At 43.1% G+C, this 57,671-nt stretch carries 46 protein-coding genes and 1 pseudogene (1 of these 47 only partly in view); 13 read left to right on the plus strand and 34 right to left on the minus strand.

The annotated features are described in order from the left end of the window. On the minus strand, positions 1 to 383 hold the beginning of the coding sequence (locus P364_RS0115660; RefSeq protein WP_024631044.1) for a Gfo/Idh/MocA family protein. It extends 556 nt beyond the left edge of the window; the window shows 383 of its 939 coding nt (coding positions 1-383); the start codon lies at positions 381 to 383; its stop codon lies beyond the left edge, outside the window. A gap of 200 nt (positions 384 to 583) precedes the next feature. On the opposite strand from P364_RS0115660, the gene P364_RS0115665 reads away from it, so the two are divergent. Both P364_RS0115665 and msrA read left to right on the plus strand, forming a co-directional pair. After that, positions 584 to 1,195 (plus strand): TVP38/TMEM64 family protein, encoded by a 612-nt coding sequence (locus P364_RS0115665; RefSeq protein ID WP_024631045.1) that lies wholly within the window; start codon positions 584 to 586, stop codon positions 1,193 to 1,195. Between the two features lie 128 nt (positions 1,196 to 1,323). After that, complete coding sequence (msrA, locus tag P364_RS0115670; RefSeq protein WP_024631046.1) at positions 1,324 to 2,286, plus strand: peptide-methionine (S)-S-oxide reductase MsrA; 963 nt, start codon at positions 1,324 to 1,326, stop codon at positions 2,284 to 2,286. Between the two features lie 187 nt (positions 2,287 to 2,473). Here msrA and P364_RS0115675 read toward each other — a convergent pair whose 3' ends face one another. Further along, positions 2,474 to 3,274, minus strand: a complete 801-nt coding sequence (locus P364_RS0115675) for a lipid II flippase Amj family protein (RefSeq protein ID WP_024631047.1) — start codon at positions 3,272 to 3,274, stop codon at positions 2,474 to 2,476. A gap of 224 nt (positions 3,275 to 3,498) precedes the next feature. On the opposite strand from P364_RS0115675, the gene P364_RS0115680 reads away from it, so the two are divergent. Then, on the plus strand, positions 3,499 to 3,972 hold the full coding sequence (locus P364_RS0115680; protein WP_024631048.1) for a DUF2188 domain-containing protein: 474 nt from the start codon (positions 3,499 to 3,501) through the stop codon (positions 3,970 to 3,972). 190 nt (positions 3,973 to 4,162) lie between these two features. On the opposite strand, the gene P364_RS0115685 is transcribed toward P364_RS0115680, so the two are convergent. Then, entirely contained in the window at positions 4,163 to 4,885 is a 723-nt protein-coding gene (locus P364_RS0115685; RefSeq protein ID WP_024631049.1) for a YitT family protein, read from the minus strand. 849 nt (positions 4,886 to 5,734) lie between these two features. Between P364_RS0115685 and P364_RS0115695 the strand changes: the two genes are divergently transcribed. The 4 genes from P364_RS0115695 to cysK all read left to right on the plus strand — a co-directional run bounded on the left by P364_RS0115695 (position 5,735) and on the right by cysK (position 9,042). Beyond that, positions 5,735 to 6,772, plus strand: a complete 1,038-nt coding sequence (locus P364_RS0115695) for a nucleotide-binding protein (RefSeq protein ID WP_024631051.1) — start codon at positions 5,735 to 5,737, stop codon at positions 6,770 to 6,772. Beyond that, positions 6,769 to 7,002 (plus strand): hypothetical protein, encoded by a 234-nt coding sequence (locus P364_RS0115700; protein WP_024631052.1) that lies wholly within the window; start codon positions 6,769 to 6,771, stop codon positions 7,000 to 7,002. Before P364_RS0115695 ends, P364_RS0115700 begins: the two co-directional genes overlap by 4 nt. A 395-nt stretch (positions 7,003 to 7,397) precedes the next feature. Continuing rightward, on the plus strand, positions 7,398 to 7,781 hold the full coding sequence (locus P364_RS0115705) for a hypothetical protein (RefSeq protein ID WP_024631053.1): 384 nt from the start codon (positions 7,398 to 7,400) through the stop codon (positions 7,779 to 7,781). 301 nt (positions 7,782 to 8,082) lie between these two features. Then, positions 8,083 to 9,042, plus strand: coding sequence for a cysteine synthase A (gene cysK, locus P364_RS0115710; RefSeq protein ID WP_024631054.1), 960 nt, complete (start codon positions 8,083 to 8,085; stop codon positions 9,040 to 9,042). Positions 9,043 to 9,177: 135 nt separating this feature from the next. Here the strand turns inward: cysK and P364_RS0115715 are convergent, their stop codons facing one another. Continuing rightward, on the minus strand, positions 9,178 to 11,142 hold the full coding sequence (locus P364_RS0115715; protein ID WP_024631055.1) for an ATP-dependent DNA helicase: 1,965 nt from the start codon (positions 11,140 to 11,142) through the stop codon (positions 9,178 to 9,180). A 191-nt stretch (positions 11,143 to 11,333) separates the two neighbouring features. On the opposite strand from P364_RS0115715, the gene P364_RS0115720 reads away from it, so the two are divergent. Continuing rightward, entirely contained in the window at positions 11,334 to 12,929 is a 1,596-nt protein-coding gene (locus P364_RS0115720; RefSeq protein WP_024631056.1) for a catalase, read from the plus strand. Positions 12,930 to 13,585: 656 nt separating this feature from the next. Beyond that, on the plus strand, positions 13,586 to 14,965 hold the full coding sequence (locus tag P364_RS0115725; protein WP_024631057.1) for a right-handed parallel beta-helix repeat-containing protein: 1,380 nt from the start codon (positions 13,586 to 13,588) through the stop codon (positions 14,963 to 14,965). A 136-nt stretch (positions 14,966 to 15,101) separates the two neighbouring features. Here the strand turns inward: P364_RS0115725 and P364_RS0115730 are convergent, their stop codons facing one another. The 3 genes from P364_RS0115730 to P364_RS0115740 form a co-directional block, all read right to left on the minus strand. Then, on the minus strand, positions 15,102 to 15,383 hold the full coding sequence (locus tag P364_RS0115730; RefSeq protein WP_052016631.1) for a DUF6809 family protein: 282 nt from the start codon (positions 15,381 to 15,383) through the stop codon (positions 15,102 to 15,104). A 595-nt stretch (positions 15,384 to 15,978) separates the two neighbouring features. Continuing rightward, complete coding sequence (locus P364_RS0115735) at positions 15,979 to 17,874, minus strand: UvrD-helicase domain-containing protein (protein WP_024631059.1); 1,896 nt, start codon at positions 17,872 to 17,874, stop codon at positions 15,979 to 15,981. 23 nt (positions 17,875 to 17,897) lie between these two features. Beyond that, complete coding sequence (locus tag P364_RS0115740; RefSeq protein WP_024631060.1) at positions 17,898 to 19,940, minus strand: ATP-dependent nuclease; 2,043 nt, start codon at positions 19,938 to 19,940, stop codon at positions 17,898 to 17,900. 518 nt (positions 19,941 to 20,458) lie between these two features. On the opposite strand from P364_RS0115740, the gene P364_RS0115745 reads away from it, so the two are divergent. After that, positions 20,459 to 23,881, plus strand: a complete 3,423-nt coding sequence (locus tag P364_RS0115745; protein WP_024631061.1) for a glycosyltransferase — start codon at positions 20,459 to 20,461, stop codon at positions 23,879 to 23,881. A 317-nt stretch (positions 23,882 to 24,198) separates the two neighbouring features. On the opposite strand, the gene P364_RS0115750 is transcribed toward P364_RS0115745, so the two are convergent. The 9 genes and pseudogenes from P364_RS0115750 to P364_RS36215 all read right to left on the minus strand — a co-directional run bounded on the left by P364_RS0115750 (position 24,199) and on the right by P364_RS36215 (position 29,869). After that, entirely contained in the window at positions 24,199 to 24,684 is a 486-nt protein-coding gene (locus P364_RS0115750) for a hypothetical protein (protein WP_024631062.1), read from the minus strand. Positions 24,685 to 24,955: 271 nt separating this feature from the next. Next, positions 24,956 to 25,285 (minus strand): hypothetical protein, encoded by a 330-nt coding sequence (locus P364_RS0115755; protein WP_024631063.1) that lies wholly within the window; start codon positions 25,283 to 25,285, stop codon positions 24,956 to 24,958. A 175-nt stretch (positions 25,286 to 25,460) separates the two neighbouring features. Next, a complete protein-coding gene (locus P364_RS37815) occupies positions 25,461 to 25,841 on the minus strand; it encodes a hypothetical protein (protein ID WP_328285959.1) in 381 nt (126 codons plus the stop codon). 86 nt (positions 25,842 to 25,927) lie between these two features. Continuing rightward, complete coding sequence (locus tag P364_RS0115765; protein ID WP_152532714.1) at positions 25,928 to 26,344, minus strand: hypothetical protein; 417 nt, start codon at positions 26,342 to 26,344, stop codon at positions 25,928 to 25,930. A gap of 131 nt (positions 26,345 to 26,475) precedes the next feature. After that, a complete protein-coding gene (locus P364_RS0115770; protein WP_024631066.1) occupies positions 26,476 to 26,961 on the minus strand; it encodes a hypothetical protein in 486 nt (161 codons plus the stop codon). Positions 26,962 to 27,013: 52 nt separating this feature from the next. Beyond that, complete coding sequence (locus P364_RS0115775; protein ID WP_024631067.1) at positions 27,014 to 27,265, minus strand: hypothetical protein; 252 nt, start codon at positions 27,263 to 27,265, stop codon at positions 27,014 to 27,016. Between the two features lie 87 nt (positions 27,266 to 27,352). Beyond that, a pseudogene (locus P364_RS38235) lies at positions 27,353 to 27,747 on the minus strand (DUF6985 domain-containing protein). A 289-nt stretch (positions 27,748 to 28,036) separates the two neighbouring features. Continuing rightward, the gene (locus P364_RS0115785) at positions 28,037 to 28,636 is read right to left on the minus strand and encodes a pentapeptide repeat-containing protein (RefSeq protein ID WP_024631068.1); all 600 of its coding nucleotides are present in this window, start codon (positions 28,634 to 28,636) and stop codon (positions 28,037 to 28,039) included. 12 nt (positions 28,637 to 28,648) lie between these two features. Continuing rightward, positions 28,649 to 29,869, minus strand: a complete 1,221-nt coding sequence (locus P364_RS36215) for a WXG100 family type VII secretion target (protein WP_024631069.1) — start codon at positions 29,867 to 29,869, stop codon at positions 28,649 to 28,651. Positions 29,870 to 30,513: 644 nt separating this feature from the next. Here P364_RS36215 and P364_RS0115795 point away from each other — a divergent pair. Continuing rightward, positions 30,514 to 31,080, plus strand: coding sequence for a DUF4879 domain-containing protein (locus tag P364_RS0115795; protein WP_024631070.1), 567 nt, complete (start codon positions 30,514 to 30,516; stop codon positions 31,078 to 31,080). Between the two features lie 332 nt (positions 31,081 to 31,412). Here P364_RS0115795 and yaaA (P364_RS35365) read toward each other — a convergent pair whose 3' ends face one another. The 10 genes from yaaA (P364_RS35365) to P364_RS0115850 form a co-directional block, all read right to left on the minus strand. Further along, positions 31,413 to 31,694 (minus strand): peroxide stress protein YaaA, encoded by a 282-nt coding sequence (gene yaaA / locus P364_RS35365; protein ID WP_442952342.1) that lies wholly within the window; start codon positions 31,692 to 31,694, stop codon positions 31,413 to 31,415. A gap of 356 nt (positions 31,695 to 32,050) precedes the next feature. Continuing rightward, positions 32,051 to 32,410 (minus strand): hypothetical protein, encoded by a 360-nt coding sequence (locus P364_RS0115805; RefSeq protein ID WP_024631072.1) that lies wholly within the window; start codon positions 32,408 to 32,410, stop codon positions 32,051 to 32,053. Between the two features lie 11 nt (positions 32,411 to 32,421). Beyond that, on the minus strand, positions 32,422 to 37,218 hold the full coding sequence (locus tag P364_RS0115810) for an RHS repeat-associated core domain-containing protein (RefSeq protein WP_024631073.1): 4,797 nt from the start codon (positions 37,216 to 37,218) through the stop codon (positions 32,422 to 32,424). A gap of 31 nt (positions 37,219 to 37,249) precedes the next feature. Continuing rightward, positions 37,250 to 40,549: a hypothetical protein gene (locus P364_RS0115815; protein WP_024631074.1), complete on the minus strand. Its 3,300-nt coding sequence runs from the start codon at positions 40,547 to 40,549 to the stop codon at positions 37,250 to 37,252. A gap of 366 nt (positions 40,550 to 40,915) precedes the next feature. Continuing rightward, positions 40,916 to 41,668, minus strand: a complete 753-nt coding sequence (gene yaaA / locus P364_RS0115820) for a peroxide stress protein YaaA (protein ID WP_024631075.1) — start codon at positions 41,666 to 41,668, stop codon at positions 40,916 to 40,918. Positions 41,669 to 41,883: 215 nt separating this feature from the next. Further along, positions 41,884 to 42,762 carry a prohibitin family protein gene (locus P364_RS0115825; RefSeq protein ID WP_081718000.1) on the minus strand — a complete coding sequence of 293 codons (879 nt, stop codon included), beginning with the start codon at positions 42,760 to 42,762 and terminating at the stop codon, positions 41,884 to 41,886. Next, positions 42,740 to 42,898: a hypothetical protein gene (locus P364_RS37820; RefSeq protein WP_173405225.1), complete on the minus strand. Its 159-nt coding sequence runs from the start codon at positions 42,896 to 42,898 to the stop codon at positions 42,740 to 42,742. The genes P364_RS0115825 and P364_RS37820 overlap by 23 nt, the downstream gene beginning before the upstream one ends. 569 nt (positions 42,899 to 43,467) lie before the next feature. Continuing rightward, positions 43,468 to 43,725 carry a hypothetical protein gene (locus P364_RS0115835; protein ID WP_024631077.1) on the minus strand — a complete coding sequence of 86 codons (258 nt, stop codon included), beginning with the start codon at positions 43,723 to 43,725 and terminating at the stop codon, positions 43,468 to 43,470. Positions 43,726 to 44,430: 705 nt separating this feature from the next. Further along, a complete protein-coding gene (locus P364_RS0115845; protein ID WP_024631079.1) occupies positions 44,431 to 45,000 on the minus strand; it encodes a hypothetical protein in 570 nt (189 codons plus the stop codon). Positions 45,001 to 45,038: 38 nt separating this feature from the next. After that, positions 45,039 to 45,221 carry a hypothetical protein gene (locus P364_RS0115850; RefSeq protein WP_152532715.1) on the minus strand — a complete coding sequence of 61 codons (183 nt, stop codon included), beginning with the start codon at positions 45,219 to 45,221 and terminating at the stop codon, positions 45,039 to 45,041. A 489-nt stretch (positions 45,222 to 45,710) separates the two neighbouring features. Between P364_RS0115850 and P364_RS0115855 the strand changes: the two genes are divergently transcribed. Then, positions 45,711 to 46,487 carry a hypothetical protein gene (locus P364_RS0115855; protein WP_024631081.1) on the plus strand — a complete coding sequence of 259 codons (777 nt, stop codon included), beginning with the start codon at positions 45,711 to 45,713 and terminating at the stop codon, positions 46,485 to 46,487. Positions 46,488 to 46,648: 161 nt separating this feature from the next. Here the strand turns inward: P364_RS0115855 and P364_RS38735 are convergent, their stop codons facing one another. From P364_RS38735 to P364_RS0115885, 6 genes are all read right to left on the minus strand, one after another. Then, the gene (locus P364_RS38735) at positions 46,649 to 47,236 is read right to left on the minus strand and encodes a cell wall hydrolase (protein ID WP_052016646.1); all 588 of its coding nucleotides are present in this window, start codon (positions 47,234 to 47,236) and stop codon (positions 46,649 to 46,651) included. Between the two features lie 742 nt (positions 47,237 to 47,978). After that, a complete protein-coding gene (locus P364_RS0115865; RefSeq protein WP_024631083.1) occupies positions 47,979 to 49,196 on the minus strand; it encodes an MFS transporter in 1,218 nt (405 codons plus the stop codon). A 114-nt stretch (positions 49,197 to 49,310) separates the two neighbouring features. Further along, a complete protein-coding gene (locus P364_RS0115870) occupies positions 49,311 to 50,126 on the minus strand; it encodes a carbohydrate ABC transporter permease (RefSeq protein ID WP_024631084.1) in 816 nt (271 codons plus the stop codon). A gap of 99 nt (positions 50,127 to 50,225) precedes the next feature. After that, positions 50,226 to 51,098, minus strand: coding sequence for a carbohydrate ABC transporter permease (locus tag P364_RS0115875; protein WP_024631085.1), 873 nt, complete (start codon positions 51,096 to 51,098; stop codon positions 50,226 to 50,228). A gap of 3 nt (positions 51,099 to 51,101) precedes the next feature. Then, entirely contained in the window at positions 51,102 to 52,376 is a 1,275-nt protein-coding gene (locus P364_RS0115880; protein ID WP_024631086.1) for an ABC transporter substrate-binding protein, read from the minus strand. Positions 52,377 to 52,590: 214 nt separating this feature from the next. Continuing rightward, the gene (locus tag P364_RS0115885; RefSeq protein WP_236642448.1) at positions 52,591 to 53,772 is read right to left on the minus strand and encodes an LLM class flavin-dependent oxidoreductase; all 1,182 of its coding nucleotides are present in this window, start codon (positions 53,770 to 53,772) and stop codon (positions 52,591 to 52,593) included. Between the two features lie 467 nt (positions 53,773 to 54,239). On the opposite strand from P364_RS0115885, the gene P364_RS0115890 reads away from it, so the two are divergent. Then, positions 54,240 to 55,112: a helix-turn-helix transcriptional regulator gene (locus P364_RS0115890; RefSeq protein WP_024631088.1), complete on the plus strand. Its 873-nt coding sequence runs from the start codon at positions 54,240 to 54,242 to the stop codon at positions 55,110 to 55,112. A 143-nt stretch (positions 55,113 to 55,255) separates the two neighbouring features. Here the strand turns inward: P364_RS0115890 and P364_RS0115895 are convergent, their stop codons facing one another. Both P364_RS0115895 and P364_RS0115900 read right to left on the minus strand, forming a co-directional pair. Next, complete coding sequence (locus tag P364_RS0115895; protein ID WP_024631089.1) at positions 55,256 to 56,179, minus strand: hypothetical protein; 924 nt, start codon at positions 56,177 to 56,179, stop codon at positions 55,256 to 55,258. An 8-nt stretch (positions 56,180 to 56,187) separates the two neighbouring features. Continuing rightward, entirely contained in the window at positions 56,188 to 57,555 is a 1,368-nt protein-coding gene (locus P364_RS0115900) for a nucleotide sugar dehydrogenase (protein WP_024631090.1), read from the minus strand. Positions 57,556 to 57,671: the final 116 nt, after the last annotated feature.

A 57,671-nucleotide genomic window follows, 5' to 3' on the forward strand; every position in this document is an offset into this window, starting at 1 on the left:
CGGTTAAATCCTACGGCCAGCAACAGGCCTTGCGCTTCGGCAAAAGCGGTCATTTCTTCCGACTCCCGCAACGTATAGGACAGAGGTTTGTCCACGTATACAGCCAGCCCCCGCTCCAGACATTGCATGACAATGTCAAAATGAGCTTCTGTCGCTGTATGTACAAACACCGCATCCAGATCCCAGGACAACAATTCTTTCATATCCGTTGTGCCATTGTTCAATCTATAGGTATGCTGAATTTCCTTCACCGGCTCGGGAGAACGGTTCATAATCCCCGTGATTTCCACGTTCGAGTGGGCAGTCAACAGCGGTAAATATACTTTACGTGCAATATCCCCGAGTCCGATGATCGCGGCACGGGTTCGCTTGGTTGTTTCCATTATGATCATTCCACCTTCAGATGAGTTCTATAATTCTACGTCCTATAGTGTAACCCTTCAGGCAGCAACATGCCAGTGATTGAGGCCAGAGCCTGCATGAATTGTTCATCCGTTGGTCGAACGTGGTAAACTTTAGAGAGAAAGCGATACGGATCGGGATGAAGATGGACTTTCCTGGTCTGAAAGGAGCGTTTGGGATTTTGCGAAAATGGTTATGGCTCCTCTTATATGTTTTACTTGCTGGAGTCACGTTTATTTACAGATATGAACTGCTGGCCTGGACCGATCTGCATCAGTCCATTCCACTTTTACTCGCCATGGCGACGTTGTTTGCTCTTGTACCCGTAATTCCGTACAAAATCGTCATTATTGCCTTTGGCTATAGTTACGGTACCGCAACAGCAGCCTGGATATGCTGGCTTGGAACCACACTTGCTGCACTCCTCGTATACACTGGAGCTAGAACGATATTCAGAAATCAAGCCAGGTCCTACCTGGAACGCATTCGAGGTTTGAATCGATTTACAACATGGATGGAAGCTCATCCCTTCATGGGTATCATGTCTATGCGGCTGCTGCCCATCGTGCCCCAAATGGCGGTTAATATCTATGCGGGCATTACCTACACCCCATTCTGGGTCTTCATGGTCGCGACGGCGATTGGCAAACTGCCTGCGATTTTTGTTTTTGCCTACGTGGGTGCGCAAGCAGAATCATCGATCTGGCTGAGTCTTTTGATCCTTGGTGGTTATCTGGTGTTCATGACGATCATGTTGCTCTTGTTTCGCCTGCGCTCTCGTAAAAAAGTCTAAATCGGACCCGTCAGAAACAGTTCTGATTCATCCTCTTTACGATCCTGCTTGGTTGGCTTGCCAATTCAGGATATAATAGAAGAGTAAGCCAAAATATCATTCTTCATCAGAAATGGAGTGACTATAGCATGGAACAACATTCAAGTGAAAAAGCAACTTTTGCAGGCGGGTGCTTCTGGTGTATGGTATCCCCCTTCGAGGAACTGCCCGGCATTCACAAGATTGTATCGGGTTATACAGGAGGACATACGGAGAACCCCACATATGAGGAGGTCTGCTCGGAAACGACAGGTCACGTAGAGGCTGTTCAAATTACGTTTGATCCGGCTATCTTCCCCTATGAGAAGCTCGTTGAATTGTTCTGGCAACAGATTGACCCAACGGATACCGGTGGGCAATTCCATGACCGTGGCTCATCTTATCAGACGGCCATCTTCTATCACAGTGAAGAGCAGCGCCAGATTGCAGAAGCTTCCAAAGAAGCTTTGGCACAAAGCGGACGTTTCGACAAACCCATCTTCACACCGATTTTGCCAGCGAAAACGTTCTATGAAGCAGAGGAGCATCACCAAGGTTACCATCACAAAAACCCTGCGCACTATAAACGGTACCGCAAAGGTTCTGGACGTGAAGACTTTATCGAACGCAATTGGTCCGGCAAAGTGGATAAAGACGGCCTGAAAGAGCGTCTGACGCCGCTGCAATACGAAGTTACCCAGAACAACGCAACCGAACCAGCATTCCACAACGAATTCTGGGATCACCACGGTGACGGAATTTACGTGGACATCGTATCCGGTGAGCCACTGTTCAGTTCCACTGATAAATACGATTCCGGCTGCGGCTGGCCAAGCTTCACTCGTCCACTGCGGGACTACAATGTGAAGGAAAAAACGGATCTCAGCCACTTCATGATTCGTACCGAGGTGAGAAGTCGTGAAGGAGATTCCCATCTGGGTCATCTGTTCAACGACGGCCCTGCCGAAGCGGGTGGAATGCGTTATTGCATCAATTCCGCAGCTCTTCGTTTTGTACCCAAAGAGGATCTAGAAAAAGAAGGATACGCCGAGTACGCCGTACTGTTTAAATAAGTAACGGTTCAATGAAGTAACGGAATTTCATGAAGCGGTAACGAATCGACCGCTGAGCAATACACCAAAAAGGGGATTCCCGTCATGTTTATGACATCTGGGAAATCCCCTTTTTGGTGTGCCTTTTTGTATAGATCCGAATCAGAGTTACATCTTCAACTTCTTACCTACCTCTTCACTGCGGCTATCACATCATACTTACAATCCAACCGATCCAGTAGGCAAATGGAATCAATAACAACTGAGCCAGCAATGTACCAAATAAACGGGATACGAGCATACAGCCATAGATCTGATTCATTCGATCCAGCCGAATCTCACCGCGCAGTGATTTGTCGCTGAGCAACGATATACGAGGATCAATCAGGATGGTTAACAGAATGGTCGCTATTCCATTAATGAGTCCGGTGGATTGTGAAGCTGCTACAGCCTGCCCCGGATAAAGATACGCAGCGTAAAGACTGGACAGGACTCCGGTCGTATAAATTGCTGTCACCGCTATGTTCAACGTCATTAGACGTCTGGGCATGCCATGTTGTACTAACCGCTTTGCCATCTTCCAAGATGGCGGGGTAATATAATACGTTGCATTTTTGATCTTGCTGCGCTTTAACATACCTCGAACCATGGAAGGAATCGACCCTGCCGCTTCGAAATGAACGACCATCCGGGAAGCGAGTTTGACCATGGTTGGAAAACATAATATCGCTATGGCTGTTCCTATCGTGGCTGCACCCATTAGCCAGTGCAGTTGCGCTGCAAAGTGTGGATTTCCTCCGCTTGTCGCAGTGTCCACCAAATTGCCTACCATCGGCCCTTGGGCCATATTGGAGGTACGCGACACCAGCAGCAAAATCCCGGATAGGGACAAGGCCAGCGCAATTCTGCGAGTACGCAAACCCCCAAGGCGCAGCGCATAGGACAGACTATCAGCCGCATGAATAAGCATCGTAAACAACATAGGGATGGCCAGGCTCAAACTAAACATATGTAAATCTCCTTATCATTTTCCTTAATGTGATTCTATTGTACTTTTAAGTATGGAAGTATTATACTCCTCATCCACATAAAAGTATAGAAAAGCGCAGAGAAGTTGAACGGAAGAATGTACACAATCTAAGCAAAAGCTTTGAGGTTCTGCAAGACATTCGTTTATTCATCCCGGTACAGGGTAATATACAAATAACTTATATTGTACAGGAGGGAATCAATATGCCGTGGAACAAACAGGATTATCCCGTTTCCATGAAAAATCTGGAGCCTCGTGTCAGACATAAAGCCATCGAAATTGCCAATGCATTACTGGATGACGGTTATGAGGAAGGACGCTCCATTGCAATCGCTACTGCAAAAGCAGAAGAATGGGATGAGAATCATCCCAAGTCAGAGGGCTCCAAGCATGAAACGAAACAGTCTTCATCAGACAGCAAGTCGGACCATGGTAAATCTTCATCTTCACGCCGTCATTCCGAGCCTGTCTCTTCTTCCAAAAGCCATGATAACATTCATGTGGTGCCTACCGACTCCGGCTGGGCCATTAAGGAAGAAGGTCAATCCAAATCTCTGGCTACGTTCCGAACGAAAGCCGAAGCTGTGGATGCTGCGAAAGAAAAGAGTGAAAAACAGAACATTCGGGCTATTATCCATAATGAAGATGGTCAAATTGCTTCTTCCACCAAGCCTTAAGTGGAGCTGATTTTAAAAAAAGAATATATCGTGAACGTACTACGTCTATTCGTATACTGGAGCAAGCAAAAAGCCCTTTCGCCGCTAATGGAATGATTCCCATCAAGCATGCAAAAGGGCTTTGCTTTCGGTATGACGCAAGCCCACCTTACTCGAACAACATTCATTACGAATAAGGCGGTTGCTTCGTTTAATGCGAAACCCCTCTAGCCACCGGAGCTCGTTGTGAAGCACCGCTGACTACTTTGGCTGCAGTTGACACGGGCAGCTTCACAGCAGAAGTCGTAACTGTACGACGAGCCGGGAAACTGACCATGTACGTGATCACTTTACTGGCAATCCATACGGCCAGAATGGTATATAAAGTTTCTTTTACCGGTAGAAAGAAAAGCGACAATCCGAGTACAAACGCATCGCTGACAAAGAAAACCGTTCCCAGCTTCCAGCCCTTCCAACGGCTAATGAGCACCGCCAGAATGTCATCTCCGCCTGTCGCTCCTCCGAATCGAAGCACCATGCCAGCTCCCACGCCGGTGATCACACCGGACAGGACTGCCGGAATCCACAGATTACCGTGAAACGGAATGACCAAGGTGGAGTACCGCTCAAACCCGTCATAGAACAATGAGAATGCAGCCACACCCAGCAGCGCCTGAATCATGAACTTCCAGCCCTTGAGGAACCAGGCCAGAATCATGACTGGAATATCCAGCAGCAGCATGCCGATGGCAGGTGACAAGCCTGTCGCGTATTTTCCAAGCAGGGCCAGACCGACAAATCCGCCCTCCGATAAATGATTCTGAAAATTAATGTGATAGTAGGCAAATGCCAAAATAAATGTTCCGAGCAGCATAATGGCGAACTTTCCCGCCTCTGTCTTAACTTGTTGTAAGGTTAACGATTTTCTCTTCATTCAGGTTCCCTCGCAGTTTGTAAAGGTTGGTTTGCACCGACCGTACCCTGCAAAAGGCAAGCCTGGAAGAAATCATCGTATTTGTCCTTCGAATAGTATTCATTCCAATCCCCTCTTTCGCAGAGTCAGCCGTTTTTTTTCTTTACGGTGGTGTACTCTACAAGGGGCGCTAAGTGTAAGAGAGATCGTAACGTTTCCAGATCGTCCTTGGGGAGATTATCCTTCGGGAACTCATGGTATCCTGATCCTTTCTGTCTGTTGGTGGTTAGCTGTGCCAATTAAACGTATACTTTACACTAATCACTTCGATTGTAGCACCCTCTTCCGATCGCTGTTATCCCCGGATTTTTTTGATTCCCTTTTTGTAAGGGAAAAATCCTGTGATAAAGGCGAACACTTCGTTTCTTCAGACGGGTCTACACTCTCCGTTACCGTGTAAAGGTTTAGTTTAAAAGTCTAAGCTAACTTGCTTATTCTTCTATTATATAACACCGATGTGATTGGGTCGAAACAGTCGGCCCTTCAAATATGAGCAAAAAGCATACTTAGTCCTGCATAAGTCGCCAAACAGCCACACCAGGACAAGCTTCTCTACCTAATAGTGCAACCTGCTCCTTCATTCTATGATTGAAGCTTCCAAATATAACTGTCCATTCACCCAACTGTGACAATTTGGGTCCATTTTTTATTTTTCCGCGGATTTTAAAGGAATCATTTCCCTCTTGCACATACACTATAGCAGATGTAATCGGCTTATCTTTGGTCCAGTTAAACGTTTCCAGACTTACTCTGCTTTTTATGGTATAATATAACAATTGATTCCCACTACCGTTTAAGCGAGGCGGATTGATGAAAACGTTAAAGCCAAGAGTCTTTATTGGCTGCTCGCTGGAAGCGAAGCCGATTGCAGCCGCAGTACACGAAAACTTGCGTTTCTCGGCCGAAGTTACCCCTTGGTACTCCGGAGTTTTTAATCCAAGCAGTTATACTATGGACGATCTGGAAACAGAAGTGCGGACGACTGACTTTGCCATTTTTATTTTTCATCCGGATGATATTTCGAAAATTCGCGGGAAGTACTATGCCTCTGTCCGTGATAATACAATGCTGGAAATGGGTTTGTTTATGGGTCGTCTGGGACGAAAGCGCATTTTTTTCATTCTTCCTGAGGATATTACGGACATCAAAGACACTTCCAAAATTGAAGGTTTACGCATGCCTACGGACCTGTTGGGGTTAAATCCACTCGTTTATGAAATTCGATCAGACGGGAAATGGGCGCCAGCCGTTTCGGTGGCCTGCTCCAAAATCGCGGACAGTATCGAAGAACAGGGACGCTGGAGCGATCCCGAAGTGGATAAAATCATCGAGAAGCATAAACGGTCTGAGGGGGAGGCACGGTTACAGCTGCTCAAGCTGCTGCGATTCTTCAGGGAGTTACTGCGTACCCGCAAAGCAGATTCGGTTATGCTGGAGCGAATGAGCGATGCACTTCGAAGTGCATTTGTATCCCTTCCTCCATTTGCCGTGCGTGGGACTGCCATATACCGTACAGATGACAGTGGTCATATTGAGCAATTATGTGGTAATGTTGGGGAACCGGGGAGAAAATATAACTTGTCCGCCAATGACGACAAGCAGCCCGATGATCCGAAGCGTATTCTGGTTATTGATTCTTACCTGGAGAACAAAATCAAGATCAATCTCTACGATGACTACCTTGAGAAAGAGTATCTGCTATGCTATCCTGTAGCCAAGAAGTATGTAATCACAGTCCACATTATTGGACATATTGAAGCGGATGAGGCGATATTTCAGCAGATGGACTTGGAGAATCGTCATCTGTTCAACGCCATCAACGATTTGTTAGGAGGCGAACCGGAATGAAACCGGAAACGAAAAAAATAAGCAAGCGCTGGGGCAGCGAGAAAAAGGTACGCCTCAGTTCTGCGCCCGAAGCATCACGACCGGTTCCGGAACCCAAGGAAAAAGATCGTTTCCACAAACCGGCCGTACCGCTGACTACGATTGGCCCTTCCCTGAAGGGTAAGGAAAGACCTTACAAAGTGATTCTGGAAAAAGAGGCTCTTTACGAGAAGCCTCAGTATCTGGCTTAACCGCTTTATGCTCATATACAACTCTGCCGCCTGGATCGGCAGATTATCTGGCCCCGCCGCCCAAGGCAGGGGCTCTTTTGTTGCAATGCTTTGGCAATCCCTTCATAACCTTCGCTAGTACCAACGGACTAAGAGCTCTTCATCTCTTCCTCTGATGCATTAAGTTGTTTTCTTTATGCCCTTAGGTTTCCTGCAAAACCCAAAAATTATACCTTATTTTGGAGAAGGCATGTCCCTATTTGAATGCCTCCAACCTCAGCATAAATCGGATTTGGACTACTTCCAATATTTCTCGGTTGTATTGTGTATCATCATTGCATATATTGATTATAATATAAGAACATACGTTCTGTAAACAAGAACATGTCCGAATCCATGGTTAAGGAAGTGAAAGTATGTCATCCTCCTCTTCCGCACCATCCCCTGCGGATGAAGACCACCGTTTGATTAAAAGCATGGTTGTACGCACTCTGCTGCTGGATGTGCTTGAACGGGATATTCGCACGCTGGATACGTTACAGCTCAAAATGCCAGAAGTCTACATCCTGTCCCTGACCCGTATTCAGAATCAAGTACTTAAGGAAATGCTGACGCTTCGCAAACAGATGAGAACTCGTGGCGTCAAGGTTCTGGAGGAGAAACGGCAAGTCGATGGGATTGAAACCCAGTATCTGTGCAGAGGATATTTGCAGCGGTTCTATATGCTGTGGACGTTTGCGCGGAATGAAGTCAAAAAAGAGCTTAGTCGACATCTGGATATGGACTTGACGAAGACTTGATGCAACTCGGAACCTACTGTACCAGACATGATTCTGGCTGAATGATCCGCTGGACTTTCTCGTCATATGCCCGCTCAAAATCGGATCTCTTCTCCTTACATGAAACAAGTTGACCCGGGGAGACTCTGTTTATTAAGATAGTATAGAGATATATCCAACCATTCCAATAAGGCAGGGTCTGAATTCGATTCCTATTACAAAAACAAGCCTGCCAGCCAATATGGCGGGACAGACTTGTTCAGTGGACTTGATTTCAACCGGATTAGCTCTCAACGTCTTATCAATCAAGGAGTTGTACTTCATGGACTTGAATTCGCATTTAATTAAAAATCAAACACCCGCACATACAGGCATTGCCGCAGATGTAACCGAACTGATCGGCCAGACACCTGCCGTTAAACTGAACAGACTCACAGGCAGTGACTCCGCTGACGTATACGTGAAACTGGAATACTTCAACCCAAGTGGCAGCGTCAAAGACCGTGCCGCCTATAACCTGATCGTTCAGGCTGAACTTGCGGGACACTTGCTTCCCGGCGCAACCATCATCGAGCCGACCAGCGGCAATACCGGGATCGGTCTTGCGATGAACGCGGCTGCCAAAGGATATAAAGCCATTCTAATCATGCCGGACAACATGTCCAAGGAACGCATCAATATTCTGAAAGCCTACGGCGCAGATGTGGTGCTCACCCCTGCGGCAGAGCGGATGCCTGGTGCGATTCGCAAGGCCAAAGAGCTTCAGGCCGACATTCCGGGAAGCTTCATTCCCCAGCAATTCGAGAATCAGGCGAACCCGGATATTCACCGGATTACCACGGCTCCCGAAATTATGCAGCAGATGGAAGGCAAGCTGGACGCCTTCATTGCCACAGCGGGGACAGGCGGCACCATTACCGGAACGGGAGAAGAACTGCGCAAGCAGCTGCCGGACATTCGCATCTATGCGGTGGAGCCAAAAGGTTCACCTGTGCTGTCCGGTGGCGAGCCCGGACCTCACAAGCTCGTCGGTACAAGTCCGGGGTTCATTCCGGACATTCTGAATACCGACGTGTGGGATGCCATTATCCAAGTGTCCGATGAGGACGCACTGGATACGATGCGGCAGCTTGCTGCCCGGGAAGGGCTGCTGCTCGGCCCTTCCTCTGGCGCTTCGGTGTGGGCCTCCCTGCGCATCGCCCGGGAACTGGGGCCGGGACACCGGGTGCTCTGTATTGCGCCTGATACCGGGGAACGGTATTTGAGCATGGGTATTTTTTAACAAAGAAGAATTCTTACACAAGTCAAAGGCTCCCCTCCAAAATGAGCGCTTGTTCACAGCCGGACGTTAAATCCGCAGCATACAAGTACTTACTCTGGAAAGGAGCCAGTTAAAAAATCTAAATAGGAATGTGAACTAGTGTGTCAGGGTTGTCCATTCTACACCTTCGGGAAGCAGGGCCGCAATGCGGTCTTTGGCTTCTTTTTTGCTGTACAACGATTCGTCGAGAATCGCGGCTGTCCCCGAATCACTGCTCGTCCGAATCAAACGTCCCAGACCTTGCTTCACGCGCAGCAGCATGTACGGAAGATCGATCTCTTCGTATGGTGCTGCCGACGCACTGCGTTTTGCATTGAAGACAGGGTCCTGTGGTGGATACGGAAGCGACCAGATCATGACATTGGACAATGACGGACCTGGAACATCCAGCCCTTCCCACAGATTAACGGAGCACAGCACACTCTCCTCATCCTGCTGGAACGCGGCGATCAGATCACTGATCTCCCTGTCGCCCTCATACATAAAGCGCAAACCTTCTGCTTCAGGTACATGAACGATGTCCTGCTTGAACGCGCGCAGTTCTTCCATCGTACGGAACAGAATCAGCGCACGTCCCCCGCTCTCCTGAAGTAACGACACCGCGTCACGCAAGCGATTTTCGTTCTCCGGGTGACCGGGTAAAGCTTCATCGGTAATCTTCATCTTCATTTTGTCCGCATAATCATACGGGGAAGCCACCGAGAACGATACAAAGTCATCAATGCCCAGGCTGTCCGCTACATAACGGAATGAACTATCCACAGATAACGTGGCAGAGGAGAACACAATTGGAATACCTGTGTTGAACACACGCTCGTTCAGCATTTCCTTCACCGTACGCGGCATGATCGATAAGGTCGTCTCATCTTCACTCTCTTCCGCCCAGCAGATATAGCCGTCTTCCTTACGGAACAATGCAAGTGCAGACTGAATCATGTCCAGATGTTCTTCCACGACACGCATCTGATAACCATCCAGCGAGAACAAACCGCTCTCAAATACCAATTCTTCACCGATCGCATCCAGCACACTCGTCAGACGTTCAATCTCACGCAGCAACGGTGGCTCTACCCGAACTTCTTTCCGTTCCGATCCCGGAATTGCCACCGTATACGTATCCAGCAATGCAAACAGTCGCTCACTGCTCTCAATCGCTTCATCCACACGCTCCGCGAGGGATTCACGAATCTCGCCTTCCAATAGACGGGTTACGAGTTCCTCGAAGATGCGGTGTTTCAGTTTGTAGCTCAGTGCGTTCAGGGCTGCTTCTTCCAGCAAATGTCCTTCATCAAATACAACTGAGCTGTGATCAGGCAGGAGTGGTAATTGTCCCTCACGTTTGCGCGCATCATAGGTCCACACATGCTCCATGTAATAATCATGGGAACAGATGATGATGTCTTTGGAACGACGATAATGGTCACGCGATAGCGTCAGGCCGCAGCGTTGTCTTTTGGGACAAACAAAACAATCCTGGAACGGGTCCCAGTTGATTTTGTTCCACTGGCGATCATTCAGATGCGGATATTGTTTGCGGTCACCATACGGATGGAATGCCTGAAGCGTACCCGGCGTATTCACAAAATCCGGAAGGCTCTCATGCACTTCTTCAATGACAGGCGCATCTTCATCTGCAAATCTCATCGCACTTAATTTGTTTAGACAAACATATTGATCAGGTGATTTACCGAGACGCGCGTCCACTTCCAAATCCAGATGTGCAGCCAGCTTCGCAATATCTCCGCCCGGCTTCACCAACTGTTCAATCAAGGACTCATCGGCACAGGCGATGACCGCCGGTTTACCTGTATAACGTGCATAACAGACCGCGTAGAGCAGATAGACTAACGTCTTGCCTGTTCCTACACCGGCCTCAGCCATAATGGTCTTTTTATCTCCATAGGCCCGTTCAAGCTGGTACGCCATAAAAATCTGTTCATCCCGTACCTCGAAGCCGGACTCAGGTAAAATATCGTAAAAAACATCGGCAACCCATTCCCCTAAACGGGATACAAAGGGCTCTGCCGGATCATATGCAAAAGGATAACGTTGTGTAGACAATCCTAGGTCAGCCTCCATTCTTATACAAGCGGTCCGATTTTATTTTTCCGTTCAAAAAAGGCCACTGGGCAAAAGTTAATTATCCCACGCGATGGGGTGGGTGACAAGCTTTTTTTAATGGGATGGATGTATAGAACGGGCTCGCAGGGAAAATATATATTTGAATCCATCATAAGGAAAGGCGGTGTTCCATCTTGAAACACGATGACTCTCAATCAAAGCATTCCCCCGAATCAGCATCTGAGACATTAACGGATCGTCAGGGTCACCCCATTACGGACAATCAGAATGTTCGAACCGTCGGCAGCCGGGGACCGACTACGCTGGAGAACTATCACTTTCTCGAAAAGATCACCCATTTTGACCGTGAACGTATTCCGGAACGGGTAGTGCATGCCCGCGGCGCTGGTGCTCATGGCGTATTTCAGGCTTATGGGACGGCCGGGGATGAACCGGTATCGAAGTATACACGTGCACGTCTGTTTCAGGAAAAAGGTAAAGAAACGCCCGTCTTCGTTCGGTTCTCCACGGTTATTCACGGCGGACACTCACCGGAGACGCTTCGCGACCCGCGCGGATTTGCTGTGAAATTCTATACCGAAGATGGAAACTGGGATCTCGTTGGTAACAATCTGAAAATCTTCTTCATTCGTGACCCGCTTAAATTCCCGGATATGGTACATGCCTTCAAGCCCGATCCGCTGACCAATGCACAGGATATGGAACGGTTTTTCGATTTTGTCTCCCTCAGCCCTGAAGCTACCCATATGATTACGTTTCTCTTCTCCCCTTGGGGAATTCCGGCCAACTATCGGCAAATGCAGGGGTCGGGCGTCAATACATACAAGTGGGTGAATCAGGAAGGCACAGGCGTGCTCATTAAATATCACTGGGAACCGCTCAATCAAGGGATACGGAACCTTCTTCAGAAGGACGCCAGCGATATTCAGGGACAGAACTTCAACCATGCCACCCTGGACCTGTATCAAGCAATCGAACGCGGAGACTATCCCGAATGGGAGTTGTGTGTTCAGGTTATGGAGGACGGCGAGCATCCTGAACTGGACTTCGATCCGCTGGACCCAACCAAGCTGTGGCCCCCAGAGCAGTTTCCGTTTTTGCCTGTTGGAAAAATGACCTTAAACCGTAATCCCGAGGACTACTTTAATGAAGTGGAACAAGCGGCTTTTGGCACAGGTGTCCTGGTGGACGGACTGGATTTCTCGGATGACAAGCTGCTGCAAGGGCGCACTTTCTCCTATTCGGACACCCAACGTCACCGGGTCGGTGCGAACTATCTGCAGCTGCCTGTGAATGCGCCGAAGAACCGTGTTGCGACCAATCAGAGCGGCGGGCAGATGCAATATCAGGTGGATCGTGCACCGGGTCAGAATCCACATGTGAACTACGAGCCTTCCTCCCTTGGTGGGTTAAAAGAAGCTACACCGCGCGGCCCGGAACATGAACCGCTTATTGAAGGGCGACTCGTCCGTGATAAGATTGAGCGTACGAATGATTTTGGACAAGCTGGAGATACGTACCGGGCATTCGAGGATTGGGAGCGGGATGAACTGATCAGCAATATGGTTGGCGCATTGGCACAATGCAAACCGGATATCCGGGAGCGCATGATCTCTTACTTCACCCAAGCGGATGCGGATTATGGTTTGCGCGTCTCTGAAGGGCTGGCCTCTGTACCAACCGATGATAGTGCGACAGTCCAACCGAAACATGAACCAAGCGTGGAGCAAGCAGAGAAACGCAGTCGTGAGACGGATGGTTATTAAAATGGAAAGCATTGTGAAACTCTGGTCTATGCCTCGCTTATAATGCATGAGATTGTTCGGATCGATAAGTCCCAGCGTTGGTTTAATATAGCACATCGCTTGATTCGATGAGTCTTGCCATGAAGGACAGTGCTTACAATGATCAGTTAATGTCACTTCGAACATCGCCCCAATAGTCTTGCTGCCTCTGGCAGCCGCTATGGGGCTTTTTGTTATGTGTTGATTGCCCCATCATTTCGATAGAGAGCACGGATTATGTTTATGCCCCCTATTGGATGCGTGCTGCTCTTTTTTTGAAAATGCGAAGTTCATTTGGGTGGATTGAGGGTGAGTCTCGTGCCTTGAGGGTTGTAAAAGCGTGCATCTCTAGGTTCATTTCAGATGATTCATCGTTAAATCAGGGCTACCAGCCAATGTCAGGATTACACTTAACCTGTGAAACTCCAGGCACTGAGAGCGACTACGACTAACCTGCCTGTATCTAGACCCATCTGATCAAATGATTATTGAAGATAGCGTTTACAACATTTACCATAAAACTATGCTGTACAGAGAGTAATCATCCAATCGCAATGAGCTACTTCATTGGATGCATCTGTCCGGCATACCGCAACAGCTCACGAATTCCATTTTACATTAACCAAGGAGGTCTACTAATGAAATTATTCCCATCCACATCTACTCATGTGTCTGCACGATCTGCCCATTCTCTGAAGGAACGTTCCCTCAAATCAAAAATGGCCCAGATCTGTCTGAGTGCCGCGTTCCCTCTATTATTGATTGGTGGCGGGTCGGTTAGTGCGGCGGAACTGATCGAGAGTAGCTTGCAAAATAATCCATCAGAAGCAGCCGCTACCTCAAGTGTGACACTTGCTGCGGGTGATCTCTATGTCTCCCCTAACGGCTCAGCCAGCAATCCGGGAACCATAAATAGTCCAACATCTCTGGCTAACGCATTGACCCAAATCGCTCCGGGTAAAACGATCTATCTGCGCGGCGGCACCTACAGCTTCTCACAGACCATTACCATTGAACGTGGTAACAGCGGCACCTCCTCACAACGTAAAAATCTGGTGGCGTATGGATCGGAAAAACCGGTCTTTGATTTCTCCGCTCAAGCCTTCGCTTCCACCAACCGCGGGCTGCAAATGTTCGGAGACTACTGGTTCGTCAAAGGGCTTGAGGTGAAGGGTGCAGGCGACAACGGAATCTTCATCGGAGGCAGTTACAACCGCCTGGAGCAGATCGAAGCTCATCACAACCGGGATACGGGTATTCAAATGGGTCGTTATGCTTCCACAGCCGCCAAGAGTGAATGGCCTGCATATAATGAAGTGATTCGTTCCTACTCCCACAACAACTATGACCCGGATGACGGCGAGGATGCAGACGGTTTTGCAGCCAAACTGACCGTTGGCCCAGGTAATGTCTTCGACGGTTGTATTGCGGCCTATAACGTGGACGATGGCTGGGATCTGTATAGCAAAACGGACACAGGCGCCATTGGCGCGGTTACGATCCGCAACAGCATCGCCTACGCGAACGGTGCAACATCAGACGGCACTTCTACCTCCAACAGTGATGGCAACGGATTTAAGCTCGGCGGTGAGAAGATTGCGGTAAATCATATTGTCGAGAACAGCATTGCGTTTAATAACAAAAAGCACGGTTTTACCTACAACAGCAATCCTGGTTCGATCCAGATGAAAAATAACACCTCCTGGAACAACGGGCAAAGCAACTTTGCCTTTGATGTAGGGACCCACATCTTCACCAACAACCTGTCCTTCCAAGGCGGCGCCAGTGACAAAACAAGCGGAACCGACGTCAGCAGCACTAACGTCTGGTGGAAGAACAAAAAAAGCGAGAACGCCAAAGGCCTGCTCGCCAGCGCAGCCGACTTTGTCTCCCTCGTGCCTTCGGTAACGCGTAGCGCGGACGGAACGCCTGTCTTGGGTAATTTCTTGAAGCTTGCGGGTGGCAGTGATTTGGTTGGGTCAGGTACGCCAGCGGGTAAAAATATTGGGGCGCGGTAGGTGGTAGATAGTACGATAAAAGAGTAATTTAAAAGCAAAGTCCCCTCCCCGTGCCAGCCTAATCGGTGGTAATGGAGAAGGGGATTTTTGAATTGCTGTGTATTGTCTACTGGCTGGCTTCTAGGTTGATAGATATTCAAGGTTTGGCTAGAACCTCAATCATCAGTCTGCCGCCTGTACGAAAACCTTGCTCAAATGCCGCTTCCACATACATGGATGTGGATTGTCCGATCAAGTCGATCAGTTGTTCCAGAGCATCGTATTCGTTCTCCGTAAGCTGTGTTTTGTAGTCCTGCATCAGGTCCGATATCTGGCGATTGATCTCCTGATACTCGGCTTGTTCAGGATGAATCGACTCGTCCAACCGCAGGTTCCCGTGAAACAAATCTTCGATCAGGTTTGACATGTTATCCTTCATGGTAAGGTCACCTCAGGAAGATTGTAACTCAAGGGATGAGGTGAGATGGGAATTTAGCGGGAAATCCGCTAGTATTATTTTTCGTTTTTAGTGTGATTAGTCAAAGTTAATATTAAAGAATTTCCCCAACATCAAATCAACGTAAGTGTGGGTCAATAACTAGTTATTCGCATAGAGTAGGAAGACAGGTTTGCTTTCATGTTTCGCTTTTTCCAGAGCTTCCTCCGACAAGGAAACCAATTCAAAGGGTTATGGGCATGTTTCTGCAGAGTAGATGAATTTTCTCTGGCTAGTCTATTAGCCTGTTTTCAACTAACTGGGCCAACGACATCTCTTTTGTAATATATAAAGCTTTTCTGATTTCACTTCTACAAAATTCAGCATTTCTCATGTACAAGCCATACTCTAGCCTCTATTGTCAATCTTGGAGTCTTTAAATATAAAATTATAGGTATTCACTAAATATTCTCTATAATTTCCGGTTGGATAACCTCTTTGTTCTCGTAAGTAATTAAGTGTCGGAGCCTTCTTTTGTGCATCCATGACTCCCACTTCTCTTGTTAATAAATCTTTAGGAATCCGAACTTCTTAATTTTTACAGTTCGACCGTCTCAACTCCAGCTTGTAGTAGGTTAGTATATAATATTGAAATATTACTTGAAAATTGCCGTCTATTAATAATTTCGTTGTATTGTTTTATTTTTCTTTCTTCACTAAAAGTAAATAGTACCCTTTGTTTTGCTCTTGAAAAGGCAACAAAAAAAGCTCTTTTATCTTCTTCTGAATTATTAACAAAGTTCCAAAATGCTGAATCCTCCAGACCTACAAAAATCACAGTATGATACTCAAGACCTTTACTCTTGTGTATAGTCATAATTGGTATACTATTAATACCAAGAACATCATTAAGAGCCAACTCCCAAGATTTCAAAGATCGATATGAACTAGCCAGTTTTTTTGAAAACTCTTTGATTTTTTTGTGCAAATACTTTCCACCTTTATACTTTGGAAATATTGTACAATACTTGTCTTCACCCAAAAACCCAAAGATATTTTTTAAGTAAGCTTCTAACTCTCGCCCATTTTTCAAGCCGGGAAGTTCCGTCTTTAACCTAGTAATAAAATCAATTAGTTCACTATCATATTGATAAAAAACCTCCGGATTTTCAGCTATTTCAGGGTTCATGAAGATCAATATATCAAAAATACTTTGCCACGAATCCGGAGCTCGATCTTTTATAACTAATGTCAGGACATGAATTAGTAATGTAACACATTCTTCCGAAAGCAAATCTTGAAATTCTTTTTCTACTCGGGCAATAATACCTTGTGTTTTCAAGTCCAATATAATTTGTTCAGCATAAATATCCTCTTGTTGTTTTACAATTATACAAATATCTCGAGGACTTATAATAGTATCTTCTAACCATTCTTTTATTTTTTTTGATAAATGTTCCGCCTCTAATAGATGAGTTTTAAACTTCCAAATTTGACATACTCCTAAAGACGATTTTTCATCTTTAATTAGATTAGGAGATTCAACTGTCAAAGATGATGAATCTAGGTCCCTTGCAAGGTAATTTTGAATATCAATTAGTAAAGGCGCAGAACGATGATTCTTGATTAATCGTTCATCTTTTGAAGAAAAGTCCTTTTTAAATTCTTGGAACGCATTTGGTAAAGCACCAGCCCAGCCCATTATTCGTTGCTTATCATCACCTACGGCTGTAATTACCGTTTTCGAATATTGGAAGATTTGTTTTAACATATCATATTGTGTATTTGTTGTATCCTGAAATTCATCTAAAAATAAGTGGCTGTATGTAACTTTTAATGCATTTTTAATCATTGTGTTTGTACTAATTAAATATTCGACTAATCTCGTTATCATTGGAAATGTTAGAGATGCAGTAAATTCCTGCGAACCTTTTGGCATAATTCCCCACAAATCATTAGAAAATAAACTGTAAAGATCCGTTACATTATATGTAACATTTAATGGTAATCGTTCATTTCCAAGATACTCCATCAATGTGTCATATTTCAATGCGTAAACTGGATATTTTTCAGTAAAATGAGGCGCTACTAATTTTTTTAATTCATTTTTATCAGTTACAATTTCATAGTCCTGAATTGGACGATACATTTCGTCCATGCTATTGCGAAAGTGATCGAGTACCTGTTTTGCAAAAGAATCATATGTACGTGATTCGAATCTTTGACAAAGCTCATTTCCGCATCTTTTTCTTACCCGTTCCGCTAAATTTGCGGCTGCATCTACTTTAAAACTAATTGCCAGAATTTTTTGCGGAGGTTTACAAATCCCTGTTTGAAGTAAGTAACTCGCTCGTTGAGCCAGCAACTCTGTTTTTCCCGCCCCAGGACCAGCAACAACCATAACATTTTCTCCGCTTCTAACAACCTTGTCCGCAGCGCGTTCTAATACAATGCCCTCAGTTGGAATCCATTCTCCCGGTTTAACAAGTGCCATAGTATCTCCTCAGGTTGAGACTGTTATTTTTTACTTTTGTCAAGAATTGTTCTAACAGCGTTCAGTGCATTCATAAGTGAAGCTGGACATTTATCCATAAAATCGTTAGGTTCAATCTTTGCTAACGCCTCTAGATGTGTACTAGGTTTACTCCTACCCAAGAATAAGCTATTGTACCAGACCATTAATTCTTTCTGTTCTTTGGAATATGTATTTCCAAATTTTGTTTCATTTTTATCTTTTTTCAAGGTTGCGTTTACACCATTTAATATCACTGTGTTATATTCCTGAGGGTATCTCATTTTATCAGGTATTTCCGGCCCATTCTCTGGGATAGATTTATATACATCAGTAAAAGACTCAAGCATGAGCAAATCAATATCAAGAGGACCTGAAAAGAAAAAATTATAGGATTCTAACTTCTTAATCCACATTTTCATCTCTGCTATAGAATTTGGACCACTTGGATCATCTAGAGTACGTTTGTGCATTTCCTCTAGAATATTTTTTGGATGTGTAGTGCCGCCAATTGTTAATAACTCTCTTACGTCGACGTCTATTTCTATGAGTTGTTTAAATGCATACTTGATTCGGCTCCATCCACCAGTTCCTCGTTCCCTATCGAGATCTAATAGTGTGACAAAAGGAACATCCAATTGTTTTAATAACCTCCAAAAATGGTTGACAAATCTTCCCCCTAAAGGGACAACAGATATTGTCTCATCATCAAGAGCAATATTTCCAACTTGCATTAATCGTGGGATTATTAACTCTTCACTATCTCCTTCACCAAGTATAACTAGTTGAGCGAAATAAAGCTCTGGGTATGCTTTTACAGCTTCCTTAACATATTTTATAGCCAAATCACTATCGCTAGGTAATTTAATCTCACTTACAGAGGTAGTTCCAACATGTTCTCCAGTATGTGAAACTTTTACATGGCGTATCTCTTCTGGATTAATTCTTTTGACAATCGAAGGACTATGAGAAGTAAGTAGAACTTGCGCATTACTCGTTTCGGATATATCTCTAAGATTTTTGGTTACTCTACCTAAAAGATGAGGAGAAATATGATTTTCTGGTTCCTCAACAGCTAATATTGTTAAAGCAGCAGGGATTTTTTGGGGAAGGAATTTTCCTGTTTCATCTTTTATAATTTTTTGTTCAATTCCCAATAAAGTAGAAACTAATGACAAGTAAAAAAGCGATCGAAGTCCATCACCTAATTTATCGATTGTATAATTTGTGATATCTTCAGTAGGCGAAAACTGAACATTTATATTTTTAAGCATGGACTCCAAGGAAGTCTCATTGAATAAAATATTAGCATCAGTATACCTAGGATCACGATGGTACTTATTCCATGCTGATTTGACCTCGTTACGTATCTCTTGCAATCCGTCTACACTACTTAAATACTGTTCTAGTGGTAAGATGTTTTTTTGAATTTCTTTATTAGTATCTTCCGGCCAAGCTATACTTTTAACCAACCGCCATAAAATTGTACCAGATGCTAATTTCAATTGATTTGAGGGTTCTCTTACAGCAGGAACATATATCATTTGAATTAGAGCTCTTTCATTAGAAGACATAGGCTTAAGAGAATCCTCTTTTTCTTCATCTCCATACGGCACAACAACATAATACAGCTTTGGATCAATTTCTCCGTCAGGTGTTACACTTTGTGTCCACTTAGCTTCAAGACGTATTCTTAAATATGGTACCTCATGTGGTTTACCAGTCATCATTTGCTTAAAGAATGATGGTACCGTTTTTACTCCTTCACCTTCTATTTGTAATTCAGAAAATTCTATTTTCGCTTCTATTCTAAGTAATTGTTCCTCGGTGACTTCATCTGGTTTTTTATTAGGTGGTACATGAAAATCACTTTTATTTATTACCCGATCTTTTGAGTTCAATCCGAATAACTTTAATAGAGCCTGAATTAGTGCAGTTTTTCCACTACTATTAGAACCAATAATAGTTGTTAATCGAACAATATTTATTGATGTTTCCTGATCACCAAAACATCTGAAATTCTTGATTCTCAACTCTGTTATATTCATAAGGTGATCCCCCAATAATATACTAGTTATTTGTATAATCTAAACGAAAATGTTGAATCCATACGAAAAACTTAGATCGCATAGCTACTATGATTCGACAGCCCCAATAACACTCCTGCAAAATTTGTAAATATTTATAGATTTATTTCACGAAATATAAGCCTCGGGAACTATCCCAAGAAGTTTAAATAATACTTTCTATTAATTTGAGATGATAGTTCTTACCTATAACAAACCGTCAATCCCACCTTACTCTCTTCCCTATCATACACAATCCGCTACACCAACTTCTTCAGTGCCTCATTCTTTTCCTCACTCGACACTGCTCCATCGCAGAATAATCGGTTTCCTCCGCTGCTTTACTAAATTTCAGAAACACCCCTCGAAATTCCTGATTTTCCCAGTACATATATCTTCTCGTTCTTAATCACATTTATTATTCTGGAAGAAGGAGTAAATTGGATTTATGTCGAAATAAGGAGTATCTACTTAGCGTTATTACAATGGGAGGTTAGTTTTTGAAAAAGAGAATAGTATTGCTAGCAACCAACTGGGGTTCTTCCGAAGGCGGGATTAATTCTTTTAATTATGATTTAGCACTGGGGTTCTCAAGCCTATTAAATGAAACATTTGAAATAGTATGTGTAATTCCTGATAATGTCCTATACGATAACTTATTAGATATACCAAGAAATATCGAACTACTTAAAGTGAAGAATTTTGATGATTGTTATTCTATTGTCAAGAAAATCACTGAAAAACAGGGGATTGTATCTTTGTGGATAGGTCATGATATCTTTACAGGCAGACAAGCTAGTACATGTGCGAGCTACTATAACGAATCAAGTTTAACCCCCTCTTGCTCTGCAGTCATTCATCATATGGATTACAGTAATTACTACTTTATAAAAGAAGATGATGCAGATAAATACCCACAGAAAGAGAACCTTCAAAAGGAGGTTCTTGTTGAAGCAGATTATGTGTTTGCTGTTGGTCCTAAATTGCGAAGATCAGCAGAAGACATCCTTCGAAGTAAAGGGATCAATTATAAACAGGTAGTGGAAATTATTCCTGGACTGGCACAGATCCAGACCTTAACTGAACCTCTTCACAGATTTAGCTGTATATCTTTCGGGAGAATGAGTGACGATATTATAAAACAGGGAAGTTTGTCTGTAGCTGCGTTTGCAACTTTTTTTAAACAGGTAAAAGATCATGAAACATATATGCACATCGTGGGAATAGAAAAAGACAAACACCATGCTATTAGAAATTTGACTGATAAATACGCGGAAGGAATTGTCAATGTAAAACCGAGAGGGTTTTTAAAACGTGAAGTCCTTTTTGAGCTTCTCTCGGAGCAGACTGTGAGCATGATGCTTTCATTGCGTGAAGGTTTTGGGTTAGCTGGTTGGGAGGCTATTTCAGCAGAGATACCTTTGATTTTATCAGAGCAAAGCGGATTGTTTATTTTTTTACAAGAGCTTTTGGGGAAAGATATCCATGAATATGTGTATGCTTTAAATATAAATGGAGACTACTCTGAGATATTCAATGACAAGGATATAGATAATGTCGTGAACTATTTATTAAATATACATAAAAAAAGAATGAATGCTAAAAAGCAAGCTGGAAAACTCAAAGAAATTTTGCAGGAAAAGGGGTTCACATGGGAAAATACTGCAAAAGCTATATATAAAGCATGTGTTGAGAATGATGTCACTAAGTTGAATGGACATTCGAATATAGATGAGGTCGCAAGCGCTGTAGATACAATCTTAGACATTGACCTACAAGAAGTTGAGCGGACAAATATAGCAACAGAGAATATGACCATAGAGATTGTAAAACAAAACGGGCAGAAAGCCGAATTGAAAATAATGTCGCAAAAGCGAGCGGATCAAGTATTAAATGATATGCTCACAGCAGTAACCGTTGGTATAATAGGTCCGAGCGGAAATGGAAAATCAACGGTCTTTGCCTACCTGGTAAGCCCAAATGACAATATGATTTTGGGTCAAAATATTGGCGATAAGTCACAAACAAGTTTAGTTAATACTATTTTGGCTTTAAATGCAACTTTAGAACCTAACCAAGTTTGTATTCAATGTAAAAGAAAAACAGTTTCAACACCATATAACTCATATATTATAGAGTCCCTGCAGGAAATGATCTATAAATCACGTGATGACCTTGAAAACTTTGAATTAAACTCATCTATACTGAAAAGTGTTTTTGATCCGATTACCAAGGAATATCATGCTTTCGATTATATTACCGATAATGAAATTTCAACTAATGAGCTGTTCACTTTTCTAATTGGAATTTCTGAATTTGTGATTCAAGGAGATGAAAAAGAGGAAGACCTAGAAAGCACCGTCAATAAAATATTTAAAGAATTAAAAGATCAGAAACGTAAACCAAACAAAAGAGATATTTATGAACAAGAGATTGAAAGACGTTTTTATATGTATAACGATGGAAACTTAACCTCACTTAAAAATTGGTTCGCAAGATTCGAACAAGATATTTTAGATGACTACCAAAAATTTTGGGATATAGAGAATGATTATATGCTCTACGGTGATATTACAGCAGACTTAAGAATGAAAGAGTTTATGGCTTCAGTATATGCTGCGAATAGTGTATTTTCATTGGTATTCTCAGAGGTCATTTATGTGACAAGACCTTCAGATGAATTTGTAGAAGCTTATGACGAACAATATAAAAAACAAATGCCGAGTTTTTCTGAGAAACCATTTATTCTCAACATATTAGACACCATGGGAGTTACTCATATCTCAGATAAGAAAGAAGAAATCGAAAAATCGATGGATAAAATTTTATCTAATTCGACTTTGGAAGCTTTGTTGTTCCTTTGTGGTGCAGATGAAAAAGAGACCATATATGAACATTGTATTAGCATATTAAATACTAAAGACGTTTTGAAGGAAATCCCTGTTACCATCTGCCGTACAAAAGCTGATATTATTATTCAGAATAAGATGAGCAACCACTTCCGCAGTGTAACCGGTGAAAATGAAATTCCAGAACAACACCTTGAGTTCTATACAACAACAGCTTTTGAAAGTTTTAAAGCGGAGTATATAGAATTAACTGAATGGCCGCAAAATGAAAATAAAATAGGTCTGAATCTGACGAATAGCAACAATACAATTGAATATTTAGCTCTGTCACCGAACTCTACGAAGGATCTTAAACGTATTCTCAAAAGTGAATTGGAGGAAAGTAGAGTATTTAAAATAATTTTCAATCTCTCGATAGCAGTTGATCGCCACTACTCTTCTGAAGGAATGTTTAGAGTGCATTCCATTAACAAAAAAACAGCACCTATACAAACTAGGTTCGCCTTGGAAGAAATTGATGAAATTTCAAATCAATTAGTGGAGTTAAATCTAACAGATTCTAATAATAAGTATTATAAATATATAAATCGGGGGATTTTCCATGGAAGAAGTATTTCTACCTTCCGCTCCAAACATATTCAAGGATTTGGTCACAGTACAAATGCCACTATTTACGCTGATTTCAATGTAGCAATAAACGATATGATTAGAGGCTGGCTAAACACAGTGATGTTTAAGGGAGATAAAGTTTACTTTAATTTGGATTTTAGTAATATTAGCTTCGGCACGGGACAGTTTGAAGAAATCGCCGCTATTGAGAATAATATAATAAAATTTATACTTGCAAACCGCTTCATCATAATCAGCCGTTTGTCAAAAAAGATAAGTTATAATTTCTTAAAAAAAGAGTTTCATGAATGTTATGAATGGGTCTCTCTTCAAGACGGGTTTAAAGAGAATCTGGACTTATTCTTCCGAAAGTTTAGCAATGTTAATTACTGGAGTCATTGTATTGCAGATGGATTAAATGAGGAGGTTAATTTGATCTTAAACAGAATGTTACTTATAAAGTGAAGGAATTTACTGGACAGTCAAAAATTTCTTATCGAAAATCGCAATATGAAAAAATCAATCAGGATGTTCAAGACCCTATTTAGTAGAAATTATAAAAAGACCCTAGACTGCAAACTGGCGTCGGTACTCTACCGGCGTCGTTTTTTTAGTTTCCGTGTGGCCGTTTTCGGCTGTAAAAAAAGGATATACTTTTCAGTTTTACTTTGTGCTTCGCTAACCGTCGGATATGATAAGGATAAAGTCCTTCCGTTTTGAGATGCGAGAAGAAACAACTCCCCATAGAGGCATTGGCATATTCGCAAAATATTACAAATCTATTATTCATACAATTTATTTAATTTCAAATTGTTGATACGCTCAATCTCACAAACCTCAATATATTTTTTGTTTATCCACTCTAATGCTACTTGTCCTTCTTCTTTCAAGATAACGCCTCGCTGACTTTTATACTTAAAGTTCTCTTTTGCCCACAACAATAGTATCTTTACATATTCTAATGTCTCAATTTCACATGTACTGTCCTCTTCATCTTCTTCTGCAAAGATATCTTCAAAAGTTGTGAAAGACTTGTCAGATTTTATTAAGTTCACATTCCCTCCACCTTCGTATAACGTTATTTCCCCTTTCAGTAATTCGATTAAGTTTCCGATCTCTTCCTGGATCGTTGCGAAGTCTCCAAATATATCCGATCCCAAAGAATTACTAATCAGATAACCATTCTTTAACGATGAATCGATGCCTAAGTCCACGATAACTTCGTTGAAATCTTCTTTATATTCGATTGTATACCTATATTTAATCATGTTGATATCTCCAATCAGTTGTGTCCAAGTTATTTCTTAAAATACGCAGAAGAACCAAGGTAACAAAAAACAGATCAATCATAGTGGTATCTAACCATAATCGACCTGTTCGATGTAAAAGAGTAACATTAATTAGGGATGCACCCAAAGCCTTTTCCTGCGTAAAACTCAATTGATGAAGTCGTCATACAGATCTTATGATATTGGTTAAGTGATGAATTCACTCTGCACTGGGTAGTCCCCTCAAACTGTAACATAATTAATAACCTATCTATCCTATAAAAACAACAGCATCTTTGCGCTGAAATGCTAGGGACAATTTATTTTGAAGAATTGTTATTCTTTCGAACATTTTATCCCTTTTTTCCTCAGTTAAGTTTTTTACCGCCCAATCTTTAATTTGAGTTAGTTCCTCAATAATTGACGGTACATCTTCCTCCTCTACATCAACACCTGATGAAAAGAGGTCCGTCCATTGTAACCCAAGTGCTTCAATCGCAGGTTGCCAACATTCTTTAAAAAACGATTCCGTAGCAATGGGAACAAAGAAACTCTGTTCAAAATCATTTTGCGGTTCATATATTACAGCACTGATTGACATGCACTTATTCACCTCCAAAAGTAGCACTAAATTTGTAGTCTAACAAAAGAACAGATTAATCATGGTGATATCTTGACCACGATCAACCTGCTGTATTTGTTGAATGATGAATCAATACTTATTAAGTAGCCTCTACTTAAATTTCTATAAAGATATTAAACAATCTTCACATACTTTATACAATGGCTTTAAAAGGAGCATGACCTGTTTCAGCATTTCTTAATAAAGTCGGTTTTCTAAAATGCAAACTGGTTTCCAGCTTGAAGATAGCGGTATCTCCTTCAATTTTTATAAAAGATACATTAATCCATATTGGAGCTTTCGGAAAAAGCCCTCCTAAAACCCCAACAACATCTTCTAACCATAGTTTTTTACCGCCAACATTCTCTTTAGATAACACAAGGCGTTTCATCATTTCATCGCCACCATCTAACATTTTCCCCTGTTCCTCAACGGGCTCTATGACAAACTTAACGATATCGCTCGAAATGTTTTTTGCCTTTTTTATCTTATCAACGGCTTTAGATAAATTAGTCGAAAAAATTACCTCATTCATTTGAGTAGTCAAAATATCTCCCCCTATTCGAACCATTGATGAAGTCTTTTATAGGGTCACCATCTGAAATGATACCTGGACATGGATTACTTATTTTCAAAATCTTTAACTTGCTCAATCTTTTGTGTAAATTCACAAGCCTTTCGAAAATCTTCTTTCATGTAAAGTTCGATTAAAGTATTCGCCTCTTCCTCCCAATCGGGACCATATTGTAAAAGGTAATCTGTAAACCTTTCATAGTAGGAACGGTTGGATGGATTTAACCAAATCAATCTTTGATACATCTTCATTACACAAGGAATCGGCAGAAAGAAATGAGTAAGTTCATAATTGATTGCTTCCAATAAATGATCCGAGTTGTCCGTATGATCTATTTCAGATATCAATTTATTGTATAAAGAGTCTACCGTCTCTCTCGTTGTTTTTAATTCTATCTGATCTAATGACGACCAATTCTGGTCAATCCACTGATGCAGTGTTTCCACTGTTTTTTGTAAAGTCAAGGCCATCATCCTTACTCTCATTAAACTCAATCTTTCCCTCTAGAGGCCTCCTGATAAAACACACTTCCTGTTCACCAATCGACGCTTATATTTCTAGCAAGTGATAGGATAACATATTACCATTACGCGAGTCAGTCTCTAGGATTCTGATAACACCAATCCGGATCATATGGAACGGATTTAAGTTTTTGTATGTCATCCAAGCTATATCCCCAATCGTTGTCTGCTATCCAAAAATAATCATAAGGATTCAGTTTGAGATATTCATAAATAAAATGAAGCATTAACTCTTGGTTACCATAGATATCTTCAATATGCCCGACCTGGCATAGGGGTTCGATAGGATCTAAACCTAAATCTTCGTGATAATAAAATTCATTACTCGGGCTACTTATGCTGTGAATATGGAAAATCAATGAGGCTTCATTGTCATCTGCAAATGACTTACGGTTAATGTTAAGCGTTGTATATAAAAATTCTCCTTCATTTGTATACGTTTTGTTGTTATAGAAATAAAGAGCAGAGTCCGAATGAAAAGCTGCAACAATCGTATCAGCAAGGAGCTGTTCTGGAGAATATTTATCTTTCTGCGTTAAAATAACAGCTGAAGTGCCCATGAAATTGTAATCTCCTCCCTCAAACTGGAACCAATCAAAGTTTCAATAAACATTAAGATTCAAATGTGGTTCTATTAGGGAAAAATCCATTTTGTCTAATGAAACAAACGGATAACCTTTGTGCTGCTCTATCGAAATAAAATTTTGTTGCAATGTTTGGGTCAGGAATCGGGTCTAATTTTGTAAATTTCCTTGTTATTTTATTTAACTCTATTCTCCCCATAACATTCTCATTTGGACCAAATTTATAAATAACCTTTTCCTCATCTTCCATTTCCTTAATTAACAAAACGAATGAAGCCAATATGTATCTCCTCCTGATTATGTTACACAGACGACCTGATCTTTTGCAGTTGTTCGCAAGCTTGAGCAATTAAATTACAATATCCTGTTATCCTACCTCAACCACTTCTTCATCCAATAAACGAAGTCCCACTCCATTTTCATTGTCCCATGAGCAATTAAATAGTACTCCAATATCTCAGCCTTTCCTTATATTCCCATAGGGAACCACAATTCGCTCAAACTCAATCATCTCTAGAATTTGGTCCGTTGTTTCAACCAAGGGATAGTTCTCATTAAAAGCAATATCATAACCCAGTTCATATCGCGTTTGTTGATATTGATAATACTCTAAGAGTTTTTGTACGAAATTTTGCTGCAATTTATTCCAATTTTTCATCAATGCCTGATATGCAATGCAATGTACTGTTCTTTATCAAATATACCGTCCTCATCCCCTTTAATCATGAGAGATATTTTGTTTTCATTTTCAAAAAACTGAATAGTCGTGTCCTTAGTCCAAACATAATCATGTTCGAGCTCGCCGAAAACTCAATCATTCATTTTCATTGAAAGAGATCTTCCTCAATTTTTTGCAAATCCTCTAGGTTCACACGCCATACAATTGTATTCTCAGAGAAGTTAGTAGATTTGTTCTCACTGTAATGTTGTATTGCAGCATCCCCCTTCTTTGTTATCTACCAACATGGCCGGAAAACGAAGATATGACAAACAGGTCAATCATCGTGGTACCTAACTAAGATCAACCTGTTTAATGTAATGAAATAAGTATTTAAGATTCACATTTTTCTAAAAACCATCTCCTAGCTTCTTCTTTTTCTAACAGCACTGGTTTTTCCGGTGTGCCAATATTTATACTCTGAAAAAAAGCTTCTTCTATCCCTTTAATACTCTTTAGTGTTACTCCGTTTAACAACGTATCTTTAAATGTCGATACACTTATATCTACATTTTCTAGTCTTGCATTTCTAAAATCGGTTAAATGGAAAGATACATTAATCAGATTACAATCAACTAAACATGCGTTATTAAATGCTGCTTCCCAACAATCACCTTTACTAAATCTACTATTTTTAATGATGCAGTTGGAAAAATCCGTATACCTGAGATCTGATTTATAAAAATCACATTTATCTAAACATGTATTGATAAAAGTTGATGAGGCTAATAATGATGAATGAAAATCAATATTTTCCAGTTTGAGATCATCAAAAGTGCAATCTATTAAATAGGATTGTTCAAGTAATACATCAGATAAGTCAAAAACTCTTAAATCAACTTCATCTAACTTTAACTGCTCACCTTCATCACCAATTGTCTCAACCCACTTTTTATGCAAATCAAACATATTGATAATATCTTTTTCTTCCATTTTTCCACTCCTTTAGGGGAACCATAATATTCTATCTGCTATTCCTTCTTTATCAATTGCTTTCTTCAGTTGTTCAATATGCTCAGGCACCATTTTTTTCGTATCAATAATTACGTCATGCCCCTTAGCAAATTCTTCATGTATTTTTTGCATACCATTTTGAATAGTAAAAGCACCCTTTTTAGGATTGGTTATAGGTATTCCGTTCCTACCACTTGGATATGATTCAAAACTCTTCACGTCCCACTTTATGCCCGTAGTGGTATCAATGAACTCTGCGCCCTTATCTGCTTGTGGATCACGTATTATTCTCCCTAAATCACCTCTTGCTTCTAATTGTAATCCAACATCTCTTTCATTTATATTTTTGGCTTCTATTTTCCCACCACCAGAAGGATCTCGAGCCAAATCATCCAACTCTTTGTGATTCCTGCCTCCAGTGTATGTATCTTTACCCATCCCTTTAATATTACTCGTTTTCTTCGCCTCAGCCGCTTCCAAATTCTTTTTAATCTTCGCCACAGCTGGATGAGAAGAAGGCAAGCGAAAAGGTCCTTTGCCACCCGGCATACTGCCACGAACCATCTGAAATGCCATGAATAGCTGGCTGAACTTCAGGGAAGTCAACATCATCTGAGCATACTTATCGGATACAGGCTCGCCTGTGAACGGATTGATTCCCATTTCAAATGCCTTGATCTGCATCGCAAAAATATCTTCCCCTGGCTGTTCAACAGTCACCGCTTGCATTCGATTAAAATCCAAATGCCCCTGATCTCTCTCATAAGCTTGGAGCGCAGACTGATCCGTAACACCATTCTCGTTGACAGGCATTGACACCCACTTCCCAAAAACATTGACTTGTGCCATCCCGTAGCCCTTATCATCCGAACCGGCATAATATCTCGAGGTCTCCATCATCGCTACCGCGCCCACAGCACCAACAGCACTACCCAGACTCCCCTTCTGAGCATCAGCATCCTCAAACCGCATGGCGATATCCTGGAGTTCCTTGGAGATGCCCACCATGCTCTCCAGTGCTTTATCCAATATAGGGCGTGACTGCTCAAACTCAACATAGAATCGCTCCTGCGTCGCCCCCATCCACATCATCTGGATGAACATGATCTGTCTCGTCAGTTCACTGCGAATATGCTCCAGCTGTTGTCTAGCCTGGTCCACTTGATTGGATACATGATGTAGTTGCTCAGGGGTCACCTTAATTGTACTCATCCGTTTTCACCGCTCATCTGATATATGATACAACTATGTTAGCAGAAGTTTAATGGCAATTACATCCGGCTAACTTCCTGATTTCACTGCATGAATCCACGCTCAGAATGATATATATCCGTCTTTCAGCCCCATATGATCTCTCTGTAGGAGTATACCTGGAGGTTGTCCTTCAATTTGACTACTACAGGATACTATGGCAATTTACTGCGATGAGCAGAAAACTTTAACAAATCATAGTATTAATGAAGAAGCTTGACTTTAACTGGATATCAAAGGTACTATATGTTTATATAATTGGAATATATTTCAATTTTAACATTTATTAAGGAATCTTATTTTCAAGATGGATATTAGAGCCCACCACTAGTTAACCTATTAAAGCGTATAAATGAGTTTTACATTTTGTCTGCAACACATAATCATTGGCAGGCATTCATTTTACATATACATTCCTACTTCATAGAGTTTTCTAGCCTGTAGAGTTCTACCTCCTTAATTTCTTTTTCAGTAAAGAAAAAAGGGGAAGAACCATCTTTAAAAGAGAGGAGGGCAAGAGGCTTTAAGCTGCAAGCAGGTCTATTTGTCGTAACCGCATGTTTTGTTAAAGAATACCCATAACAAGAAAGGTGGAATTTATTGCTATGAGAAAATGGTTTAGTTTAGCTCTTATTCTTGTTCTAGTGCTTTCGTTTAATGTAGCTGCTTATGCAGATGGTGATGTGACTCAAGCCAAACCGTTAACAAAGGAAGAAATTATTAATTCCAAAGAATTTCGTGAAGCTGTTGAGGCTGCTAAGGCTGAATTTAAAGCGCAGAAGTCTAAAGATACGGGTGGTCCAGTTCTGTTTGCGCCTGCTCCGAACGTATCTCACATTAATGTATACGGTGTTGTATCTCCTAATGGCGGTCAAGAAATTTACGGTTTCAATAACAACCCGCTCTCCACGACCAATGATCATGGTGGGGCTTGGATTCAGTGTATTACGTTCCAGATCGGTTATGACAGCAGTCACTACGGCAAACTCGCTGGCAATATTATGACAAACAACTGGTCTGAAGCTATTGATCTGGACGGTGATCGTGTCATAGATGCTTTTGCCCATTCTTGGGTTTATGAATCCCCTAATACAACAGGCGGACAATTTGTAGGTACGATCTATTCCATTAATATTCCAACACAGTGGACCGCTTGGATTAATGTCCGTTAACAGGAAGGATGTAATCTGAATATTGGAGGAATTGGCTATCCTGGTTCTATCCTGAGGAATATGGGAGGTAAGCCCAAAAGCTCATCAGCTTCGGATACAAATCGGATTGCACCTAAGCGACTTTGGAACGAGCTAATCATCCGTTAACAAGAGCTAAAGGCTCTTCCCAGCTTGCGATAGAAAATCATTTTTAGCGACTCTTCTAACCTATCTGTATTGATGGACACGGATTTGTTGCCAGGTCAGGCGCAGGGATATACGTCCCTGCGTCTTTTCTCATCGTGACATTAAAGTGCGCGACTTTGTACTGGAACCTACCGGTGTACAGCAGGCTACTTTCCCTCTGCTTGTATGAAAACAAACGTACTCTCGTCAGATCGTTCTTCTGAAAAAGCGAAATTCAAACGATCAAAGTTTCTTACGTCCTTCACATCTGTAATTTTGTGCTCTGCCATGTACCGTACCATCTCACCTCTGGCCATCTTGACCCAGGTTGCCTTTTCAAACAACTTCCCATTGACCATTTGTCCAAATAAACATGTAATGAACCGGGTTTCCTCCTTCAGAAACGGCAAAATATTTTTGCTATATTCTTTGGAAGCCAGATTTAGAATTCAGTTGCTTTCCGATTGAAGCTGATCTACGAGTTTGCTGCCCCAGAATATTGATATGAGTTGTTCAACTCCGAGTTACATAATAACCTTTTAGTAATCGTCCTATCATATGGATTCCTCCAATGTCTATAAACAAAATATGCGATTGAAATAGAGCTATCTCTATTCCAATCGCATATAACTAAACTAGGTTACCCCGGTGTTAAACCATTCTTCGATTACTGTGCACACAAAAATTGCCCTAAACCACTATTTAATTCATTGTGCAAAGAATATCGAAGAAATAGCTTAACACACTTAACCTCTCCGTTCGTATCAGATAACGCGACACGAACATGACTTGATATTTTTCAGGTTTAGCTTTTGGTTATTCCAGGAAACTTATTTCCGAAATATTCGTCAGATAGTTTCCCTTCAATTGTATACTCAATGTCATAATAATATTCTGCGATCTCTGTCTTAGGATGAAGTAATTCAAGACAAACTCTAAAGAAAGGATAAAGTCTATTTCGGTCATTAATTATTAACTCAATACATTTGTACTCTACAATAAAATCTTTTAATTTTAGATCCTCAGGTAAATGATCATCTTCTTCTTTTAAATAATTATTTTGACAATTAGCAATCATTTCTTCGAAGAATATAATTGAACTTGCCTTTAGTTTTTCAAAATGATACGTCTCATTGAAATGGTTTTGTAGATCAATTAAATCCATATAATTCCCTCCTATTTTCCAGATTTGAGGTAATCAAAGATCAGGTTTCCCTTTCCATCTATTCTGCCGTAAATTCGTACATGATTTGGAGCTTTAGCCACTTTTAATTTAACAATGTACAAATTTCCTTTATGAGTTATCTGTTCACTTTGCGATAGGAGAATAATACCGTTATCTCCCTTTCTGGCATTAGCCAACCCTTTTTGCATTGCTCTAGCAAACTGCTGATTTAAACCTAGTTTTTTAAGAGCATCAAAGGTAGGTCGTGCTATCCAACGAGATGCGGGAAGAAGTAATGAAGACGATCCGCTGATGCCAATTGCGCTATTTACTCGTCCAGACAAAAAACTACCTGCTACTGAGGTCCATGCCACCTTAACATCATAACTATCTTGTCCGTTTTCATAAGCTGACAACAACTGACCTTTAGCCACATTCGCATTGAATGGGGAATTAATAAATGCACCGCTAGTTTGAGTTAATTGTGCATATAGATTGGCAAATTTAACACCTTTATCCCCGTAGACCTTAGTAAAGACTTTGTTTAAGCTAGATTTGTAAGATTTATCCCCTTTCATCGATGCAGTTAGCATTTTCTCAATCTCGTAATACGTTGAGGTTTTGCGATGCCCACTCGGATCTACATATTTTAGAGGATTATTACTTACATAAGAGTACAAATTCAAACTTAATGGATCATTCAATTCTCCCTCATACGTGTCCTCTCCAATGAAACGTGCCATACCTGGATCATACCAACGTGCCCGCAAATATTGCAGACCTACCGTATCATCCCAATATTCTCCGGCATAACGAAGCATATTAGGTACGGTTTCCTCTGTTGTTAACGGTCCACCCCAGATGTCATAGGTATAGCTGTTCAGCACTTTTCCTGCATCGTCCACAAGGCCAACGACATCGCCATGACCGTTCAATTGGTAGTATTCCAGTTTACCTGTTTGCTTGTCTTGGCGAGCCCATAATTGCCCATACAGATCATAGATATAGGCATATGTTAGCTCTGCTTTTCCAGACGTTACAGTGGCCTCAGCCATGAGTTTGGCTTCTTCATCGTAATAATAACGAATCGTTTGGTCGCCTTCCGTACGTTCATACAACAGTCCATCTCCATTATAGCTGTAGGTTACCGCTTTGCCTTCACCCGTTGCTTTAATCAGACGATTCTGGCTGTCATACGTATACTGTGCATCCTTTAGACCGTATACCTTACCACTTCCGGTACTGTATCGGTTACCATTCGGGTCATAAGTATACGTTTCTTTTTGCGTGCCCGCTTCGGTCTGAATCCGACTCAATTCATCGTATGTGTATTGATCGGTTTCCCCGTTCTGTGTACGGGACGTGATGTTTTTATTCCCATCATATTCATAGGCGAACTGTTGCACCGCAGATGTCCCTTGAGAGATCGTGATTCCCGACAGGTCATAGCCATTGAACTGGTAGCTTGTGCTGAGGCCCTTGCCAAACGACAATTTCTCCAGCAAGCTATTGGACGCATAACTGAATGTCATACGATCCACAGGCGTCGTTCCCGATGCTGCGAGTGCAGAAGCCCCTCCTGAACCCGAAGTAATATCCATGGAGGTTACCCGATTCATGGCATCTACTTCGCCGTGAATGCGCAAGGATTGTCCTTTGGCATCCGTTAAGGTATATCCTAGACGTTGCTGGGTATTGTTTTCGTAATCAAGTCGTGTCCCATCCGGGAACGTCAGTCCGCTCAACATCCCATCTGCTGCTCGATAACTGTACGTGGTCTTTCCATGATCATCGGTCATCGATGTTCTGCGGCCAATCTCGTCGTACGTATAGGATACATTCGTATCCGGTGCTTTCATACCTGTGAGCATGTTGTCACTGTTATACGTATACTCTGTTACTTTCCCAAGTCGATCCTGTTTTTTAATCAGATTACTCTTCTTATCGTAATATAACGTTGTCGCATACCCGGCTGGACTCGGATGCGTCTGTTTAATGAGTCTTCCCAATTCATCATACTGTTTGGTGACTGTTTGCGTATTCGGTGATACGATCTGTGTCACTTGGCCCTGATAGCTATAGAAGTAGCGGCTTGTCTCTTGCTTCGGTGTGGTTACCGTCGTGATTTGTCCAAGCGCATCATACGTATAGGTCGTTCGTTGACCATTACCATCGACAGATGCAATTACGTTACCATCGATATCATACTCGGTTTGTTGTAACGGAACATATGCACCATTCCGATATTCTTCTACCGCCGTCACTCGACCAAGTAAATCCTTCTTCTCCCGTGTGCGATTGTCAGCAGCGTCCTTATAGGTTACCGTTTGGGACACAGCATCAATGGTGGTTGTTCCGGTGGTACCGTCTGGATACTTTGTCTCTATCGCTTGTCCAAACGCGTCGACTACAACTCTCGTCACATTGCCTTCAGCATCCTCAATAGCCGTAACATTACCTTCGCGGTCATAGGCGTATTTGTACGTAGCCTCAGCCGTCTGCTCTTCTACCAAAAGACCTAACGGATTATACCGCTCAGTCGTGACAATGCCATCTGGCGATGTGTTTGTAATGATATTCTTAACATCATCGTACGCCGTAGTTGATTTCGTACCATCAGTATGCACGATTTGTAGAAGTCGCCCTTCCTTATCATACTGATACGATTCCTGTTCCCCGGATGCATCGGTTGTCTTTTCCAGTTCACCAGCATTCGTATATTCATACGATTCCACGAGGGCTTCTGCTTTACCAGCAGCATCATTCACGGTTATGGACTTGGATTTCACCAAATGCCCTGCATTAGCCTGATAACTCAACGTAGCTACGCTGTCTTTAGATAAATAGCCGCCTTTATCCGTGGTGCTGATGACTCTTCCTTTATCATCCAGCTTCACTTCCGATTCAGTGAGCAACTGACCGCCGTAACCATTTTTAGTTGTGCTCCGTAGAACGGAACCTTGGCTGTTATAGGTTGTTTCGGTGTATCTCTCCAAGGTACTATTAATCTTGCTGGTAGAACGGACAGGCTTGATCCAGTGATATGGAGCCTTACTCGTTTCATAGTCATAAGTGGATTCTTGTCCGGTACTGCGCTTTTCTGAAGTCACCATTCCGTTGGCATCGTAGGTCATGGTCGTGGTTAGCTTCTCGCCTGCACGTCCACCCTCACTAACCCACTCCGTCATTTGAGTCGGAAGGTTTCGCTTCGTCTGGTTATCGTACTGCAACTCCGTTGAATAAGTCACGTCATCTCCAGTTAACGTGTGCTTATCTGCGCGAACCAAATCTGGATGAGCTGCAGCGCTAAACGTTTTGGAGAACGTCCAAGTATCTACAGTGTTCTCTGCTTTCACTTTTGTTGTCCATGATGCGGGTTGACCGTATGCTTTCAGGTCTTCTCCAGAATATTCAAAGTTAACCTTGTCCAGAACGCCTTCGCCATCCGTTGTACTAAACTGGCTCTTGCGCTCTCTTACTTTGAATACGAAATGGGAGGAACCTTCGCCGATCTGCTTCAACTCCGGAATATATGCATAATCCGTTATAGCTGATGAAGGGCTTGTAATACGCGATAGCAACGCGGTATGCATCACACCTTGAGCATTTTGGTTGCTTTGCAACTCAGGTAAAAAGTTGAATTTGGATTCCGGAAAATAGTACGTATACGTCGTTGTCCGATCGAGAGCATCCGTGTATTCTCGCAAAATGCGAATGCCTTCGTCCTCGCGTTGCGTGTACGTTGCTTTCCGATCTGTTCCAGCTAGCTGTACAGTAACCTTCAGGTTGTCATAAGCAAATGTCAGCGCCTGACCTTCGCTGTTTTCAATTCTTGCAATGGCTTGGTTTCCGTTCAATGTCGTATAGTGAAAGTTCACGGTATTTCGATAGCCATCTGTAATTTGCAACAGTTCTCCGGCTTCATTAAATAGATAATCGTAGCCGTTTCGGATGGATAAACGATAAGTGCTAGATACGCCATTAACAATCACGGTGGCATCTTGCTTAATGGTTAAGTCATTCCATACGTAACCTTCCAGTTCCAGATTCGCGTTTAAGCGGTAATAGCCCACGCCCGGAATCAGAATATACTGATTATCGCCACGTTTTTCCATGAAAGGAATATCCCAACGCCAGCCTTGCCCCAATCCAGCAGAGAGTTCTTCCTTGCGTGGCGTAACCTTATTGGAATACGTTTGTGTCGTTTCGTCATATTCAACACCAAGTTGCCCAGTGGCTCTAGCGCTGTCATAGACGCGTGTCAGATCAAACGGAATGAGTCCAGGTAGAGAAAGGTCAGTACTCTGAATCATTATTTCCCCTGTAGCAGTAGAGATGGATTCCGCTCCATAAGACGTCATATAAAGTGATGCGTCATCTCGGATATCGACATGGTTAAGTCCAGTTTCGTCCACGGTCGTTCCCGTACCTGGAGTATCCTCATTAAGAGCATTAATCGAGAAGTTGTTTTGCTGTGATGAACCGGAAGGGCGTAGCCCCTCCATTTGAATTGGTTCGCTTATTTCTTGTGCTTCTAGCCATTTTTCAGCAGCCTCGCCGCCTGTGCGATCTGTCTGTAAAGCTTTATACAATTGGTACAGCGAGTAACCTTGATCTAGTTTTTTCTCAATCCAATCTTCTTTGATACCAAATTGCTCTTTTAAACTATGGATAGTAATGTAAGTAGCGGAAGGGAGGGAATCCCTACCTTCTGCCGCCGCTGCTGTTTTTCCTCCATATCCAAAAGAACCGAACCCACTAAGAACCAATATGACGCACAACCAAATAATCGTTATTTTCTTAAACACTCCATCACCTCAACCTAGATTTAGACACTCATTAATTAAATGGGAAAATCTTTTTCGTTCGTTTCGTTAAATTACCGTTGCGATCATACTCAAACACAATTTGATCTCCTGTAAATAGAACGACTTTAAGCAATTGATTGCCATAACCGTACTCATAGCTGTTGTCATTGCGAATGTTCATCCATGCTGCTTTTATGGCTCCCTGAATCGGTTTTCCTTCTTTTTCGCTTAGCTTGAGATAATAATTCTGTCCACCTTCAAGCTCCCATTCAAGAACGGTATATTGTTCACCATATACCTGTTCTTGCTCTATTGAAGCAGCTACCGGAATGGTCAATTCCTTATCTGAATACAATTCGATCCGAGGTTCGATGGAAAAATCACCTGATTCCTTTATGGCAATCCGATACTTGTCAGAGCTATAAGGACTAAAACGGTAGTACACATTCCCTTGCTGAACTGTCGGAAGCGCCGTCTCTGTGTTTTCATACAAAGTCAGAAACTCCACTTCCACTTCCTTGACCGTAAAGTGCCGATAAGCACCTACAAATTTCAGTGTTTGGGATGACACGTTAAGCACCTGAATGTCAGACTTTCCAGGTACAAATTGTCCTCCTGTAGCGTTCTTTCCTTCCTTAACAACAGCTTGACTCTGATTTCGAATAACGTAATCATAGGTTCCTCCTTCTGAAGGAGAACCAACGAGTATAGCCTCATAAGGTGAGGTATTTGAGAACAAGAGCGTGTTATTTGGCGTCAAATTCCGCTTGATAAGTGCAGGCTCCTGACTGGAGCTGGCTGTCACAGGAGAGGTATATTGAATCGTTACAGGTTCCGTAGATACTACGGTAACAACAAGCGTTGCACCTGCTGGAATATCCCATGTTGCATGACTCATACCTTCCACGAAATACAATGCTTTATTAGATTTGTCGTAGACCGTATAATCCACAACGGAATTTACTCCTGCGATTCGTTCAATTTGAGCAGGTTTTGAATCCGGATTCGTAAATACTGCACTCTGTCCTTGATTGACAGTGATTTCTGTCTCTGGTGAAGGGACTTGATCATCTTGTCCACGGAAAACGCGGTAAATCCCACCATACGTTATGGGTTGATCCGAGATGTTGGTAACAACAACTTTTTTACCACCCAAGACATACGCCTCAATCGCTGTTGCTGTTCTACTGCTTGACACTGTTCCATCTACGTTGTAAATCGTGTAATCATACACCCGCCCCTCACTGCTGGAAGCATCATTTCGGACCCTTTTCGCATCTGAGCTTATGTTGGTAAAGGCATAGCTCTCGCCTTTGTTCAACGTTACGCGCAGATAAGCTGGTTCCTGGCTGTCCACGACAGAGAAATCATCCGTGTATTCAAATGTTACAGGTGTACTTCCTCCTACGGTAACGACGGCTTCACCACCAGAAGGAATGGTAGCGAGACTTACATTGCTATTGAATTTGTCACTATGTGCTCTGCCGTCTGCCTTATACACCACAATATCAAACAGTGCACCTAATTTTTTGGCGTTACTCCGTATTGGGTTGCTGAGTGAGCCTCCATTATGGAATTTTACCGATTGCCCCGGTGATACCGTAATCTTAGTTAGTGCTTCATTTGGTCGATCCTCTACATCAAAAATGGTGTAAATCGCACCTATGGTTACAGGCTCCGCAGATACGCCTGTGATTACTGCTTTATTTCCATAGTAAACAACTGGTTCAACCGCTGTGGCTTTTCTTGTACTCCGTTCTGTTCCATCCGGATAATAGGTGACGTAATCAAATATCCGCCCTTGGGTTGTGGACGCATCACTATCTAGATATTCCCGATCGGTACTGTTATTCCAAAATGTCGCGCTTTCTCCCTGTTTGAGTGTTACGCGATGGTACGCAGGTTCCATGCTTTCTTCAACCGAGAAATCATCCGTATAACTAAACTCAATTGGGACTTGCCCAACTACGGTCACGACTGCGTAACCTTGTGAGCGAATGATCGGATTAGTATTTTTGTTGAATCCATCCGAATGAACGACGTTTTCTGCTGTATAAAGAACATAGTCAAAAACGGCTCCATTGGTACTACTTGCATTGTTTTTTATCGGATTAGCCAACGAACCATTATTACTGAAAATCATAGATTCTCCAGGATATACAGTGATTCGAGTAATCGCATCACCACCGGCTTTTTGGACATCAAATGTCCGATAGGGCACACCATATGTTACAGGCGTTGATGTAACCAAAGTTACAACGGCGGTTCTTCCCGCTGCTACCGTAGGCTTAGTCGTCGTATTCGTCCCTGTAGAACTTTCCGTTCCATCCGGAAGATAAACAACGTAATCATGCTTATCTTTGGTCGTTCCATCACTTTGGAGTGCATCTGATTTGGAACTGATGTTGGTGAATTGGTAGCTATCGCCCTGATATAGAGTTGTACGCGTATAGGCTGGCTCATCGCTCCATTCACCGGTATAGACTTCATAGGGAAATCCAACACTAACAGGCTGTGAGCCCGCTCCAGTAATAATAATTTCGTTCCCTCCTGCAAGTGAAGGTTTCCCAGTCGTTTCAAAATTTGAACTCACAAGACTACCATCTTCTTTGTAAGAAGCGTAGTCTATCTTCCTGTCCTGAGCCGTGGAAGTATCGGCACTTAAAACTCTTGACTGTGTCCCTTCATTAAAGTATCGATAGCTCTCTCCTTTGGATAACGTAACTCTAAGCATGGCAGGGTTAGCTGATACACTGTAGGAAAATTCAGAACGGATTGTCACTGTAAACGGATTTTGACCCGTGGAAGTCACCACAGCTGTATACCCTGAACCTACTGACAAACTGCTAGTAGAGTTCATGTTCTCGCCCATAATGCTCCCATCCGGTCTATAAATAACGTAATCGTATGCACTGCTTCTTGAAGTCGCCGCATTGGTACTTAACGATCTTGTCGCACTTCCATTATTCGTGAACGTATAGGAATCTCCAGGGCTCATGGTCAAAATATCCTCACCTGCCAGAGCCATAGCTTGAGGAGCTAAGAAGTTTTCCCCGTATGTATCATCGGTTACCGTCGGTGCATCTTCTGCTTCTTCAACATCTTCGTCTACACCTTCAGGTTCTTCATTGACGTCTGGATCAATACCATCCTGATACTCGTCGTCTGTTAAAGTAGTATCCTCCATAGAAACATCAACATTCCCCGCGCTACTTTCAGTTGTTATTATGGTATCCGATTGATCCGAAAGCGCATAACCGCTGGTCGGATACATGGTTCCAATCAACAACAAAGCCATCAGAAAAACAATAAAACCTTTTCTTAAACTCATGGAATTTATATTCCTCCTTTATGTTTTTTCTCCATTCCCTTCCTAAACAGATGTATAAATGGAGTCTAATAAATCATTATCGTCATTTCCTTTATTTTAGGATATAGTTAATTAGTCCCTACTTTAAGGGGCTTTTTTCCTTCTCTCTTTCAGATAACAATTAATATAACCTGTAATTATCTTGATCCGAAACAGAATTAAAGATTAAATGCAGTTCAAATGCTATGCTATTTCAATTGAATTAATCGTTTTTCCTAATTGGGCTATAAATTCGATTTATACCTGAAAAATAAAAAAAGCCGCCATTTGGCGACTTTTGAGTAAATAAATAGTTATCATTCTGATATGTGATCAGCAGACAACAGGCTACTGTCCCTCTGAATATATAAATACATAAGTACTCTCATCCGACTTCTCTTCTGAAAAAAACAAACCTAACCGATCAAAGCTTCTGATATCCTCCACATCTGTGATCTTCCGCTCAGCCATATATCGTACCATCTCACCTCTGGCCATTTTGGCCCGGGTTGCCTTTTCAACCAACTTCCCATTGACCATCTGTCCGAATACACAAGTAATGAACCGGGTTTCCTCACTCAGAAAAGGCAAAATATTTTTGCTATACTCTTTGGAAGCCAGATTTAGGATGTAGTTGCTTTCTGATTGAAGCTGATCTGCGAGTTTGCTGCCCCAGAATTGATAGAGCGATTTGAAGCCTGGACCTTGCAGCTTGCCCTGCATCTCCAACCGGTAAGGGGTAACCCCATCCAAAGGCCGCAACATGCCATAAAAACCGGATAAAATACGTAAATGCTGCTGAACATACGCCAGTTCCTCATCTTGAAAAACACCCGGAGCCATATATTGAAACTGAATGCCCTCATAGGCATAGATTGCTGGTGTCAGATTTGCTTTTATATTCATATTTTGAATCCGCTCCACGTTCTGTTCGGCGATTGCATCGTTACACTTCCACATTGCTTTGAGTTCGTCATAGGATAACTTTTGAAGCAGACTCAATAGCTGTTCTGACTCGTTAATAAAATGCGGCATCTGCGCAATAGCCATAAGATCGGTATCAATCTTCATCTTTTTAGCTGGTGATATAATAATTCTCATCGTGCTGATCCATCCTTAATCTACCGTTGTTTTTGTCGTTATCCATTGTACAGGATTGGACAGGCAAATCCAATGCCAAGGCTTAACTAAATCCCTCATGGTACCTTTGAAAAGACTCAAAAATGAACAAGTTAGCCCACGATTGGACCGGCTTGTTCATTCAAATTCAACACATTCAATTGGTGAGAAAGCAAGGCGCGCATTTCAAACCGCTACTAGGGAGTTACGCTCCCCGCGCCGCTATTTTGCTCTGTTTTTGTAGTCGGCAATTGAATCATTGGCGTATTTGACCCACTTACATATGGAAGGGCTCCATCCCATTTCTTGATGGTTTCATATTCAACGAGTTGACTCGATAATGAATGTTGAAGTTCTTTATTTGCTTTAGCTTGACCTTCTGCTTCAATTAATAGTTTGTCTGCATTACCTTGCGCTTCCACGCGCTTGCGCTCTGCTTCTTTTTTCGCGATCTCAAGTTCAGTCGTTTTACGTTCCAGTTCTTGAGAAGCTTCAACACGCTTATCGATTGCTTCCTGCGTCTTAGCATCAGGTTGAGGAACACCTACAGTAACGTTTGATACAATAAAGCCTAAATCTTTAACGTCATCAGAAAAACGTTGTTGGACATCCACTCCTGCTTCGGATGACTTTTCACCATACACATCAATGACTGTAAACTTGGAGATACCTTTACGAGCTGCGTCACGGAAACGTGTTTTGAGATATGTATCCTCAATTTCTTGAATGCTAATTGGCCCAAATGTATTGAATATGGAAGATACTTTACTTGGTTCTACTTGGTAGTTGTAGGCAAAATCGATTGTGATGTTTTTCCCGTCAGAAGTTGCAATCTGAATGTCTCTGTATTCCACCGTTTGAATTCGGATCGGATATTTCGTCACTTTATCAAACGCTCCAACGAGTTTCCACCCTTGACTCAGTGTACTGTCTTTTACGCCTCCATTTGGTGAATACACGACCCCAACATATCCATTAGGAATTCGTGTTACAAAGAAGGTCACCAGTAATACTCCCACAATAATAACCAATGCAACCGTAATTGCTCCTACCCTAAACGTCTTTGAATTTTTCATCACCATTCTCCTCTTGTTTGAATTTATTGTATTTCTTCAAAATTCTACTACCTATTTTATTGAATAGCGGGAACATTAATGACCATAGAATAAATGCTAGGATCAAAATTAAAATGATTCCCCCAATAAATGGCATATCCGTCCTCCCCTCTATGGATGTAACCTAGCAAAACCTCATCTGCACGAATGAATCCGCATAGTTAATTTAATTCATCTACGCTTTATCGCATCCCATGCTAGACCCTCGTGGCCAAATTCTACTTTGCAAAATGCTGTGGTTCCATCTACATCTGTTTAAATGTTACTTCTCCGTTCATCCAAATTTATAACCAACTAATTATATCCTCCTTTATATATACTTTGTAAATTCGTATTCGGTTTCAAGGGCATCCAGCGCTTGAACTACTATTAGGTAAAATAGCGAAGAAAATGGTGAGTCAGTGACGTCCACTATGCGGATAATCCTATGAAGAAAGTGCCTTCGTGTAGCCGCTGCCGCCCTAATATCACAAAAAAGAGCCATCAAATTGTTTGATGGCATTTCGAACGCGTAACCTAACGCATCATCAATTTATGTTGAAATAGCTGGATGCATTGGATTCTACCCTGTTCTTTAAATAATAGTATTAACCTAGCCTTAAAATTTAAAGCGACCGTTCCTGTATAAAAAGGAAACGGTCGCAACCTAATGATTATCTCCCCCACTCACCTAATTTCTTGGGAAGACCCTTCTACAATATCAATTATATAGACCTTATGAATGCCTAAATTTTCAGTAGTGGTGAGCTTGTATAATTTAGGGGGGGTTGTTGGCTCCAAAATAGCCCACTGCCAATTAGATCCTGGGCCAGTTATTAAGGATTTTATTTCATCAGTGTCCAAATCTAAAGGAATGGCTTTCTTTCCAGCATTACCAGAAACCTCTCTTACAATTAAATTGACCTGATTATTGTTCTGTGACATGTTGATCAACTCGATATTGTACTCGTATCACTGATCAGACGTATAACTAACCCGATCACTTTCTACTTTCCTCGTTCCACAGTGTTTTGTAGAGCATTTACAAAAGCTGGAGTACAGTACAATAATACAAAAATGAACACTCCCCCCAAGATCATGGTAGTTACACTTAACTGAGAATTCCATTTCCTTATGAGAATGACAATTGAAATCATGTTAACAATTAGAGAAGGTACTCCATAAAAGATCATGATCGGCATACCAACCAAATCTAGTGATCTTTGAAAATTAGACGTTGCTCCAACTAAAAACCAAATGAATACTGATAAATTAATTAATGTAGTTGCAATCCATATAAATTTAATCCAAGTCGACACTCCTTCACCTCCAAACCAGCTACACTACCATCCCAAAGGTCTGATTATTCTGATACTTGTCTTCTGTATGTATTTGATGATGACTTGTTCCAATACTATTTACTTGGTTGCATGTCGTACATATATTCTTAAAACTTCTGTATATATCGCCTAAAAAAGAAGAGAATTCCTCGGAATTCCCCAATGATTAAAATCAGATGATCCGCAATGAAACATAACATGCCAGGCAATCTCCAGCCTTTATTTTATGAAAAGTATTTCCCGGAATGCAGATCTTCTATTTCTTGAGAGAGCTTTTTAGTATGGGGCTTCATATAACTTTGTGCTTTTTTCAAAATATCCGTATGCCCACCAAGATTATACAATATTGTAGTAGATAGCACTTGTACAATATAAAGATTCGTTTGAGACGCCATCCATTCAAAGCCTTTTTCAAATCACTGTAAATCGCATTTGCAAGGGCATAATCATTTTCATCTAATTGACCAGAAGCCATAATCTTCTGTAAATTTTTCAGTCTTTCTTTAGCTTTAACTATATGATCTGTCTGTCCTAGTGACAAACCATATTTAATTTGTTTCCTTACAAAATCAGCTGTACCTCCATTCCCTATATAACCTGGTTTCTCAGGTCTCCATAGCTGATTAATTACCTCTTTTAATTTTGGATTCTGAGCAGAGTCCTTTAGAAGTTCTCCAATATGACCCGTTTTTTTACTGGAAAGTAACGTGGAAAATTCAATAGCTTTCTCAATCTCTCTTCCTGAAGACGACACTAATTTATAAAACAGTTTTCCACTTTTTACAAACTTAGATATAGGAATAAAGTTAGCAGCAGCAAGGGTTTTGCTGAAAGTTGAAGCATTCGCATCACGGATTGTGTTAATGTCATCAATAACCATAAAGTTTCCATCCGAAACCTTTGAATCATCTCATTGACTTACGAATTCGGATCAGGCGTCAGCTGCATCCATTCATCTGCTCTATAGGTGTAGATATATTCCTGTGGATTGTCCTTGAATTGGACGACAACAGGATACATCGGCATTTTGCTGCGACGAGCTGTGATGCTTATAATCGCGTCCTTATCTATTCCTTTTTCAACAGTTAGATAAGTTCTCAAATCAGCCATACCATGCAAAAGAAGCGATGACCACTAGTGCCATTAAAACCAATGATATCTTTATCATTTTTTTCATCTCTGTTCACCCTGACTTTAATTTATCTTCTGATGATCTTGTATGTATCGATTCCCCTAGCAGCTATCCAACCTATTAAGATTCCAATGATAGTTTTTCCTCGCTTATCTAAGACACGTTTAATCCACGTTACCAGAATGAATCATTTTTACCCATCCGGCTATTGACCTGATTCAAATCCATCCAATTACTATTAAGAATACTTTAGTACATATTATACTTTGAAATTTCACCAATCCACTCGAACCCGCTTTGTCTGGAATAGGTCCTTGCTACTAGATTAAACCAAAAACTTGTCAACATGCTATTACCTGAAGTTGGGTCGAAATTCTCATGGTCAACATGATCTGTTTTGTTATGATTTATAAATAAAATATATTAATATTTTCCAAAGAGAAAGGGTGCCGCTTTTTATGTTTATTGTTCAACTACTGCTCGCTCTCGCACTTTTGAGCGGTTCAGGCAGCTCCAATTATGCTACATCTACACAACTAGAAGTCAATCCGTTACAACCTCATCCTGCTTCTCCTGAACTTGTTCTGGAATCCGGTATAAAGCCTTTCCGGTCTGAACTAACATACAAAGGACTTAAGCCAGATTATAATCCATTCGAGCAGGCTGCCAGCAATCTTCAGGACAAGCTTTTTGAAAGTGCATCATCACCGATTCTATCCAAACCCGGAGATACAGGTACATTTGATTACGGCGGACAACTGAAATTGTTAAAAGCTGTTCCTCTGAAGCAAAGTATTGAATTCGGGCCACTAACTATTCATATGATGGATGCTCAATTATTACAGGCTAGCGATCTTCCTGAAGACACCCGTAAAAATATTTCTATTCTAAATCAAGAAGATATTGATCCTGAGATCACTTTTATCAAAATCCTCTACAGTGTTGAAAATACAACGGATCAAAATATCGGGTTTTACGGTTTGAATTCTGTCCATCCTAACACGGGCAACCCCATCTCAGCAGATCGTAATTTCATGAGGAAACCCTATGTTTATCATCAATATGACGGCGTAGTCATGGATAATATGGGTTATGGTTTAGTCTATACAGATGACCCCAACAAGCTGGAATCCATTGAGCTGGTTTTCAACAGAATCTATGACTATGACACTGGGGAAACCATTGTAGAGCCTACTTCGTTGCATATTCCTTTTACTTTTACAGTTCAAGAGTAGTATTGAATTTGCACTTAATTCTCTTTTTAAGAATATCATTTCTCCACGGGAACATATTAAATAAACCCCGGTGAAATACCTGCTAATCAGCAGTGTATCAGCCGGGGTTTATTGTTGTATCAAAAACAGCTATTGCTTATCTTTCTTCCTGCCAGCCTACCTCACCTTGTAAAATCATGCTGCCCGATCGTCAGCAGCGTTGGTCTGCTCTTGCTCCACAACGACGTTGCAATCTTCGGATTGTAATAATAGAGTGCACCGTTCGTCGGATCAGTGCCATTCAAGGCTTTACGTGCTGCCTGATAGGAAGTCTGGGTTGGCTTTGTATTAAACTGTCCATCGTCTATGGCCGTGAACTGCCCTTTTTGAAAAATCACTTTCGGGATCGAAGAAGGGAATGCATTCGAATGCACACGATTCAAGACGACCGCGCCTACAGCAACTTGTCCTTCAAAAGATTCCCCACGCGCTTCCCCATGAATCAGCTTCGCGAGCTGGCGCAGTGCGTTCCCTTGGGCTGCAGCCTTCTTGTTCAGTCTGTTCAGTGTTGCCGGACCTGCAATTCCATCCGCACTCAGCCCTTGAGCCTGCTGGAACTTACGGACAGCACCTTTGGTAATAGAACCGTAATATCCGGTCAATCCTGCTTTAAAATACCCCAGTTCGCTTAATTGCTCCTGCAATTGCAGCACATGTTCGCCGCGAACGCCCTGCTCCAGCTTCTGTGCTCCGGCAGAAGGAGCTGCCATCGTGAGACCGAGAGCCATCGCAAAGGCACCGAGAAGCACACTGACTCGTCCTGCCCTTTTGCTAGCCTTTTTCCCCCTGCGATGGGTGACTTTCCTGCTGATGGTAATAGGCCCCCTGTAGTCAGTGCTTGTGTGCAAATCATGCAGATCAAGCCTCTCATCCCCGCTATCTAACCTAAACTCTTCATCAAGGCTGTAGATATAGCTCGTCATCTTCATCTGTTTCATTTCTCTCATCTCTTTAACAGGAGTAAGATCAATCACATCATATCTCCCGTTTATCTCACTCATCCTATCGTTGCCAGTATAGCTGTATATCACATTCATCCCCACATTCTCAATCACACGTATCCGTTCACACACGCTATTCTGTCCACTCATCATATGCTTTTCATTCATCATATTCTCTACATTTACTTCATTCATTTCACACGTCTGATCCTTTTCAAAATTATTCTTCATCATTCATTAACCTCCACTTTTCTGAATCCAGATCCCACTTCTTCCCCCTGAATTCTCACGGTTGGACATCCCGAGTGTCATTATAGGATATAGAAAAAGTGACGTCTATCGGACCGATGGCGCAGGCGAAAATCCACTCCAAACATAGCAAAAAGAGGCATGAGCCCATGGTCACGCCATGGTCATGCCTCTTCTTGTATCAACTTCCTTCCGCTTGTCCAGCCCATCATTTCCGTAGGCAGGTTGACCCGTACAAAAGTTGCGTTGTATTTATTGACATTTATTCGGCCAGTTCTAAACCCTTGGTTTCCCGGCCCAGGAACAGCACAGCGGCTGCGCCAATGAGGATAGTCACGAAGAAAATCGTGAAGATCAGGCTGATTGCGACTTCACGCTGAACCAGCATACCAACCATTAATGGAGCAAGCACGCCCCCAATCCGACCTACCGATGTGGCAAGACCCACACCTGTGGAACGAACGGAAGTGGGGTACAATTCCGGACTATACGCGTACAATCCGCCCCAAGCTCCCAGATTGAAGAAGGAAAGGCAGATACCTGCGGTCAGAATCGTCGCTTCCGTTGTCGCCAGTCCAAAAGCAATCGCGCTTACTGCGGTCAATGTAAGATAAACGACAAGTACAAATTTGCGACCAAACCGCTCTATGAAGTACGCCGCTGTGAAGTAACCTGGCAGCTGTGCGATCGTCATAATCAGCACGTATTGGAAGCTCTTTACAAGCGTGAAACCTTTAGCCATGACAACCGACGGCAACCACAGGAACATGCCATAATAAGAGAAAATGACGGTAAACCACAAGATCCAGAGCATCAACGTTGTGCGGCGATGAGGTGCCGACCAGACCGTAGCTACCTTCTCACGGAACGTGATTTTATGAAGCTTGGTATTGTTCTTGTAACGAGGCGGGTCCTGAATAGCACGGCGCAGATACAGCGCATAGAACGCCGGAACAGCACCAATCGCAAAAGCAATTCTCCAGCCATATTCCGGGATCACAAAGTTGGCAATGAGTGCCGATACAATCCAGCCGCCTGCCCAGAAGCTCTCCAGCAGTACAACTGCACGTCCGCGTTCTGCCGTAGGCATGGACTCCGATACCAATGTAGATGCTACGGGCAGCTCTCCGCCAAGGCCGATACCGGCAATCAGACGCAGTACACACAATACGGCGAATCCGGTCGCCAGAGCTGACAGACCACTGGCAATCGTAAATACCAGCAGGGTCCACATTAAAATGGCCTTACGCCCGAAACGGTCCGCAAGTGCCCCCGCAAGCAATGCACCTAGCGCCATACCGATGGAGTTGATACTCGTAAGCACCCCGACTTGTCCGGGACTGAGACTCCATTCCTTGGCAAGTGCAGCCACGATGAAGGAAATCATGCCGACTTCCATTGCATCAAACAGCCAGCTCATGCCGGCACTGAAAAGCAGCTTGCGCTGCTTGGGATTCCGCAATACTTCCAGTTTGCTCATCACTTATAGCTCCCTTGATCTCTATATAATCATTCTGACACTAAACCATTATTATGCAGAATGATCCAGAAATCAATGCAAAATACGTATATCCGCTGATCTTCTTCCCATACCTTACCCCTTGAGTGAACCCGCTGTCAGACCTGCAACAAAATAACGTTGAAGCAGAATGAACAGCACGATCATCGGAATGGCTGTTACCAGCACACCCGTGAGCATCATCGGATAGTTGGTCACGTATTCCCCGCGGAACTGCATGAGCGCGAGAGGCAATGTGAGCTTAGACTTACTGCTGAGCATCAGCATCGGAATGAGCAGATCATTCCACACCATTACAAGCAGGAACGTAGCTGTAGCTGCCAAAGAAGGCGCAGCCAGTGGTAACGCAATCCGTGTGTAGAGCCTCCACTCGCTTGCTCCATCCATGCTGCCCGCTTCCAGTATTTCCGCATTCAGCATACGCATGAAGCCCGTCAGCATAAATACGGAGACCGGCATCAGCATCGCAGCTGATACGATAATGAGTCCCGTCAGACTGTCCGACCACCCAAGGGTACGCGTCAGGGAATAGATTGGCAGCATGCTTACCTGGGAAGGAACGATCAGTCCCGCAACGAACAGGGCAAACACAATTTTGCCCACGCTGCCACCCCAGCGAACAATGGCATAAGCAATCATGCTGCTGAGCAACAACTCAATCGCAACCGTACCCAGCGTTACAACCAGACTGTTTCCGAAATACTGCCACATCGGCTGGTTTCGGAACATGCCCGTGAGATTATCCCATGTAAACGGGTCCGGCCAGCTAAATGGGCTGATGAAGAAGTTGCTGCTGGTTTTGAACGATGACACAAATACAAAGTACAGCGGCACGATAATCAGCAGCGCGTATACCAATAAGATCAGTCGATTGAACCATTTTAAAAACATATAAATTCCCTCCCTTCTTCCTTTGGTTGCTTGGATGCTGCTGGGCAGAGTAAAACTTAATAATTCACGCACTCACGAGCATTTCAATCCGTCCAATCGTTAATAGCTTACCCGGTCGGCTCGAAGCGCTTTGAACTGTAATAGTGTCAGCAGCGCCAGCAGAACCAGGAAAATCATCGAACCTGCTGAAGCGAGGCCAAATGAGTAGCTGCCAAAGGCGGTATGATAGATGTATGTCGTCAAAATTTCAGTCGCGTAATTCGGGCCTCCGTCCGTCATCGTGAAAATGAGGTCAAATGCCTTGAACGACTGAATGGTCGTATAGGCCACAACAATCGTTGCCGAAGGTGCCAGCAGCGGCCAGGTCACGGTACGAAATACCTGCCATTTGCTACCGCCATCCATACGTGCTGCTTCATACAGCTCCGCCGGAATGCCTTGCAGACCTGCGATAAATACAATCATCATCTGCCCGGCATGCGCCCAGACCTGTACCGCGGCAATCGAGTAGATGGCGATCTTCGGATCACCAATCCAGTTGCGGGCCATGCTCCCCATACCTGCCTCGTTCAACCCATAGTTAATCAACCCGATCGAAGGATCATACATAAATGCCCAGATCAGCCCCACCGATACGGAGGACAGAATCGCAGGCAGAAAATACAGTGCCCGGAGCGCGATGCGTGTCTTTGTGTTACGTACCAGAAGCAGGGCCAGGACAAGTGAAATAAAGGTTTGCGCTATGACAACCGTTAACATGAACTCCACGTTGTTGCCAAAAGCTTTGCGAAATACGATGCTGCTGAGACTGTCCTTGTAATTATCCAGCCCTACAAATGCATACGACGGGGATACCCCGTCCCAATCCGTAAAGGAGTAGAACAGCCCCGTCAATGTAGGAAATACGAACAGTGCAACGTACAGCAGCAACCCGGGTAACAAAAACAGGGATAGCTGAATACGGTTCTTCATTGCTTATTTCCCGATATGCTGATCAATGATGGCCTGTGCCTGCTGCGCTGCCTCTTCAGGAGAAGTGCCGCTCAGTACAGCCTGAATGGAGTTTGTTACTGCTTTCTGATTATCTCCATTCAGGATGGTGAACCGTGGCTGGAACACGGTCTTTTTGCTCGCCCAATCTCCGGCAACCTGAAGCTCGGGTGTATCGTACTTTACATCGTTCACTGTTACGTTCTGTCCTGTCTGGTTGGCATATTCGCCAGCCACTTCCGGACTGCTCAGGAATTCGATGAACTTCTTCGCTTCTTCCGGGTGTTTGGACTTGCTGTTCACCGCGAGCATAAATGTCGTGGTATGAACGCCTTCAACCTTCGCTTGATCGGCACTTACGGTAATCGGTGCGAGCAGTTTTTGCTCCAGATTCGGATTTTGCACCTTGTTCTGTGCCAACTGATACGAACCGCTTGCCAGCATGGCTGCTTTCTCCTGGATAAAGAGTGCTCCCGCTGCCGGGTCTTTCGTTCCCAGTGCATCCTGCTGGAAGTAACCTTTGTCGTTCAGTTCTTTAATTTGAGTCAATGTTTTCACCCAAAACTCATCCGTCAGTTTTGCTTCGCCAGCTTCCACTTTGGTAAAAATGTCGTCACTCGGCGCATTGTTCATCACCATCGTATTCATGAATTGGCCCGGACCAATGTCCGCTCCAGCAAATGCAATCGGAATAATGCCGTTGTCTTTCAGGGTCTGACAAAGCGCAAGGAAACCTTCCCAATCCGTTGGCGGGGTCAGTCCGTATTTTTCGAACAGCTTCACATTGTAGATTGGATCGTTGTATACGAGTTGATAAGGAATTGCATATTGCTTGCCATCGTGCTGGCCTGCTTCAATCAGCTTTGGATTGTAGGCTGACAGAAACGACGATCCAGTCAGATCCGTAAACAATCCGGCTTTGGTGAAGGCTTCGAACTGTGCACCAGGGAAGGAAGCAAATACATCCCCAACCGAACCATCACTGATTTTGGATTGTACAGTGGATTGATATTGGTCCGAAGGGAGAGTCTGCATTTCCACATGGATGTTCGGATTTTCCTTTTCAAACGCATCAATCGTCTTGTTCAGCGCCTCCACATCCTCTCCACGCCAGTGCATGAAGCTGATTGTTACTTTGCCTGAACCGGAGGAGCCGCTCTCTCCTGATGAAGCAGTATCCCCGCCGCCGCAAGCAGACAACAGGATGGACATCACCAGCATACTGACGAGGGGCAGGATATATTTTTGTTTTTTTCTCATGAAAGAAGACCTCCTGAAGGATGTTTAATGTAAGTTGCACGAATGTTTTTACACTGGGCACTCCGAGTGCAGTACCATCTTCCGATCGCTGTTATCCCCGGATTTTTTGAATTATTCCTTTCAAATGGGAAAATCCGGTGATAAAGGCGAGCGCTTCGCTTCTTCAGATCGGTTCTGCTCTCTCCGTTAAAGTGTAAAAAAAGGGTTAACTCACTTAATTGGTAGTAACTGAATGCTGTTTTTGTCTTGTTTTCCACTTCTCACGAATGATCGGCATAACCGTCCGTCCAAAAATTTCGGCTTCTTCCAGATGCGGATAACCGGACAGAATGAATGTCGTTACGCCCAAGTCCCCGTATTCCATCAAGCGCTCAGCAACCTGTTCGGCTGTACCCACAATAAGGATCGCTCCGCCGGAACGCACAACAGACAAACCTGTCCACAGGTTTGGACCTACGACGAACTGCTGCTTCTCGGACAGTTCCCGCAATTCATTCTGTCTGCGCTGGTTGGTCGCATCCGTTTCCGCAAAGGCTGCTTTGGCTTTCTCGATCGCTTCAGGTGGGACTTTGCTAATAATCTCCCAAGCCGCCGCCCATGCCTCTTCTTCGGTATCCCGGATGAGTACCTGTGCTCGCATGCCGTAACGCAACTGGCGATCTTGACCGGTTTCCTCTTTGATCTGTTCGCGAATGACTTCAATTTCTTCGATCTGCTCCTGAATCCAGTCATGCGGCTCGCCCCACATGAGGAATGTATCTGCATGTTCAACAGCTACCCGTTTCGCAATCGGTGAACTTCCTCCGAGGTAGAATGGCGGATACGGCTTTTGCACCGTTTCAGGCATGCCAACCGGGGCTTTGAAATTGTAATATTTACCGTTAAACTCCTGATTATCATCGGATGCTTCCTGATTCGACTGAGCACCACTTCCAGCAAACTCGGTCAGATTGAGCCCGGTCGATTGCGTCCATGAACGCTTCATCACTTCCATGTACTCGCTCGCGCGTTCATAACGTTCATCATGGGCATGAGCCAGTGGATCTCCCAGTTCCTCCAGATCCCGAACCGAGCTGCCTGTCACTACATTGATCATGGCACGACCACCAGACAGTTGATCCAGTGCCGCTCCCATTCGCGCAGCCAATACAGGGGTGACCAGACCCGGGCGAATAGCCACAAGTGGACGCAATGTTTTCGTGTGACTCATGACAGCCGAACCCACAACCCACGCATCCAGACAAGCTCCTCCTGTCGGAATCAATACAAATTCAAAACCTGCCGTCTCCGCCGTCTGCGCCACTTGAACCAAATAATCCAGGCTCGGTTCCCGTTCCGGGGCAACCCCCACATATTTTCCGTCTCCTGCTGTAGGCAAAAACCAGCCAAATTTCATCTCTTCCTGTTCGCTCACACAAGTCATTCCCTTCTATGAATAAATAAAGTCTCATGTTAAAAATAAGATCAGTGTTGTGCACATTGGCCGTTCCGGTTACGAATCGTTCTTTCGATCACTGTTATAAAGGCAAACATTGCGTTTCTTCAGAATCGATTTCGTACCCTCCACTACGTTCGCACTCGTTATACCTTATTTTTAAAGTGCGCCTAATTTCTAATCATTTTATAAGTAGAATACTTCCAAATGCCGATTAATTAACTTGGTTTAATAGGTATGGACATCATACCAATTGATTTGTCTGTGATCAATGTCATTTCGCGGCAATTTTATTTTGTCATTTTGTGGTGAATTCACAGGAATAGGTCTTCCTCATCTTGAATATTTACAAAACCCACCTGTATAATAGGTTATAAGAGAACCTTTCAGAGATTACAAACTATACTTATATTAAAGAGGTGTTCCTGATGATCGAGAGCATGAAGGAGGACCACCACGAGTTTTTGGATATTATTTTTTTCACTCCGTCCGAATTCGAGAAAGCCGGTGGAGCTTGGCCGATTCGAATCGGCCGTAATATAGCCAAGAGCAACTATCATATTGGCCCGCGAACGACGCCTTTTCATTATTTGATCTTTGTTCTGGAGGGCGAGGGAACATTCATACAGAACGGACATCGTTATTCCCTGCGTGCCCGCGATGCCTTCTGCCTGTATCCACAGGTTACCCATGAGTACTGGTCTGACCCGAAGGAGTCTTTGCACAAAATTTTCATTGCCTTTGACGGAAAACATGCAGCCGAACTTCTGGCACGAATCGGGCTCACCCCGGACGCGCCGCATCGTTCAGGTGTACTCACCCCGGAGACGGCAAGTGGCATGCGCGCCTTTATGGAAGAGGTTCGCAAACCTCAGGGAGGCGCAAGCGACCTGGGACGACTTACCCGTTTTCTCGGATTGTTTGATCGAATTGCCAAATCGCCCGCTACCCGAGCACTTCAACCAGACGCTGCCACACCATGGCTGCAAAAGGGCAAAGAGTACATGGATATTCACTTTGCCGGCGGCATTACGGTGGAAGGTGTATCTTCACACGCAGGCGTGGATCGGACCCATTTTGCCAAACAATTCCGCAAAGCCTACGGCTTGTCCCCTGTCCAGTATATTCAACGTCTCAAAATGAATCAGGCCAAACGGCTGCTTGTGCAGACCCCTTTAACGTTAACTGAAGTAGCGCACTCGGTAGGTTACCCCGACCTGTTTTCCTTCTCCAAAGCATTCAAAAAGCAGGTCGGTCTGCCTCCCAACCGATATCGAACAGCCGAGAACAACAAAAGCTGATTTGTCGCCAATCGCCCGCTACTGAAAGCTACCTAAAACTACCCAAAGCAAAAAGGCAAGCCTCCTTGACGGAGACCTGCCTTTTCCCGTTTACAATTCACAACGATCTTTCTGTTAACCACATGCCTATGCATATGCTCCTGCTACTTCTTCTCCTCGCTCTTTCGAGCCAGCGGAACGCCGTTTTCCTTCGCATACCATGCTTCATAATGATGCACAGCCACACCTGCAAAAGAGGAATGAGAAGCGCCAAGATCAAAAACTTTCTTCATTTCTTCGTCCATATTGGTAATGGATTTGCTGAAAAAGGTTAGATGATCGCCTTCATGGGTGTCTGCGAGCTCGGCTCCAACCCATACTTTCTTGCCAAGCTCATCCGCTTCGTCCAGCTCTTCCTTGGACAGATCATACATTTGTTGACCACTATCCCGATAAGCCATAATAGCTACTGCATCAAAATGGTCAATCACCCAGCGGCTGAATGTACCCCCGCCTTCTGCCGACTCACGAGCATCCAGCCAGAAAGGGATCGCGGCGCTCATGTACAGTCCGGCATCAGATCCGGCTTGGGTCCAGGCCTTCATGTTGTCGCTCCACTCCGCAATCACGCTGTTCTGCTCGTTCTCCCAGCGTTTTAGCTGATAAGGCTCCACATCCAGCTGAATGCCCTCAAAGCGTTCATTTTTGGCCGAAGCCGCATTATAGGCTCGTACTTTTTCAATAAACGCAAGTCCCTCTTCCCGCTTCTCCGTATAAGCCCAGTCTGCATGACCGTTCAGAGCATGCACTTCGATCTCAGCCTGCCGGGCAGCCGCAATGAATTTGCGGTACGTCTCATCCGAAACCTCATCCTGGATTTGCAGGAAAATGGTATCTACGCCCTGTGCTTTGGAGAAGGAGATAATCTCGGGCGTCTGCTCTGCAATAATGGAAGCGTCCCACAGCCAGGTCGCTTTGTGTTCCTCATGTGAGAACCATTTGAGTAGCCAGGGCAGAAGCAGCAGGCAGAACAGCAGGGCCAGAATGGCCCATTTTGCCTTCACCGACAGTTTGCCCCACTTGTTCATTATATTCCTCAGACGAGCAACGCTTCACTTGGCTCAAGCACAGGGTGCTGTACCGAATGACCAATCTTGTAAATGTGCGGATGTGTGTACGTTTTGAACGCATTACGTGTATCCAGAATCGGTACACCCATCTCGGCAATATCGAAGTAAGGCAAATCGCTGTGGTTGGTGATCAGCACGATGCAATCGTATTTCTTGAACTGCTCCAGATTGAACACTTCGCTATATACCGTCTCGCCATGCTTGTCCAGGAACGATTCAGCATGTGGATCATAATAGCTGACATTGGCTCCACCTTCCTTGAACAGTTCATAGACTTCCAGTCCAGGAGATTCACGCAAATCGGCAATATTCGGCTTGTACGACATACCGAGCAACAGAATGTTGGATTTACGTACGGATTTCGCGTACTCATTCAGGATCGTAGATGTTTTGTTCAGTACATAATATGGCATGTTGTCATTAGTGGATTGTGCCAGCTCGATGAATTTGCTGTAGAAACGGAATCCTTTGGCCTTCCAGGACAAGTACATCGGATCAAGCGGAATGCAGTGACCGCCGATGCCAGGGCCCGGATAGAATGGCATGAAGCCAAACGGCTTCGTCGCAGCTGCGTCGATAACTTCCCAGATATCAATGCCCATACGATCACACATCATCGCCATTTCATTAACAAAGGCAATGTTTACGCTGCGGAACGTATTTTCCAGCAGTTTGGACATTTCAGCCACTTTTGGCGAAGAAACGGGTACAACCGTTTCAACGTATTTGCTGTACAATGCTGTTCCCAGCTTGAGGCAAGCTTCCGTTGTTCCACCGATTACTTTCGGTGTATTAAAGGTAGTGAATCGTCCGTTGGACGGGTCCACACGTTCAGGCGAGAAGCAAAGGAAGTAATCTTTTCCTGCTTCTTGTCCGATCTTGTCCAGCTCATCCTGAATCAGTTCTTCGGTTGTACCTGGATAAGTGGTGCTCTCCAGCGTAATCAGCATACCTGGTTTCATGTGCAGTTTGATCTGATCCACAACCGTCTCGATATAAGACGTATCCGGGTCCTGATTTTCACTAAGCGGTGTAGGTACGCAGATGCTCAGTGCGTCGATCACGCGCAGCATGCTGTAGTCCGTTGTTGGCTGAAAGCGGCCGCTTTGCATTACTTTTTTCAATTCCTCGGACGAAATGTCATGAATATAGGAATCTCCTTGATAGATGCTCTCCACTTTGGATGCATCCAGATCAATTCCGATTACCGTGAAACCCTGATTGACCATTTCCACCGCAAGTGGTAACCCTACGTAACCGAGCCCGACCACGCCGAGCACCGCTTCTTTATTTTCAATCGCATTCAGTAATGTGTGGAATTGTTGATTCTCCATGATATTCCCTCCAAAGTGTATTTGTTTGGTTGATTGACGAATCCATTTGATAGATGTTTGTCTGTAAATGTTCTTATTTGTTTTAATCGAGATTAATAGGCTACTGTCTCTCCTGG

This window comes from Paenibacillus sp. MAEPY2 (genome assembly GCF_000499205.1).
In the GTDB taxonomy this organism is placed as follows: Bacteria; Bacillota; Bacilli; order Paenibacillales; family Paenibacillaceae; genus Paenibacillus; species Paenibacillus vandeheii.

Coding starts and splice junctions, on each gene's coding strand:
- P364_RS0115705 (WP_024631053.1), top strand. CDS start 7,398: ATGTCATCCTCCTCTTCCGCACCATCCCCTGCGGATGAAGACCACCGT.
- P364_RS0115845 (WP_024631079.1), bottom strand. CDS start 45,000: ATGGTTATTGATGACATTAACACAATCCGTGATGCGAATGCTTCAACT.
- P364_RS0115835 (WP_024631077.1), bottom strand. CDS start 43,725: ATGTCACAGAACAATAATCAGGTCAATTTAATTGTAAGAGAGGTTTCT.
- P364_RS0115685 (WP_024631049.1), bottom strand. CDS start 4,885: ATGAAGAGAAAATCGTTAACCTTACAACAAGTTAAGACAGAGGCGGGA.
- cysK (WP_024631054.1), top strand. CDS start 8,083: ATGGACTTGAATTCGCATTTAATTAAAAATCAAACACCCGCACATACA.
- P364_RS0115730 (WP_052016631.1), bottom strand. CDS start 15,383: ATGAAGGATAACATGTCAAACCTGATCGAAGATTTGTTTCACGGGAAC.
- P364_RS0115725 (WP_024631057.1), top strand. CDS start 13,586: ATGAAATTATTCCCATCCACATCTACTCATGTGTCTGCACGATCTGCC.
- P364_RS0115900 (WP_024631090.1), bottom strand. CDS start 57,555: ATGGAGAATCAACAATTCCACACATTACTGAATGCGATTGAAAATAAA.
- P364_RS0115815 (WP_024631074.1), bottom strand. CDS start 40,549: ATGAGTTTAAGAAAAGGTTTTATTGTTTTTCTGATGGCTTTGTTGTTG.
- P364_RS0115695 (WP_024631051.1), top strand. CDS start 5,735: ATGAAAACGTTAAAGCCAAGAGTCTTTATTGGCTGCTCGCTGGAAGCG.
- P364_RS0115880 (WP_024631086.1), bottom strand. CDS start 52,376: ATGAGAAAAAAACAAAAATATATCCTGCCCCTCGTCAGTATGCTGGTG.
- yaaA (WP_024631075.1), bottom strand. CDS start 41,668: ATGAGAATTATTATATCACCAGCTAAAAAGATGAAGATTGATACCGAT.
- P364_RS0115890 (WP_024631088.1), top strand. CDS start 54,240: ATGATCGAGAGCATGAAGGAGGACCACCACGAGTTTTTGGATATTATT.
- P364_RS0115680 (WP_024631048.1), top strand. CDS start 3,499: ATGCCGTGGAACAAACAGGATTATCCCGTTTCCATGAAAAATCTGGAG.
- P364_RS0115750 (WP_024631062.1), bottom strand. CDS start 24,684: ATGATTAAATATAGGTATACAATCGAATATAAAGAAGATTTCAACGAA.
- P364_RS0115805 (WP_024631072.1), bottom strand. CDS start 32,410: ATGGATTTAATTGATCTACAAAACCATTTCAATGAGACGTATCATTTT.
- P364_RS0115735 (WP_024631059.1), bottom strand. CDS start 17,874: ATGGCACTTGTTAAACCGGGAGAATGGATTCCAACTGAGGGCATTGTA.
- P364_RS0115855 (WP_024631081.1), top strand. CDS start 45,711: ATGTTTATTGTTCAACTACTGCTCGCTCTCGCACTTTTGAGCGGTTCA.
- P364_RS0115675 (WP_024631047.1), bottom strand. CDS start 3,274: ATGTTTAGTTTGAGCCTGGCCATCCCTATGTTGTTTACGATGCTTATT.
- P364_RS36215 (WP_024631069.1), bottom strand. CDS start 29,869: ATGAGTACAATTAAGGTGACCCCTGAGCAACTACATCATGTATCCAAT.
- P364_RS0115870 (WP_024631084.1), bottom strand. CDS start 50,126: ATGTTTTTAAAATGGTTCAATCGACTGATCTTATTGGTATACGCGCTG.
- P364_RS0115740 (WP_024631060.1), bottom strand. CDS start 19,940: ATGAATATAACAGAGTTGAGAATCAAGAATTTCAGATGTTTTGGTGAT.
- P364_RS0115885 (WP_236642448.1), bottom strand. CDS start 53,772: ATGAAATTTGGCTGGTTTTTGCCTACAGCAGGAGACGGAAAATATGTG.
- P364_RS0115785 (WP_024631068.1), bottom strand. CDS start 28,636: ATGGAAGAAAAAGATATTATCAATATGTTTGATTTGCATAAAAAGTGG.
- P364_RS0115865 (WP_024631083.1), bottom strand. CDS start 49,196: ATGAGCAAACTGGAAGTATTGCGGAATCCCAAGCAGCGCAAGCTGCTT.
- P364_RS0115895 (WP_024631089.1), bottom strand. CDS start 56,179: ATGAACAAGTGGGGCAAACTGTCGGTGAAGGCAAAATGGGCCATTCTG.
- P364_RS0115755 (WP_024631063.1), bottom strand. CDS start 25,285: ATGTCAATCAGTGCTGTAATATATGAACCGCAAAATGATTTTGAACAG.
- P364_RS0115825 (WP_081718000.1), bottom strand. CDS start 42,762: ATGAAAAATTCAAAGACGTTTAGGGTAGGAGCAATTACGGTTGCATTG.
- msrA (WP_024631046.1), top strand. CDS start 1,324: ATGGAACAACATTCAAGTGAAAAAGCAACTTTTGCAGGCGGGTGCTTC.
- P364_RS0115875 (WP_024631085.1), bottom strand. CDS start 51,098: ATGAAGAACCGTATTCAGCTATCCCTGTTTTTGTTACCCGGGTTGCTG.
- P364_RS38735 (WP_052016646.1), bottom strand. CDS start 47,236: ATGGCAGCTCCTTCTGCCGGAGCACAGAAGCTGGAGCAGGGCGTTCGC.
- P364_RS0115770 (WP_024631066.1), bottom strand. CDS start 26,961: ATGGGCACTTCAGCTGTTATTTTAACGCAGAAAGATAAATATTCTCCA.
- P364_RS0115795 (WP_024631070.1), top strand. CDS start 30,514: ATGAGAAAATGGTTTAGTTTAGCTCTTATTCTTGTTCTAGTGCTTTCG.
- P364_RS37820 (WP_173405225.1), bottom strand. CDS start 42,898: ATGCCATTTATTGGGGGAATCATTTTAATTTTGATCCTAGCATTTATT.
- P364_RS0115700 (WP_024631052.1), top strand. CDS start 6,769: ATGAAACCGGAAACGAAAAAAATAAGCAAGCGCTGGGGCAGCGAGAAA.
- P364_RS37815 (WP_328285959.1), bottom strand. CDS start 25,841: ATGAATGAGGTAATTTTTTCGACTAATTTATCTAAAGCCGTTGATAAG.